The sequence below is a fragment of the Caulobacter sp. CCNWLW153 genome (genome assembly GCF_036889365.1).
Classification (GTDB): Bacteria; Pseudomonadota; Alphaproteobacteria; order Caulobacterales; family Caulobacteraceae; genus Caulobacter; species Caulobacter radicis.
This window is the reverse complement of sequence record NZ_JBAKFV010000001.1, coordinates 1-57671: the sequence shown is the minus strand read 5'-3', so window position 1 is coordinate 57671 and position 57671 is coordinate 1. Positions and strand designations below refer to the sequence as shown.

The window sequence follows — 57671 nt, the reverse complement described above, 5'->3', positions numbered from 1 at the left end:
GGCTGCGCGTGCGCTTGAAGCCGTGCAGCGTTACGTCGAACACCACGGGCGAGCCGTCGTCGCGGATCAGGTTCAGCATGGCCACGGCGGTGCGCGCGCCGTCGGCGGTCTTCAGACCCTGGGTGTTGAGATAGTCGGGATCGGCCAGGACATAGGTCCAGCTGTCGTCGCGCATGGCCATCACCACGCCGCCGTCCTGGTCGAGCAGCACCGGCGTCCAGCCCGGTCCCGCCAACGTGCGCGAACCGTTGATGGTCACCGGCGCGCCGAACGCCTCACCGGACGGTCGGCGCAGGCGCACCGTGCGCTTGCCCTTGGCCGCGCTCAGCTTGAGGTCCTTGCGCAGCTTGGGCGGCAGCAGCGCCAGCGCTTCGGCGGGATTGTTGGCGTCGAAGGTGGTGACCCAGCCGCGATGCTTGGCGTCGGGCCGCGCATCCCATTTGGGCAGCACCACCAGGGTCGGGCCGATATGGTCGTTGCGCTCGAGCGGCACGGGCGACATGCCCGCCGACGGCGTCAGGACCAGCAGCCCTTCCTCGGCCGAGAGGGGCAGGTCGCCGCGGCTGGTCAGCACCGGCTCGCCCATCAGGCTGAGCAGGCGCGAAATGCCGCCGAACCCGACCGACGAGCGCGACAGGGCGTGGCCGCCGCCGTCGTCGCCCTTGCGCAGTTCGGGCGCGTAGGCCGACAGCACGGCCAGGCCGCTGAACGAGACCACGCCGACCAGGACCAGCACCAGCATGGTCATCGGCGAGAACATGCCGGCGGACTTGCCCGAGGATTGGGACGCGCTCATCCGCGCCACCCGTCCGGCAGGGCGAAGGCTTCGTAGGCCGCTCGGCACTCGGCGAAGTCCTGAGCGCCGACCGGTCGGCCGCCGAACAGACCCCGCTCCACGAGCCGGGCGATGCCGACGAAGGCCCCTCGGGCGGCGTCGGGAATGGCGGGCAGAGCGGCGATCTCGCGCGCGGTCAGCGAGATCTTCACCGACCGGGGACGGCGCTTTTCGATGTCCTGAACGCTGCGCAGCAGGATCAGGTGGGCGGCCTCGACGAACAGCCCCCTGGCGGCCAGCTCGTCGGCGGCGGCCAGCAGGTCGCGCGCATCGGCCGCGTCGGGACGCCAGCCGGCCTCCGCGACCACCAGCGGCTTGATCGCCCGCGGCGCCGGCGCCCAGATCCGCAGGAGTTCGCGGACGATGGCGTAGAGGATCAGCACGACCAGCACGGCCAGGCCGATCCAGAACACCCACTTCAGATAGGGCGCGATGAATTCGAAGGCCTTCCCCACGTAGCGCAGCCACTCGGGGATCTTGGGCGGGACGAAGACCGCCTGGTCGAACTGGAACCCGGCGTCCTTCGCCAGCCGTGCGTGCGCCGCGACGACCGCGTCGTCCGACGCCCCTCTCGAAACTGTCACGCGCCGGAAACCCGCATTCGCCCCCTTCGCCGCCAGGACCAGGCCCGGCCGCGAACACTCGACTCAACTCTACAGCGTGGGGCGGTCTTGGCTAGCCGTAACCGGTGAGAATCGACCGCTTCGGCCGCCCTGCCCCCGTCGTCAGCCGACGAAGAACTCCACGGGCACGAGCACCTCGACCGGATCGCCCGCCACGTCGTCGGGCGGCGGCGGCACGGGCGAAGCGCGGCGGACCGTGGACAGGGCCTCCTCGTCGAGCAGCGGGTAGCCCGAGCCCTTGGCGACCCTGGCGCTCAGCACCCTGCCCGCCCGGTCGACCATGAAGGCGACATGGACCACCCCCTCCTGCCCCGCGCTCTGGGCCCGGCGCGGGTAACGCTTGTAGGCCTTCAGCCGCCCCAGGATCAGGCCGCGCCAGCTGACCGCCGCGTCGCGGGCGGCGGCGGCGGAGGTGCGCGGCGCGGCCATGACCGGCGCGGGGGGCGCCGGCACGGCGGGCGGCGCCGAAGCCTCGCGGGGCGTCGAGGCCCGCGCCGAGGCGTCCGCCTCCACCGCCTGGGCGGCGGACCGCTGCTGGGGCGGCAGGACGCCGCGCGGATCGGGCGGCCGATCAATGGTCTTGGGCGGCGCCGGCGCGGCGACGGCGGCAGGACTGGGCTTGGCCTCCGGGCCGGGCGGGCGCTCGTCCTTGGGACGTGGCGGCGCGACGGGCTCGACGGCGAACTCCACGGCGATGGCCTCGATCGGCGCGGCCATCGGCATCTCGGGCCGGGCAAGCTTCAGATAGGCGGCCAGCAGCAAGGCCACGTGCAGCACCACCGCCCCGGACAGCGCCAGGCTCCAGCGGCGCTTTCGGCCGGTGGCCGCGAGCGGCTCGTACGGGATTTCCAGCACCGTCATGGGCAGCGCCTGCAGCATCAGAACACCCGCTCCAGCTTCAGGCTGGCGGCCGTCTTCTCGTAGGAGAACAGCCAGTCGATGCTGCTGGCCACCTTGGCGTACTGCACGGTCAGGCTGGGCGTGAAGCCGCCGGGGGTCTTCCAGCGCGGCGCGCGCAGGATGGCGGTGAAGCTCTGCTCGTCGTCGCGGCGGCGCGCCTCCAACGTCTCGTTGACGGCGTCCCAGCGCTTGCGCCGGGCCGAGGCGAACAGAGTCCCGTTGAAGCCCTTCATCGTCGGCGTCGCAGCGCCCAGCCGCAGGCCGGCCTGGCGATAGGCGTTGACCGCGCGATCGGCGTCCTTGTCGAGCAGGTCCATGCCGCCGAACACGGTCCAGCCGCCGGAAAGGCCGCGCCAGGCGGTCAGGAACAGCGAGGCCTGGTCGCCGTCGAGCGACGCGAACGCGGCCCGGCTGTAGCGCATGGCCTTGTAGTCGCCCTCCAGCTTGACAAGCGTCGAGGCGCCGAGCGCGCGGCTGACCTCGGCGTGCAGGCCGGGCGCCTCGTACAACCGCTCGGCGCCCATGGTCCCGACATCCAGCGACGGGGCGACGCCGAAGGCCAGCCGCGCGGTCCGGTAGTCGAGCCCGGCCTGCGCGACGAAGGTGGCCTGGTTGTAGCGCCCCTCCTCCGGATAGAGCTCGCCATAGGCCATGCCGCGGAAGGTCAGGCCGCCGGAGCCCCGTAGCGGCAGGCGGCGATTGAGCACGGTCTCGAAGCTGACCGTCGCCGCGCCCAGCGGGTCGGGCGTCTTGCGGTCGAAGAAGCAGATCCCCTCCGGCCCCGGCAGCAGGCAGGCATAGCTGCCCGAGGCCTGGTTGATGTTGGAGTTCCAGCCCGGGCCCAGCGCGAACTGGCCCGTCCAGGACCGGCGGCGCTTCAGGGCCGCCAGGAAGCTCTCGACGGTGCGGCGCACGCCGACGGCCCGGGCGTCGTCATTGGGCATGTCGGCCAGGACGGCGCGGAAGGCCGCCTCGGCCTCGCGGTCGCGCTGGTCCTCGAACAGCACGCGGGCCAGCTCGATACGCCCCGGCATGAAGCCGGGCTGCAGGACGAGAAGCTGGCGGTAGCTGCGCTCGGCCGCGCGCAGGTCGCCGTCCTGCCGCGCGAGTTGCCCTTGCGCGTAGTGGACCAGCATCGGGTCGCGCTCGGGCAAGGCCAGATAGGCCTTCAGGAAGCGGCGGGCGTCGGCCCACTGCCGGCGGGCAAGGGACAGGTAGAGGGCCTTGCCGACGTCGTCGGCGCCCGGTCCCACCGTGTAGGCTTGGCCGTCGATGACCAGCACGTCGGGGGCGGTCTCCTGCCGTGTCCTGGCCTCGCGCTCGGCGGCGCGGCGCGACAGGTCCTGGTCGAGGCGCAGGCGGGTGTCGTCGTCGACCTGGGCGTGGGCGGCGCCGGCAAGGGCCAGAACGACGAAAGCCGCGCAGCCGGCGGCGGCGCGGAACGGAAAACGCTTGAGAACGGACGACCTGCTCATCGCAAGGGCTTGGGGCGAAGACCAGCCGGCCCCCGCCCCTCGCATCCTCAGTTCTTCGTGCCGCCGAAGGCGGTGTCGTAGACGCTGTTGCCGCCGAAGGTGACCAGACCGGCCAGGGCCGCGGCGTTGGCGCCGAAGAACTTGCCGCTGACTTCGCCGCCCGAGGCCAGGGTGGAGGCCCCTTGCGTGGCCGTGGCGTTGGCCGTGGTGCTGGCGATGTTCAGGCCCGAGATGCCCACCGAGCCGATGTCGACCTTGTAGCCGGTCGAGGCGCTCTGGACGTAGCCGCCCAGCGTGCCGGCGGTGAAGTCGGCGTTGAAGGTCCCTTCCAGGATGCCGTTGGTGGCGTAGTCGCTGAGACCCTTCACCGTGTAGCTGGCCGTGCCCGAGCCGGCGGTCGCGCCGGTGTCGTCGCCGACGTAGTAGACGGTGTGGGTGCCGTCATTGGCGTTGGCGGTGTCGGACCACTCGCCGAACCAGAAGTCGCCGGTGCTGACCTTGGCGAAGTTGAACACGCCCATGCCGTTGTGGCTGCCCGGCGCGGTCGACGGATTGTTGATCGTGCTGACGCCGCCCGACGGCGGGGCCGAGGCCGCAAGGCCCTGGAAGTCGACATAGGCCGACAGGCCGATCGAGGCGACGGCCACGCCAGCCTTGCCGGCGGTGTGCGGACCCGCGTTGATCACGCTGGCGCCCACCTTCAGGTGGGTTTCGTCGGTGGACTCGCCGACGATGCCGGCATGGGCGACGCCGGTCAGGGCGGCGGCGGTGATGGAGGCCAGGATCAGCGTCTTGAAGGTCGAACGGGACATCTCGTCTTCTCCGATGCTTTGTTTGATGGACCTCTTTTGAGGCCCGGGCTCATCCAGCGGCGTCCGCCACGTCGGTAGGGAGCCGACGCGCCGAAAGCCGTGAATTGGGGGTCAGTAGCGGGCGGTCATGCTGAGCTTCAGCGTGCGCCCGGGGGCCGGCTGGGCCGTGCGGGTCAGGGGATCGGTGTAGTAGCGGTCGTTGAGATTGGTCCCGACCAGCTCGAACCGGACCTTCTCGTTGAGCTTGAAGTTGGCGTAGGCGTCGACCGTGACGATGTCGTCCCACAGGTAGGGCGTGTTCAGCGCCCAGCCGTCGACGCGGGTGGCGGTAGCGCCGCCGATGAAGCGATCGAGCTCGGGATTGTCGTAGCCGCTGTAGTAGACGCCGCGCACGCCCACCTCGAGCCGGCGCTCAAGGAAGCGGGCGCCGAGGTTGAGGTTGGCCGAGGTCTCGGGCGTGGCCTGGGTCAGCAGGTAGCCGCCGACGAAGCCGAAGTTCACGCAGTCGGGCACGATGCCGGTGTTGGGCGCCTTCAGGATCGCCTGCTGGCGGTCGCAGACCTTGTTCTTGAAGTTGTGGGCGGCGGAAAAGTCGGCGAACAGGCGGCCGTTGTCGTAGCGGGCCTGAAGCTCGATCCCCTCGATGATCTGCTTTTCCATGTTGGAAAGCTGCAACTGCGTGCCGCGCTCGATGACGTTGCTGGTGCGGTTGCGGAACCAGGTCAGCCTGACGTCGGCGCGCTGGCCTTCCGGCAGCGACAGCAGCGCCGACAGGTCGTGGATGTAGGCGACTTCCCAGGTGCGGGCGTGCTCGGGCTTCAGCGGCCGGGTCGGATCGATGGCGGCCGAGAAGCCGACCGTGCTCTCGAACAGACTGGGGAAGCGATAGGCCTCGGCGTAGCGGGCGTAGGCCCGGGCGTTGGGCGTGAAGTTGAAGGTGGCCGACACCGCCGGCGTCCAGCCGTCGCCCCGCTGGGTGCGGCTGACGGCGGTGACCGGCGCCTGGTTCAGCGAGGCCACGCAGTAGCCCGTGGCGTTGGCCACACTATTGAGGAAGCCGTTGACGCAGGGATTGGTGGCGCGCGTGAACTTGCCGGTGCTGTCGCGCTCCCAGGCGATGCGGTTGTTGACCGTGCGGCCGTTGACCAGGGTGCGGTAGAGCACCGAGCCGTCGGTGAAGACATAGTTGGTGAACACCACGCCCTTGGCCAGTTGCTCGGCCAGGAAGTCGTCAAAGGCCCAGTAGTGCGAATAGCGCGCGCCGGCGGTCAGAGTCAGCTCGCTGACCGGCCGCCATTCCAGGTTGGCGTGGACGTTGTATTCCTCGCGCCGGCCGGCCCGGGGGTACTGGCGCCAGCCGTCGAACGTGCCGCCCCAGACGTCGGGCGAGGTCAGCTTCTCGTGCTGCCAGTCGCCGGCGACCACCAGGTCGAGGGTCGGGGCCAGGCGCATCTTGTTGCTGGCCGACAGGCCGTAGCGGTCGTTCTTGGCGTTGGCGAGCGCGGTGTTCTTGATGATGGGGTTGGCGGCGTTCTGGGCCCAGTTGGGGAAGCCGCCGGCGCTGTAGGTGTGGCTGTTGGTGCGGGTCAGCCAAACGGATGTCTTCAGGTCGACCCAGCGGCCGCCGGGCTTGAGCCGGTAGTCGACGTTCCAGGCGGTGGCGTGGACCTCGCTGAGCGGCCACTGCACCTTGCCCATGCCGTTGTTGCCGACCGAGATGATCCGCGAGGGCATCACCTCGCCGTAGGTCGAGACCGTGTCGCGCACGCCGAACTTCAACTGCTGCGCATCGCTGATCTTCCAGACCAGCTTGCCCAGCCACGAACTCATCTCGCTGGAGGTGTTGGGGACCTCGTTGCCGGGCTGGTAGTTGAAGGCCAGGCGCTTGATCAGGTCCTGCGGGCCGGACGGCGTGGGCAGGCTGGTCTGACTATAGTAGTCGGCCTCGCTCTCGCCGGCGAAGTAGTTGCCGCGTTCGCGCCAGGCATAGGCGGCCAGCCATTCGAAGTCGTCGCTTCGGCCGGCGATGGCCAGGCGCGCGGCGCGGTCGCCCAGCGACAGGGTGTCGTTGTCGCCCGAGGTGCGCGGCGTCACCTGCACGTAGGGATCGTTGTAGGGACTGTTGGGAAAGCCCGTGGTTCCGGTCGAGCCGGGAAAGCCCGGCACGTTGCGGTAATCCTGGCCGGTCAGCAGGGTCGGCAGGCGCGGCTTGGTGGAGTTGTTGCCGCCCTCGATGCGCACCTCGGCGCCGTAGGCCTCGCCCTCGCGCAGGATGTCGCGCGGCGAGAGGGTGTCGATGACCACCGCCCCGCCGACGGAGGTATGGACGCCCGCCGTCAGGGACGGGCCTTTCAGCACCTGCACGCCGCCCACCAGGCTGGGATCGATGTAGCTTCGGTTGTTGGCGCCGTTGTAGCCGCGCCAGACGGTCAGGGCCTGTTCGCCGCCGTCGATGATCACCGGCACGCGGCCAGGGCCCTCGACGCCGCGAACGCTGGGGTCGAGCGCGCCGCTGTTGCGGGCGTCGCCGCTGAACACCCCGACCATGCCCTTGAGCACATCGGCCGGGCTGACGCCCTTGTAGCGCTCGACCTCGCTTTTGCCGGCATAGGTGGAAGCGCCGTCCAGGTCGTAGACGCCGTCATAGCCCAGGGCGTTGCGGACGCTCAGCGCTTCGCCGCCGCCGGCCGCGCCCTCGACCCGCAGGGCGTCGGTGACGACCGCCCCCTTGGCGCTGGGGGCGGCTTCAAGCGTGACAACGCCGGGGCGCACCTCACGCCAGGTGACGCCGCTGCCGGCCAGCAGGCGCGACAGGATCTCGCCCTGGCTGAAGCGGCCGCGCACGGCGGGCGCGCGGCGGCCATAAGGCGCTTCGACGGCGTAGACGATCTGGACCTTGGTCTGCAGCGAGAACTGGCTCAGCGCCTGGGGCAGCGGCTGGGCCGGGATGTCGACCGTGTAGGCGAAGGCTTCCTGGGCGGCGGCGGGCGGCGCGCCCAGGGCCAGCGGGCTGGCCGAGGCCAGGACCAGGCACAACGACAGCCGGCGGATACGGGGAAGCAGGCCGGAACGGATAGCAGGCGTCGTCATGTCTTCGGTCGGTCTCGTCTCGGGGGGCCGCTCATTATTGCGAGCGACACTCAATTGCATCTTATGATGGAGAGACGAAACCCAGCGACGAGATCCCCTAGCGACCTCGTCGATTTTTTTGCGGAGCCGTTACGAACTGGTCAGTAGAGCAGGACGAAACCACCCAGGCGCGCGGTGCGCAGGTCCAGCGAGGCGGCCAGGGCGTCGATGGCGGCGTCGGGTCGGGCGACGTCGAACACCCCCGATACCGGCCGGGCGGCCAGAGCCTGACCGCGGACGAACACCTTGCCCCGCTTGTAGCGACCGATCTCGTCGACCACCTCGGACAACGGTCGATGATAGACGACCAGGCGCCCCTGACGCCAGGCGTCGACCGCGGCCGGATCCTCCAGCGCCAGGGCCTTGGGCGTGGCGCCGTCGAGCCATGCCCCCTGGCCGGCCCGCAGCACGGCTGCGCCCTGCCCGCTCGCCGGCTCGACCCGCACCGCGCCGCGCAGGACGCTGACCCTGGCCTTGTCGCCCGCCAGGCGCACGTCGAAGGCCGTGCCCAGCACGCGGGCGCTGCCGGCCCGGCTCTCGACCACGAACGGCCGCGAGGGATCGTGGACCACGTCGAAGAACGCCTCGCCCTTGACCAGCCGCACGCGGCGGCCTTCGGGTCCGTAGCGGACGTCGAGCACCGCGCCGGTGTTCAGCGTCACGGCGCTGCCGTCGGCCAGCACCTGCCGGCGCACTTCGCCGATCTGGGCGACCAGACGGTTCGGATCGGCGGGCGCCAGGGTCTCGAGCGCGACGCCCGTTCCGAGCGCCAGCACCAGGCAGGCCGCGACGGCCGCCGGGATCTTCCACGTCCGGCGACGCGGAGCGGCGACAGCGGACGCGCCTCGCCGTCGTCGCGGCTGGAACGTCGCGTTGACTTCAGGCGCCGTGGCCGCGCCGATGAGCGAGAGAATGTGGTCGGCCTCGGCCGCGGCTTCGGTCCGGCCCGGCCCTGCGGCCAGCCAGGCGGCGTGCTCGGCAGCGTCGGCCCCATCGCGCAGGCGCAGCGTCCGGCGCGCCGCCGCGTCGAACAGCGCCTCGTCCCCGCCCGTGCTTTTGTCCTTGTCGCTCATGTGGGCTTTTGGTCCTCCCGATGGACAGGACGAACCGGCGCCCGCGCTTCCCCTAGTCTCATCCATCGCCGCGCGCTTCCTTCAGCCGGCGACGGCAGTGGCTCATGGCCTTGGCCAGATGGTTCTCGACTGTGCGCGGCGAGATTCCCAGGCGATCGGCGACCTGCTGCATGGTCAGGTCGTGGCCGCGATAGAGCAGGATCACCTGCCGACACTTGTCGGGCAGTTCGGCGATGGCGGCGTGGACGATGGCGATCTCCTGGCGGCCGGCCAGCACCTGAAAGGCCGAGGGCGCGTCGCTGCCGGCGTCCAGCGGCAGCTCGCCCGGCGAGATCCGCCTGGCCTGGGCGGCCGCCTGCCGCTGGCGGTCGACCACGAGGTTGGCGATGATCCGGCGCAGGTAGCTGAGCGGATTGCGCACCGCCGCGCCGTCGAAGCCCGGCGCGCGGGTCAGGTCCGACAGCTTGAGCCAAGCGTCCTGCATGACGTCGTCGGCCAGGCTGGCCGAGCGGGCCTTGCGGGCGGCGAAGCGGCGGAGGTCCTCGTAATGAGCCTCCAGCAAGCTGGTCAGGTCGGAAGCCGTTCCCCTCTGGCCAGATCGCATCACGCCACCTCGAATGAGAACGATTCTCATTACCGCGCCATGATCTAGCGATCTCGCCGCCGCCCGTCAAAGGCGACCGCTCGGTCTAGGGCAGCGGAACGCCTCGGCTGGCGGTCAGGATGGCGTACCACTGGGCCCGGGTCATGTGGACGTGCAGAGCGTCGGCGGCGGCCTTGATACGCTCGGGCGTCTGGGAGCCGACGATGGGGATCGGCCGCGACGGATGAGCCATGATCCAGGCCAGGGCCACGGCGGCGCGGTCGACGTGCTGCGGACGGGCCACGGCGTCGAGGGCGTCGATCACCGCCCGCCCTCGATCGTCGATGCCCTCGCCCGTCAGGCGCCCGCCGCCCAGAGGCGACCAGGCCAGCACGGCCATGTCGCGCTCCAGCGCCTGGTCGAGCACGCCGTCCGACAGCGGCTCAATGGCCAGCGGCGAGAACTCCGGCTGGATGCTGGCCAGCGGGAACGGCAGGTGCGCCTGCAGGGCCGCGACCTGGCTGGGCAGATAGTTGGAGACGCCCACGGCGTCGATCTTGCCCTGCTCGAGCAGCTTGACCAGCGCTCCGGCCACCTCGGCGGGATGGGCCAGCACGTCGGGGCGGTGGATCTGGTAGAGGTCGATCTTCTCGACGCCCAGGCGCTGCAGCGAGGCCTCGCAGGCGGCGACCAGATAGTCGGCGCTGGAGTTGTAGGGCACGCCCAGGACGATGCCGCCCTTGGAGGCCAGGACGAACTTCTCGCGCAGGTGCGGGGCGTCGTGCAGCACCTTGCCCAGCAGCACCTCGGCCGAGCCGAAGCCGTAGGGCGTGTCGGCGCCGTAGATGTCGGCGGTGTCGAGCAGGGTGATGCCGCTCTCCAGCGCCGTCTCGACCAGGTGGCGGGCGTCGGCGACGGACTCGCCCTTGAAGCGCCACATGCCCCAGGCCAGCGGCGACACGGAAAGGCCGCTCTTGCCCAGCGGACGGTTTTCGTGGGGCTTGCGGTCGTCGAGCATGGAAAGCGCACTCTCGGTTCGGAAAGGACGCCGAGATGACCGGTGAGCGGCCTCGAGCGCAAGCTTTACCGACGGCAATATCCAGCATGAGAACACCGCGTTGGTCGGCGCGGCCCGGCGGCGGCTAGCGTCGAGCCGCCTTCACGAACGCGCCGAGGGGCCCGGCGCGCGGCGAGGCGCCCTCCCCGACCAACGACAAGAAAGACGACGCCATGCTTCGCCCCATCCTCCTGGCCACGGCCGCGGCCCTGGCCCTGACCAGCGCCGCTCCGGCCCTCGCCGCCGATCTCGACGCCGCCGCCATCCACGCCCGCACGCTCGTGCTCGACAGCCACGTGGACGTGCCGGCCGACCTGGGCGTCGGCGCGCACGAGGCCGCCGTCGACGGCGACAGCCAGGTCGACCTGCCCAAGCTGGAGCGCGGCGGTGTCGATGCGGCCGTGCTGGCCGTGTTCGTCGCGCAAGGGCCGCGCACCCCGGAAGGCTACGCCCAGGCCCGCAAGGAGGCCGACGCCAAGCTGGCCGCCATCCGCGGCGTCGCCGAGCGCCATCCCGACCGCGCCGCGCTGGCCCTGAAGGCCGACGACGTCGAGGCCGCCGCCAAGGCCGGCAAGCGGGCGATCGTGATCGGTTTCCTCAACGCCTATCCGTTCGGCGAGGACCTTAAGCCGCTCGACGCCTATTACGCCGCCGGCGTGCGCAGTTTCGGCTTCGTCCATGCAGGCGCCAACGCCTTCGCCGACTCCTCGCGGCCCAGCGGCGGGGCCAAGGCCGAATGGGGCGGCCTGTCTCCCCTGGGCAAGCAGGCGGTGGGCCGGCTCAACGACCTGGGCGTGATCATCGACGTCTCGCAGCTGACGCCCGACGGCGTGAAGCAGGTGCTGGCGATCAGCCGCGCGCCGGTAGTCGCCAGCCACTCTGGCGTCCAGGGGATCGTCGACAACCCGCGCAACCTGTCGGACGCCGAGCTCAACGCCATCGCCGCCAAGGGCGGGGTCGTGCAGATCGTCGCTTTCGGACCCTATCTGGTGCGGCTGACCGACGAGCTTCGGCCGAAGGTGGCCGCGCTGCGCGTCCAGTACGGCCTGCCCGCCGCCTTCAGCCGCGCCGCCGACGGGAGCGAGGCGCTGTCGCCCGACAAGCGCAAGGACTACAGCCACGCCGTCACCGCCCTGCTGCCCAAGGCGACGGTCAAGGACCTGGTCGACTCCGTCGACTACGCGGTGGGGCGCGTGGGGGTCGAGCACGTGGGGCTGTCGTCGGACTTCAACCACGGCGGCGGGGTGGTCGGCTGGGCCAACGAGGGCGAGGCCGGCAACGTCACCGCCGAGCTGGTGGCGCGCGGCTATTCCGAGGCCGACATCGGCAAGCTGTGGGGCGGCAACTATCTGCGCGTCTTCCGCGCCGTGGAGCAGAGCTCAAAGCACTGACCAGCATGAAGAAAGCCCGCCAGGCCTCTGACCTGGCGGGATTTTTGTCATTCAGCCGCGACGCGCAGACCTTCCGAGGCGGCCAGGGCCTGGTCGAGGTCGGCCAGGATGTCGTCGATGTGCTCCAGGCCGATGGAAAGGCGCACATAGCCTTCGGAGACGCCCGTGGCGGCCTGGTCCTCGGCGCTGAGCTGGGAGTGGGTGGTCGAGGCCGGATGGATGGCCAGGCTGCGCGCGTCGCCGATATTGGCCACGTGGTAGAACAGTTGCAGGCTGTCGATGAACCGCTTGCCGGCCTCGCGCCCGCCGGCCAGTTCGAAGCCGACCAGGCCGCCGTAGCCGCCCGACAGGTAGCGGTCGGCCCGTTCGCGGCGCAGGCCGTCCTGGGCGGTGGGGTAGATCACCTGGATCACCTCCGGGCGCTTGGCCAGGAAGTCGACCACGCCTTGCGCGTTCTGCGAATGGCGGGCGATGCGTAGCGGCAGGGTCTCCAGCCCTTGCAGGATCTGGAAGGCGTTGAACGGCGACAGGGCCGCGCCCAGGTCGCGCAGCAGCACCGTGCGGGCCCGCAGGATATAGGCGATGGGCCCCAAGGGCTTGGCCGCCTGCGCCCAGACCGCGCCGTGATAGCTGGGGTCGGGGATGTTGAGCAGCGGCTGGCGCTCGGGATGGGCCTCCCAGTCGAAATTGCCGCCGTCGATGATGACGCCGCCGATCGAGGTGCCGTGGCCGCCGATATACTTGGTGGTCGAATAGACGACGATCGCCGCGCCGTGCTCCAGCGGCCGCGCCAGCAGGGGCGCGGCGGTGTTGTCGACGATCAGCGGGATGCCATGCGCGCGGCCGATGGCGGCGACCTCGGCGATCGGGAAGACCGTCAGCTTCGGATTGGGCAGGGTCTCGGCGTAGTAGGCGCGCGTGCGCTCGTCGGTGGCGCGGGCGAAAGCCTGGGGGTCCTCGGGATCGACGAAGCGGACCTCGATCCCCTGGTCGCGCAGGGTGTTGGCGAACAGGTTCCAGGTGCCGCCGTAGAGGTCGGTGGAGCTGACGATGTTGTCGCCGGCCCGGGCCAGGTTCTGGATCGCGAAGGCCGAAGCCGCCTGCCCCGACGCCACCGCCAGGGCGGCCGCCCCGCCCTCGAGCGCGGCCAGGCGCTGCTCCAGGATGTCGATCGTGGGGTTGCCGATGCGGGTGTAGATGTTGCCCAGCTGTCGCAGGGCGAAGAGATCGGCCGCGTGCTCGGCGCTTTGGAACTGGTAGGACGTGGTCTGGTAGATCGGCGGCGCCACTGCGCCCGTTGTCGGATCGGCCCGCCAGCCGGCGTGCAGGGCCAGGGTCTCGGGATGGAGCTTGCGGTCGGACATCGGCTTCTCCTGAAGCTTTTTACGTCGATGTCGAAAACCTGACCCGGACCGCCCTCCTCCGCACGACCGATATTCTCGCCGCGCGGGCAGAAAAACTCACCCCAGGATTGCGCGGCCGAGCTCGAGCGAGCCCGGCCGCCTTCAGTCCTAGTTCTGGCGCTCGACCTGGGAGACGTCGCGCACCGCGCCGCGGGCGGCGTTGGTGGTCATCGCCGCGTAGGCGCGCAGGGCCGGCGAGACCTCGCGCTTGCGGTCCTTGGGCTTCCAGGCGTCCTTGCCGCGGGCCAGTTGGGCGGCGTGACGCTCGGCCAGCACCGCGTCGGAGACTTCCAGGTTGATGCCGCGGTTGGGGATGTCGATCAGGATGCTGTCGCCGGTCTCGACCAGGGCGATCAGGCCGCCCTCGCCGGCTTCCGGCGAGACGTGGCCGATCGACAGGCCCGAGGTGCCGCCCGAGAAGCGGCCGTCGGTGATCAGGGCGCAGGCAGCCCCCAGCCCCTTCGATTTCAGGTAGGTGGTCGGGTACAGCATCTCCTGCATGCCCGGGCCGCCCTTGGGGCCTTCGTAGCGGATGACGACGACCTCGCCAGCCGTGACCTTGCCGCCCAGGATGCCGCTGACGGCGTCTTCCTGGCTCTCGAACACGCGGGCCGTGCCGCGGAAGGTCAGGATCGACTCGTCGACCCCGGCGGTCTTCACGATGCAGCCTTCCGGCGCCAGGTTGCCGAACAGGACGGCCAGGCCCCCGTCCTTGGAGAACGGGTGCTCGACCGAGCGGATGACGCCCTTCTCGCGGTCCAGGTCCAGCTCTTCCCAGCGCGCCGCCTGGCTGAAGGCGATCTGGGTCGGCTTGCCGCCCGGGGCGGCGCGGAAGAACTCCTGGGCCGTGCCGCTGTTGGTGCGACCGATGTCCCAACGTGCCAGGGACTCGGCCATGGTGGCGGCGTGGACTGTGGGTTGGCTGACGTCGATCAGGCCGCCCTTCTCCAGCTCGCCCAGGATGGCGGGCACGCCGCCGGCGCGGTGGACGTCTTCCATGTGCACGTCGGCCTTGGCGGGCGCGACCTTCGACAGACAGGGCACGCGGCGCGACAGGCGATCGATGTCGGCCATCGAGAACTCGACGCCGCCCTCGCTGGCGGCGGCCAGGAGGTGCAGCACGGTGTTGGTCGAACCGCCCATGGCGATGTCGAGGCTCATGGCGTTCTCGAACGCCTCACGCGTGGCGATGCCGCGCGGCAGGGCCGTGACGTCTTCCTGCTCGTACCAGCGCTGGCACAGATCGACGATCAGACGGCCGGCTTCCTTGAAAAGGGCCTCGCGATCGGCGTGGGTGGCCAGGACCGAGCCGTTGCCGGGCAGCGACAGGCCCAGCGCCTCGGTCAGGCAGTTCATCGAGTTGGCGGTGAACATGCCCGAGCACGAGCCGCAGGTCGGGCACGCGGCCTTCTCGATCGCCTCGACTTCCTCGTCGGTATATTTGTCGTCGGCGGCGACGACCATGGCGTCGACCAGATCCAGCGAGCGGATCGCGCCCTTGATCTGCACCTTGCCGGCCTCCATCGGACCGCCCGAGACGAAGACGACGGGGATGTTGAGGCGCATGGCGGCCATCAGCATGCCGGGCGTGATCTTGTCGCAGTTGGAGATGCAGACGATCGCGTCGGCGCAGTGGGCGTTGACCATGTACTCGACCGCGTCGGCGATCAGTTCGCGGCTGGGCAGCGAATACAGCATGCCGCCGTGGCCCATGGCGATGCCGTCGTCCACGGCGATGGTGTTGAATTCCTTGGCCACGCCCCCGGCGGCCTCGATCTCGCGGGCGACCAGCTGGCCCAGGTCCTTCAGGTGCACGTGGCCCGGGACGAACTGGGTGAAGCTGTTGGCCACGGCGATGATCGGCTTGCCGAAGTCGCTGTCCTTCATGCCGGTGGCGCGCCACAGGCCGCGGGCGCCGGCCATGTTGCGACCGTGGGTGGAGGTGCGTGAGCGATAGGGAGGCATGGGAAAATCTCAGTGTCGGCTGTGGGGTTATTACCGCCGCTGACCGCGCGAGCAAAATATATTAAAAGGCGATCATTAGGTCGCACGAGATATCAAATGGACGTCCGGCAGTTCCGCCATTTCGCCGCCGTGGCCGAGACCCTGCACTTTGGCCGGGCGGCCGAACGGCTGCGCATGACCCAGCCGCCGCTGAGCCAGTCGATCATGGCGCTGGAGAAGGAACTGGGCGCGGCGCTGTTCGTGCGCACCAAGCGCAACGTGAGACTGACGCCTTTGGGCGAGCAGTGGCTGCCGCAGGTGCAGGAGGCGCTGGCGGCGCTGGACGCCCTGCCCGGCGCGGCGCGGCGCATGCGGGACGGCCAAAGCGGGTATCTGGCGCTGTCGTTCGTCAGCACCGCCGACTACAGCGTCCTGCCCTCGCTGGTGCGGCGCTACTCCCAGGCCTATCCGGAGGTGGAGATCCGATTGTTCGAGGCGACCAGCGACGTGCAGTTGCCGGCGCTGGTCGAAGGCGAGCGGCACGCGGGGATCATCATCCCGCCAACCGATCAGCCCCTGCCCCCTGCCCTCGCCTATCGCCGGCTGCTGCGCGAGCCGCTGGTGGCGGCCGTGCCCAGCGCCTGGATCGACGAGGGACGTATCGCCAGCGACGCGGTGCTGTCGGCGGAGGAACTGCTGGCCTCGCCGCTGATCCTGTTTCCCAAGCATGTGGCGCCCAACTTCCACGACCTGGTCACCGGCCACTACCGCTTGCTGGGCGGCGAGGCGCGCATCGCCCAGGAAGCCATCCAGATGCAGACGATCATCAGCCTGGTGTCGAGCGACCTTGGCGTCGCGCTCGTTCCCGCCTCGCTGCGCAACCTGGCGCGCACGGGCGTCACCTATGTGCCGCTGGCCGGGACCGCCCCCGAGCTGGAGACGGGCCTGGCCTGGCGGAAAGGCGAGATCAGCCCGACCCTGGCCAACTTCCTGAAGCTGACCGAGCCAGGCTGATCGCTGGCAGTCCTTAGAACTTCGCGCGGACGCCGAAGAAGTAGCGCGAGCCGAAGGTCTCGTTGCCGATCTGGCGAGCGTCGGCATTGTATTCCTGACGCACTTCGTCGGTCAGGTTCACGCCCTCGACGAACACGGTGATGTTGTCGTTGACGTTGTAGCTGGCCGAGACGTCGAGCGTGCCGAAAGCCTTGTTGAACTCCGGCAGGTTGCCGCGCCCCGTCGGGGTGATCAGCCAGTCGCCACGCCAGTTGTAGGAGGCGCGGGCGCTGAACTTGTCGTCCTCGTAGTAGAGCGAGACGTTGTAGCTCTTACGCGACAGCCCCGGGAACGGCAGGAGCTCGTTGGTCAGGCGGTTCGTGCCCTTGAAGCCCTTGTCCTTCTGGTAGGTGAAGTTGGCCAGGACGCCCAGGCCGTTGAACGGACCGGGCAGGAAGTCGAAGGCGTACTGACCGCCGACTTCCAGGCCGTCGATCGTCACCTCGTCGGTGCCGTTGATCGGACGGTTGATGGCGTAGGTCTGGCCGTCGATCACCTCGGGCGTCGTCTGGTTGATGATGAACGACGAGATCTCCTTGCGGAAATAGGTCGCCGACACGAAGCTCTCGCGGTTGAAGTACCATTCCAGGCCCGCGTCGTAGGCGGTGGCCTCGAACGGCTGCAGGTCGGGATTGCCGCGCGATCCGGTGAAGCCGATCTGGTCGATGCTGCGGCGCAGGGCCAGCTGGGCCGGCGCGGCGCGGGCCATTACCTTGCTGACCGCGGCCCGGCCGACCAGCTTGCCGGGAATGAACTCGGCGCGCAGGTTCAGCGACGGCAGGGTCTTGGTGTAGCCGCCCTCCTGCTCGCCCGGCACGAAGTTGACGATCGGGTTGGCCGTCGTCCCGGCCTGGACGCGGTTGTAGCCAGTCGACAGCGTCTCGGTGTCGACCACGCGCACGCCCAGCGTGCCGCTGATCGGCACCCGCAGTTCGTGGAACTCGAAGTTCGCCTGCACATAGGCGCTGCGGGTCTTTTCCTCGACCGACCAGGTATCGAGGAAGGCCTGGTAGGTGCCGGGATCACCGTAGCGTGCGGCAGTGTTGGCGTTGGGGTTGACGGCGTAGACGTCGTCGTTGCGGCCGGCCACGGCAAGGGTCGCCGCATAGGTGGCCATGGTGTTGTCGTTCCATTGGCGGATGCCGCCGGAATAGCCCAGGTCGCCGGTCTTGAAGAACGGCACGCTTTGGACCGTCGAATTGATGTTGATGATGTCCTCGAGCGTCGCGCACGAGGTGGCCACCGCACCAATGGCGCCGGAGCTGCTGTCTCCCTGACAGTTCAGACGCGTCGTGCGCTGATAGAGGATCTGGTCGGTCTCGAACTGACGCGCCTGAACGCCGGCCTTGATCGAGGTCAGCCACGAACCTTCCGGCTTGTAGGTGATGTTGAACTGCTGGGCCGTCTCTTCGGAGGTATTGTTGCGCGGGTTGAACAGCGCGTCGATCCTCTTGACGCCCTGGCCGGTGGTGACGTCCAGCCCCGGGAACGACATGTTGGGCGCGCCCTTGCCGCCCTTGTAGTCGATAACCGCGCGCGGCACGCCAAAGATCGTCGCCGTCGAGTTGATCTCGTTGTTCTGGACCTCGGCGTTCGAGTAGTCGAAGCGGGCGTCGAACACCCACTTGTCGAGCTTCCATTCGCCGCCGACGGCCGTGGTGTACTGGGTCCGCTCAAGGTTGCCGAGGATGTTGCGATAGGCCAGGTCGATCGGCAGGCCGGCCGCGCTGACCAGTTCGATGTGGTTGACCGTGTTGTCGGCGCCCAGGGTGGTCTTGCTGTAGTCGATGGCGCCGCTGCTGCCCGACAGTTGCAGGAACGAGCTGTTCACCTGCTCGGTGGCCGTGGCGTAGGTGGCGTCGAAATAGGCCTTGAAATTGTCGGTAGGACGCCACTCGACCACGGTGCTCAGCGCCTTGCGCTCGGTCTCCCGACGGTCGACGATGTAGCGCGGGATGTCCGGGATGAAGTCCAGCTTGCCGTCGCCATTGACGTCGGAGCTGCGGCCCGGAAGCGAGTTGACGCCGGTCGGCGTCGGCGCCCGGTCGAGCCAGCCGGTGGTGCGGGCGTTGTTGCTGTTGAGGTGACGGTTCTCCCAGGTGCCCGACAGCAGGACGCCCAGGGTGTCGTTGAAGAAGGTGCGGCTGCCGATCAGGGCGAACTTGGGATCGTATTCCTTGGCGAGGTTCGAATAGACGCCCTGCACCGAGCCGGCGACGAAGGGCTTCTTGCTGTCGAACGGACGACGGGTGATGACCCGCACAGTGCCGCCGATGCCGCCTTCGGCCATGTCGGCCGTCGGCGACTTGACCACGTCCAGGCGCGAGACGAACTCGACAGGAATGTCGCGGAAATCGACGGCGCGGTCGCCGCCGCCCACGGTCAGCGACAGGGCCGACGAGCCGTTGATCTCGACGCGGTTGAGGCTGGGATCGGCGCCGCGGATGCTGACGCCGCGGCCTTCGCCGTCCTGGCGGCTGATCTGCACGCCCGTCACCCGTTGCAGGGCTTCGGAGAGGTTCTTGTCGGGGAAATCGCCGATGTCCTCGGCCGAGATGCTGTCGACCACTTGCAGCGAGTTGCGCTTGACGTCCATGGCGCTGCGCAGCGAGGCGCGGATGCCGGTGACGACGACTTCCTCGACGGCGTCGGGCTCGACGGTCTGGCCGGTGGCGGGCGCGGCCTGGGCGTGGGCGATGGCGGGGGCCGAAAGCAGGACGGCCGCGACGGCGAGGCGCGAGGCGCTGGAGCGCAGGTGCGCGCTGATGGTGGTCTTCATGTTTCCTCTCCAGTTGCGACTTGTCGTTGCTCAGGGCCATCGGATGACGCCAAGGTCGACAAATTTCATATTATGGGATTAGTTCCCTATAGTCGGGACGATAACCGCGAAATCATGCGCATGTCGAGCGCCACACAGTGTTTCACGGAAGAAATGCCCACCACCGTGTCCTTGCAGCGACGCTCGGCCCGGTTCGTTGACAAAGCCCCGCTCGGTCGCGATGATCCCATTAATTAGAAAATCATTCTGATATATGGGAGTTGACGCCAATGAATCCGCTTTTAGGCGTTTTCTTCCACTGGCTGGGCGGCCTGGCCTCGGCGAGCTTCTACGTGCCCTTCCGCGGCGTGCGGCGCTGGTCGTGGGAGATCTACTGGCTGACCGGGGGCGTGTTCTCCTGGCTCTTGGCGCCCTGGTTCTTCGCTTCCCTCCAGACACGCGACCTGCTGGGCGTGATGGGCCAGGTCCCTCCGCACATCGCCGGCCTCTGCGTCCTGTTCGGTGTACTGTGGGGCTTCGGCGGCCTGACCTACGGCCTGACCATGCGGTATCTGGGCCTGTCGCTGGGCATGGCCGTGGTGCTGGGCCTGTGCACCGTGTTCGGCACCCTTATTCCGCCGCTGGTGCGCGGGACCTTCGCCGACGCCCTGCTGAGCTCGACCTCCGGACGGATCATCCTGCTGGGCCTCCTGATGACGGTGGCCGGCATCGTCGTGGTGGCCTGGGCCGGCGCCAAGAAGGACGGCGACCTATCGCCCGAGGAAAAGCGCGCGGCCGTCGCCGAGTTCGATTTCCGCAAGGGCCTGGCCGTGGCGATCTTCTCCGGGATCATGTCGGCCTGCTTCGCCTTCGGCCTGGCGGCGGGCGAACCGATCAAGGCGATCTCGGCCGCCGCCGGCACCGGCCCGCTGTGGACCGGCCTGCCGGTGCTGTGTCTGGTGATGTTCGGCGGCCTGATCACCAACGGTGTCTGGTGCGCCTTCCTGATCGCCAAGAACCGCAGCGCCGGACAGTGGATCGGCCGCGCCTCCAGCGGCAAGGAATCGGCCGACAAGCCGCCGCTGCTGGCCAACTACCTGCTCAGCGCCCTGGCGGGCGTGGCCTGGTACTTCCAGTTCTTCTTCTACACCATGGGCGAGAGCCAGATGGGCAAGTTCGGCTTCTCCAGCTGGACCCTGCACATGGCCAGCATCATCATCTTCGGCACCCTGTGGGGCTTCGCCTTCAAGGAGTGGAAGGACGCCCGCCCCGCCGTGCGCAACATGGTCTGGACCGGCGTGGCCCTGCTGGTCGGCGCCACCGTTGTGATCGGCTACGGCAACATGCTGGGGGCGTAAGACCCCCTTCCCTCACGGCTCGATTGGCCCTCACGTCTCGATGGGCAGGAACGGCTTGGTGTTGGGGTAGATCAACTCGACCGGCGGCTCGCCCTCGCCCGGCTTCTTCATGCCGTAACCGTTCACCGGCTGCGAGCGGTTGATCCAGGCGGTGTAATAGAGGTGGTCCGAGCGGGGGTCGTCCGTATTCGGATGCAGCAGGATCGTCAGGCCCAGGCTGTTGAGCTGCAGCCACGGCAGGATCACGTGCAGCAGGTCGTTGGTGAAGCCGAAGTAGAAAGACGGCGTCACGTGCGGCCCGCGCGGGGTCAGGTTCCAGTCGCCCAGCTCGACGACGAAACGCTCCGACACCCAGCGGCGCAGCAGGGCGGCCTTCTGCGAGGTGTCCTCGTCGAAATAGACGTGGGCGTGATAGCTCTTGATGTCGGTATAGGCGCGCGGACGCTGCGGCAACGGCGCCTCGCCGGGCCGGATCGAGACCGGCTGCGGCGTGGCCTGCTTCCAGGTGTCGTAGCCCCAGGGGCTCTTGCCGCCAGCCGGCGCGCGCGGCTGGCGCGCGGGCGGCGGAACCTGCGAGGCCTCCTGCGCCTTGCCGGCGCCGGGCGCGGCCAGACCCGCCGCGGCGGCCGCAACGCCGCCAGCCAGCAGCAGGTTTCGGCGCTGGATCTCGGGCTCGTCGTGCGTGGCGGCGCGGGCGGAGGGGGTCGGGTCGGTCATCGGGAAACTCGTACGGACGAAGCTTGGCTTGCGGCCCATCAGGCCTCTCCCCGACCATCGTCACAATTCAGATCAATTCAATAGGAATTCAGAAAAGCTGACGGTTGCTTGACCCGACTTGCCGTTACGCACGAGTTTGCGCCCGCCCGTTCGACCACCTCTCCAGGACCGCCCGTGCCAGTCAGCTTCCCCTTCCCCGCTACAACGCCGACGACTTTCCCTCGGGAGACGGGTGCGTGACGAGGCTGAGGCGTCGCGGTCTGGCCTCGATCAATTCCGAGGTCCGCGACGGCATCCTGCCCGCCGCCGACGGCGTCACTCGCGCGCCCGGCCCGCCCGAGCAGGATCTCGCCAAACGGCCGCCCTATCGCCTGGTCGCCGTCATCATCGCCTGCGCGCTGTTCATGGAGCAGATGGACGCTACGGTGCTGGCCACGGCCCTGCCGACCATGGCCCGCGACTTCGGCGTGCCGGCCACCAGCCTGAGCTCGGCCCTCACCGCATACCTGCTGGCCCTGGCGATCTTCATTCCCGCCAGCGGACGCCTGGCCGACCGCTTCGGCTCCAAGACCGTGTTCCGCCTGGCCATCGCCGTCTTCGTCGGCGGATCGGTGCTGTGCGGACAGGCGACCAGCCTGCCGTTCCTGATCTTCGCCCGTTTCCTGCAAGGCGTGGGCGGGGCGATGATGATCCCGATCGGTCGGCTGGTGCTGCTGCGCTCGGTGGCCAAGCAGGACATGGTCTCGGCGATGTCGTGGCTGATCATCCCGGCGCTGATCGGCCCGATCCTGGGCCCGCCGATCGGCGGCTTCATCGTCACCTACCTGGACTGGCGCTGGATCTTCTATCTCAACATCCCGATCGGGGTGCTGGGGATCGTGCTGGTCACCCTGTTCATCGACGAGGTGCGCGGCGAGACGCCGGTGCGGGCCGATCCCGTCGGCTTCCTGCTGTCGGGCGTGTCGCTGGGCTGCCTGCTGTTCGGCTTCGAGATGACCAGCCGCGACGGCGAGCTGCCCATGGCCCTGGCGCTGATCGCCGTCGGCCTGGTCGCGGGCGGCCTCTACCTGCGTCATGCAAAGCGCCGCGCCGACCCGATCCTGGACCTGTCGCTGATGGCCGTGCCGTCCTTCAGATTATCGGTGATCGGCGGCTCGCTGACCCGCATTACCCAGGGCGCCCAGCCGTTCCTTCTGCCGCTGATGCTGCAACTGGGGTTCGGCATGACCGCGGCGGCCAGCGGCACGATCACCATCGCCGGCGCCATCGGTTCATTGGCGATGAAGAGCCTGGCCCCGCGCATCCTGCGCCGGTTCGGCTTTCGCAACAGCATGATCGTCGGGGGCCTCGCGGCCAGCGCCGGCTATGCGGTCTGCGGCCTGTTCAGGCCCGGTTGGCCGACCTGGCTGATCTTCCTGACCCTGATGATCAGCGGGTTCTGCATGTCGTTCCAGTTCACCGCCTACAACACCATCGCCTATGACGAGATCCCGCCCGAGCGGATGAGCGCGGCGACCAGCTTCTACGCCACCTTCCAGCAGCTGATGCTGTCGCTGGGAGTGTGCGCCGGCGCCCTGGCGCTTCATGTCGGCATGCTGGCGGGCGGCCATTCGGGGCCGAGGCTGGCCGACTTCACCCTGGCCTTCCTGATCGTCACGGCGATCTCGGCCTCGGCGACGATCTGGAACCGAAGATTCGCGGCGGACGCCGGCGCCGACCTGTCGGGCCGGCGCCGGGACCAGGACTAGCCGCAGGCCTGGCAGGCGGTCTCGGACTGCCGGCGGGCCTCGCCGCGACGCACGGCCAGCACCAGTATCACCCCGGCCAGGGCTGCGGTGACGGCGTAGCCCGGGGCGCTGAGCGGGCCCAGGCGATCGACCAGCAGGCCGCCCAGCACCGCGCCCAGAGCGATGGCCACCTGGAAGGTCGAGGTCAGGAGGCCGCCGGCCAGTTCGGCCTGGTCGGTCGCCGCCGAGGTCGCCCAGGCCTGAAAGCCGACGGGCAGCATGGCGAAGGCGAAGCCCCACAGGGTCAGCGCCAGGGCGGCGACCCAGCCGACGCTGCCCAGGGCGACGATCGCCGTGGCGGCGACGGCGATCAGGCCCGCGCCGCCCAGGATCGACAGGCGCGGGTCCCTGCCGACCAGCGCCCCTCCGGCCAGGTTGCCGAAGAAGCCGGCGACGCCGAAGGCCAGCAGGCTAAGCGAGATCGCCGCGACGTCGAGGCCGGAGACCTGCTCCAACACCGGGCGCACATAGGTGAAGCCGGCGAAGTGGCCCGAGATCACCAGCAGCACGCCGACCAGGGCGGCGGCCACCGCAGGACGTCGCGCCACCTCGACCAGGCCTCCCAGGCGCGGAACGGAGGTCGGGGTCAGGCGCGGCAGGGTCAAGGCTTGCGCGGCCAGCGCCGCCAGGCCGACGATCCCGGCGATGACGAACGCCGCCCGCCAGCCCAGGGTGTCGCTGACATAGGCCCCGACCGGCGCGGCCGAGACCGTGGCGATCGACACACCGGCGAAGATCAGCGACATCGCCTTGGGGATCGCCGCCTTGGGCACCAGCCGCATGCCCAGGGCCGCGGCCATCGACCAGAAGCCGCCCAGGGCCGCGCCCAGCAGCACCCGGGCGACCAGCAGCACCGGCAGGTTGGCGGCGAAGATGGTCAGCAGGTTCGATACCGCCAGCACCACCATCAGGCCCAGCATCACCAGGCGCCGGTCGAACCGGCCGGTCAGCACCGGCGTCAGGGGCGCGGCGAAGGCGCCGACCACGGCCGTGGCCGTCACCGCCTGTCCCGCCGCTCCGACGCTGACCCCGAGGTCGGCGGCCAGGGGCGTCAGCACGCTGGCGGGCAGGAACTCCGACGTCACCAGGGCGAACACCCCCATCGTCAGGGCGATGACGCCGGACCACAGGGCGGGCGGCTCGGCCTCCGTCGCCACGTCCACGTCGTCGACGCGCTCGGCCAATACTGAACTCTGCATGCTACCCTCCACCGCGACAGGCGGGCGCGACCCGGCCTGGACTGGTCGGATAGGTAAGGCTGCAACCTGACCTTTGCTGCTCCACGGCCGGCCAGAAATTCAGGGCGGAGGCGCAGAACTTCTCAGGCGCCCTCGGCGGCTCGGGCAGAGGGGCGAAAAATTCCGCCATTCCAGCGCCTTGGCAGCGACTTGAGGGATACCGATAAGTCCGTTGAGCCTTACTCGCTTGGCCGGCCCCTGGAATTCCACGTCGCCCTCTGGACGGCGAACCGCGACGGGCGTTGAATCCTCCGCGCTCGCCATGCGTTGAATGTCCGGAGGAAACGCCATGTTCGAGACCCGCACCTTCCGAGTCCACGCCCTGCACGACGGCTGCGACCACGCCCACGGCGTGGACGCGGAAACCTTCGAGGAGGCGGCCGTGGCCTTCATGGAGGCATGGCATCCCGAGGTGGACTCCTACGGCCAGGCCTCCGTCGTGGTCCGCGACGTCGAGACCGGCGTCGAGCACTGCTTCCGCGTGGACTTCGAGAGCGGCGAGACCTCGGCCTGCCAGTAGATTTCGGCGGACCCCCGCCATGGGCCCGTGCGTTGGTCGATCATGCACATGCTCATGACCGATCCGATCGCGCCGCCGCAACCCGATCCCACGCCCGGCCGTCCGCCGCCCGAGATCCCGCCGGACGGCCCGCCGCCGGAGATCGACGATCCGGTCGTCCCGTTCGAGGATCCGCCGAGGTCGCCGCCTGTCGATCCCGACGAGCAGCGCCCCTACGACACGCCGTTGCAATAGGCGGTCAGTCGGTCTCGTCCTTGGCATCGGGGGCCGCGCTCCAGTCGTAGCCTTGGCCGAGCACGCGCTTGCTGAACCAGTCCATCTGCACGTTCACCTGGAACAGGCGGTGGCGCAGTTCGCGGAAGTTATGCGGCTCGCGCGGGGCCAGATAGAGCTCGGTCTCGACGCCAAGCGCCTTCAGCGCCCGGTGCAGCATCACCGACTGGGTCCAGGGCACCCGCTCGTCCTCGGCCCCGGCCAGGATCAGGGTCGGGGTCCTGACCTTGTCGAGCTGGCTGAGCGGGGAGTTGTCGACATAGAGGTCGCGTCGGGCCGCCGAACCGTAGGGCGGGGTCACGAACCATTCGCTGCGCTGCCAGCGGGTGTCGGACGTCAGGTACATCGACGGCCAGTCGACCGCGCCGGCGCCCGAGGACGCGGCCTTGAAGCGGTCGGTGACGGTGATCAGGCGGTTGGTCATGTGGCCGCCGGCGCTCCAGCCCATCACGCCCAGCCTGTCCGGATCGACCAGGCCCTTGGCGATCAGGTTGTCGACGCCCGACAGCACGTCCTTGTCGGCATGGCGGAAGTAGCCGGCGTTCATGCCCTGCAGGAATTCGTCGCCGTAGCCCGTGCCGCCCCGATAGTTGACGCTGAGCGTCATCACGCCCTTGGCCGCCAGCAGCGGATTGAAGCGGCCGTAGGCGAAGATGTTGAACACGTCAGACGAGCGCGGCCCGCCGTGGCTCTGGACGATCAGCGGGTAGCGACGGCCGGGCTGGTAGTCGAGCGGATAGGTGACGAGGCCCTCCAGGGCCTGGCCGTCGGCCGCGGTCCACTGGATCGCCTCCTGGCGCGGCAGGCGGAAACGGGTCGCGATGTCGTCGTTGAGGTGGGTCACCTGCACGGGCGCGGGGCGCGCCGGATCGATCCGGAACACCTCGCCCGGCGAGGTCGCCGAGGCCTTGAAGAACACCGCGGTCTTGCCGTCGCGGGTCAGGGTGACGTCGCCGGCCGCGTGGTCGCCTCGCGCCAGCGGCCGCACCGCCTCGCTCTTGACGTCGATCGCGAACAGTTCGCGGCGAACGCCGGTGGTGGCGGTGATGTAGATCTCGCGGCCGTCGGCCGACCAGACCGCGTCCTCGATCTCGTAGGGCAGGCCGTGGACCAGTTCGCGCGGCGCGCCGCCGGCGGCAAGCAGCACGAAGAGGTTCGGATTGACCGTGCCGTAGCGGCCGTTCTCCGCCGTGGCCAGGAACAGGACCGAGCGGCCGTCGGGCGACAGGCGCGGCGTGCTCTCCTGGAAGTCGTTGTCGGTCAGGCGGCGATCGCCCCCCTTCCCGTCCTTGAGCCACAGCTCGGACTTGGGATTGTCATCCAGCAGGTCGGACGGCGCGCGGCGATAAAGGATGGCCTTTCCGTCGGCCGACAGGTCGAAGGCCTCGACCTCGAACTCGCCTTCGATCACCGGCTCGGCCTTGCCGTCGGCCAGGGTGATGCGCCACAGGCGGCCGCGCCCCTGCGGGGTCTCGAACGACAGCATGTCGTCCTTCTCGCGCTTGCGCTTGGCCAGGGCCTTGCCGTCGGGCGCGGCGGCCAGGAAGTAGATCGCCGAGCCATCCGACGACCAGCGCAGTGAAGACGGGCTGGTGCGGACCTTGCCCAGGCGCTTGGGCTCGCCGCCGTCGATCGGCGAGACATAGATCTGGCGCGTGGCGTCGCCGTCGCGCTTGGCGACGAAGGCGAAGCGCTGACCGTCAGGCGCCCAGGCCGCTCCCGACGCGGGCCCCTCGACCATGCGACGGGGATCCGAGCCATCGAGGTCGACGCGCCACAGGTCGTCCTGCACGGCATTGGCCTTCCAGTCGACGCGGCCCACCGAATAGAGGACGAACCGACCGTCGGGCGAAACCTTGGGATCGGAAAGCTTCTCCAGCCCGACTAGATCCACGGCCGTCATGGCGCGCGGCGCGATTTGGGCGCTGGGGGCGGACCAGGCCGACGGCGCGGAAAGCGCGAGCAAGCCTCCGGCGGCGAGGGCCGCCAGGCGGGACAGGGTCATGGGAAGCTCCGGAGAAGGGGTTCGCCGGCGCCCGAAGGCGCCGGCGAGATGCGTCAGAACGCCAGTTGCAGACCCAGGGTGAAGGTCCGACCGGTGACGCCGTAGACGGCGCTGTAGTTGTAGTCGTTGCCCGACTCCGTGCCGCTGGGCAGGAACGGACCTTCGTTGTCGAACACGTTCCGCACCGTGCCGAAGACGCGCAGGTCCTTGTTCTTCGGATCGGGCGAGAACCGCACCGACAGGTCGTGGCGCCAGAAGGCGGCGACGTTGGAGAACAGCGGCGTGCCCAGGCCGGCTTCGGCATAGGCGGCGGCCAGGTCGTTGTCGTCCACGGCCTTGCCGATGTAGGTGGCCGACCACTGCAGGTTCCAGTGGCTGTTGCGCCAGGCGATGCTGGCCCTGCCCTCGTGCTTGGACGAGCCGACCTCGCCCAGGTCGTCGTTGAGGATCGTGCCGTCGATGCCCTGGTAGCGGGTCTCCAGCTTCAGACGACGGCCATAGTTGGCCCGGAAGGTGAAGTCGCCCGGCACATTCCAGCGGTCAAGGTCGAAGCGGTAGCGCACGGCCACGTCGACGCCGCTGGCGCGCAGGTCGTCCAGGTTCTCCTCAAGGTTCAGGATCCGGGTGATCTGGCCCTCGGCGTCACGGGTGATGACGTTGCAGAACCGGTTGTCCGTGCCGCCGGCCGAGCCGTAGCACTCGGCCATCAGCTGGGCGTTCGACAGCGACGAGATCGCATCCGAGATCTTGATGTCGTAGTAGTCGAGGCTGAGGTTGAAGCCGCGCAGGAAGGTCGGCTGCAACACGAAGCCGACCGTCAGGGTGTCGGCGGTCTCTTCCTTCAGGTCGACATTGCCGCCGTTGGGCGCGTTGACGCTGGTCACTTCCGAGACGAACGAACCATTGGTCGCGATCGCCGCGGCGATGCCCGGGTTGGCGCGGCAGTTCTGCGCGATCGTGCCCGACGAGTTGGCCGTCACGCCCGAGCAGATGTCGACGATCGAGTCGAAGTCGTCGCGCGGCGGCGAGTAGAGCTCGGTGGTGTCGGGCGCGCGCTGGGCCCGGCTCCAGGCCGTGCGGAAGCGCAGGCTCTTGACCGGCGCCCATTGCAGGCCGGCGCGATAGCTGAGCGTGGTGCCGACGTTTTGCAGGTTGTAGTCGGCGACGCGCACGGCGCCGTCGATTTCCAGGCGATAGACGAACGGCAGGTCCTTCACCAGCGGCGCGGAGGCCTCGATGAAGGCTTCCTTGGTCTTCACCACCCCGCTGTACTCGGGGATGTAGGCGAAGTTGGTCAGGCCGTTCTGGGTCAGCTCGTCGGTGGTGGTGCGGGTCTTGTCGCGGCGAAGCTCGAAGCCGAACGCCGTCTGGATCGGGCCGGCCGGCAGCTGGAACAGCTCGCCGGTCATGTGACCCTCGACGGTGTCCTGGCGATTTTGCGGCCGATACCAGACGTTGGCCCGGATGTAGTCGGCCATCTCCGGCGTGATCGAACCGATGCCGAACAGGTTCAGGGGCACGCAGCCGGCGGCGCGGGCCGCCGCGTCACGGCACTGGACCACGCCGGCCGAGGTGCGCTCGGCGTTCAGCGCGTTCTTGACGTTGGCCATGTTCAGGCCGTTGCGGCGGACCTGATAGCCGTCGTACTCGCCGTAGCCGTAGGTCAGGCCCCAGTCCCAGTCGCCGAAGGCCTTGCCCTCGGCGCCGGCCCAGCCGCGCAGGGTGGTGCGGCGGTTGTAGATCTCGAGCTCGCCGACCTCGGTCATCCGGCGGCGGAAGTTGATCGTGGTGGTCGCCGCCGAATAGATCGCGGTCGGGACGTACGGATTGGTCCGCGAAATGTTGCCGATCGTGAACTCGTCGTTCACGCCGTAGGTCGTCGAGTTGTAGAGGCCGTAGGGCTCGCGCACCGAGTTGGTGGTCACGCGCGAGGCCTGGAACTGGGCCCAGATCTTCAGGTCGGGCGTCACGTCGTAGGCGATCTTCAGCGCGCCGGACGAGCGCTTGGCCGGCGTGATCAGGGTGCCGTTGGTGCGGGTCTCGTAACCGTTCACCGCGGTGACGAAGTTCTGCTTCAGGCCGCCCTCGTCATAGTAGAAGGCGTTGGTGCGGAAGCGGCCGCCCGGCGTGTAGGTCGACAGGTCGGGACCCGAGACCGTGTTGGTGTCGGGATCATAGACCACCGACTGGAGCGCCCACTTGCGGTCGGTCGCGTTGAGGGCGTCCTGCTTCTCGAAGGTGCCGCCCGCCATGACGAACAGCTTGTCGTTCAGGAAGCGCTTGCCGGCCGCGATCGAGTATTCGGTGCTGCTGCCGCCGCCGTCGTCGGTGGCGCCGGCCACGACGCGGGCCTTCACGCCATCCATCTTGGAGGTCGTGATGATGTTGACGACGCCCGAGATGGCGTCCGAGCCGTAGACGGCCGAAGCGCCGCCGGTGCTGACCTCGATGCGGTCGACGAAGAACTGCGGGATGGAGCTGAGGCTCACCGCGTTCATGTTGCCGGCGTTGGACACCGTGCGGTGGCCGTCGATCAGGGTCAGGGTGCGGTTCTGGCCGAGGCCCCGCAGGCTGACGGTGGACAGGCCGTTGTCCTGCACGGCCGACTGGCTGGTCGACAGGTTCACGCCGATGTCGACGCCCGGCATGTCGGTCAGGGCTTCGGCGATGTCGACATAGCCGCTTTCCAGCAGGTCCTCGCGCTCGATCTCGACGACCGGCGACGGGCTGTCGAAGGTGGTGCGACGCAGGCGCGAGCCGGTCACCACGACTTCTTCAACCTCGACAGAAGGGCTTTGATCTACGGTCTGGAACGAGGCCGGCTGCAGCGTGGCGGCGGGCGCGGCGCCCGGCGCGCGGACGATCAGGGCGCCAGCGCCGTCCTCGACCACTTCCAGGCCGGCCGAACCGGCCATGCGGCGAGCAGCTTCCAGCGGGGTGTACTTGCCGACCACGGCGGCCGAGCGGCGGCCCGAGACGGTCTTGGGCGAGAACAGGATGTTGGTCCCCGTTTCCTTGCCCAGTTCGCGCAGCGCCTTGTCCAGCGATTGCGCCTGCACGTCCACGGTCACGGCCTGGCCGAAGGCCGCCCCGGCCGTCAGCAGAACGCCCACGGCGGCCGATCCGGCCAGCATGCGGCGCAGACGGCCGTCTTTCCCCATCGTCATGAAATTCTAGTCCCCTCTCGGCCCGACGTTTTCGGGCTTAAGAGGCCTGACGACGGAGGTCGATTTTTCCTCAGCAACTTTTTTCGAGCGGTCGTGGCGACCGGTTCATGCCCCGCCGCGGGGCTCGATCAGCAGGCCGCCGCCATTGGCGCGGACGTCGAGATCGAGCAGCGTCGCCACCGAGCGGGCGAAGGCCTCGTTGTCGCCGGCCTTGTAGACGCCGCTGATCCTCAAGCTCTCCAGCGCGGGATCCGCAAGCTCGATGCGCCGGCGGCTGTAGCGGTTCATCTCGGCCAGGGCCTCGGCCAGGGTCTGGTCGTCGAACACCGCCTGGCCGAACCGCCAGGCCGTGGCCGACTGCACGTCGGCGGCCTCGCGGCGCGCGGGCCCCTGTGCCGTCGCGATCACCCGCTGGCCGGCCGAGGCGGTGATGCGCCCCGACGGCTGGCCCGGCGTCATCACCAGCACCTGCCCCTCGACCGCCACCACAGACACCGTCCGCGACAGCACCGAGACCCCGAAGGCGTCGCCGCCGTCGCCGACGATCTCGCGCCCCTCGGCGGCCACCACGAACGGCCGGGCCGGATCGCGCGCGGCGCGGAAGAAGGCCCTGCCCTTGTCCAGCCCGGCCCGGCGCTGGCGGCCGTCGATGCGCACGCTGAGCCGGCTGTCGGCGTCGAGCAGCACGGACGAGCCGTCGTCCAGGTGCAGGGTGCGCGTCTCGCCCACGCCGGTGGCGTAGACCTCGGGCGCGAAGGCCAGCCAGCCCAGGCCGACCGCCGAAACGCCGGCCCCGGCCAGCACCGCCCGGCGGGCCAGCCGCGCAGGCCTGCGCGGCGGCGCGGCGGCGATCTCGGGATCGTGGCGCAGGGCCCCGGCCAATTCCCAGGTCGAGGTCAGGGCGTCGAAGGTGGTGCGATGGTCCTCGGAACGATCCAGCCACGCCTTGAAGCCGGCCTCGTCGCCCTGGGTGCGCGAGTCGCTTCTGAGGCGCGCCAGCCAGTCGGCCGCTTCGCGGCGAACGGCTTCCAGATCGCGCTGCGGCTTCACCACGTCTCGGTCCATTTCGTCAGGAACAGGGCCGCCTTGGCCACGTGCTTTTCGACCGCGCTGACCGTGATGCCCAGCCGTTCGGCGATCTCCCGATACTTCAGCCCTTCCAGCCGGTGAAGCAAAAAGACTTCGCGTGTCCGAGGACTAAGGCGCGCCAACCCCAGCTTGAGCCGCGCCAGGCGCTCCCGCGCCCGCAGGACCTCGTCCTGCAGCGGACCGGCGTCGGCCAGGGCGTCCTCGACGAAATCCAGGTTCTCCTCGGGGCGACGGGCGCGCTGGCGGCGTTCGTCGATCGCCAGGTTGACCGCCGCGCGAGCGACGAAGCCTTCCGGATTGCTGAGCGTATTGGCGCGCCGGTATTCCAGCATGCGCACCATCGCCGACTGCACGACGTCCTCGGCGCCCGAAGGATCACGCGTGATCCGCGTGATCCGGCGCACGAGCCCGCGCCACCCCTCGTCCTTCAAAGCCGCTCGCCTCTGCCCGCCCTCGGTGGCGCGCTTCTTCTGATCCGGCGCGCCGTGCCGTCAACGCCCTAGCTCTGCAAGCGGACGACCGGCGCGTCAACTGCCCGACATGCAGGCGCCGAAATAGCCGAGCAAAGACAAGGCGCAGGACCGACGCAACCACAGATGAAGGTCCTTTTGCATTGCAACGACAGCGCGCCAAGGCCAACCTCGCCACGCCCAGCCAGTGAGGAGTTCGTCGATGACCCACCCCGTCCGCTCGATCCTGGTGGCCACCGACCTCACCGACCTCACCGCCCGCAGCGACCGGGCCGTCGACCGGGCGCTGGAGCTGGGCCGCGAATGGAACGCCGACGTCCATGTGGTGCACGCCATCGCGCGGGACGCGCCGACTACGGCGCTGGACGTGAGGCGGGTGCTGCCCGACCCCGGCGCCAAGGCCAGCGTCAGCCTGCCCTACGGCCCCGCGCCCAAGGCCATCACCGACACCGCCCGCGAAAGGGACAGCGACCTCGTCGTCACCGGCGTCGCCCGCTACAACGACCTTGGCGACTACCTGCTGGGCACGGCGGTGGACCACGTGGTGCGCAACGCGCCCTGCCCGGTGCTGGTGGTCAAGCAGAGGGCGCACGGTCCCTACCAGCGGCTGCTGGTCGCCACCGACTTCTCCAAGGGGGCCAAGGCCGCGCTGCTCGGCGCGGCGGCGCTGTTTCCGGAGGCCAGGCTGCACCTCGTCCACGCCTATCACGTGCCGTTCGAAAGCCGGATCAAGTCGGAGGACGTGCGCGAGATCGCCCGCTCGGAGGCCCAGCAGAGGCTCGACGCCCTGCTGGCGGACCTGTCCGAGAGCGTGCGCGGCCGCGTCGAACCTCACCTGGCCGCGGGCGAGCCCGGCGCCGTGCTCGACCAGGTCGCCCGCGAGGTCTGGCCCGATCTGGTGGTGATCGGCGCGCGCGGCGTCAGCGGTTTCGTGCAGGCGGCGCTCGGCAGCGTCGCCTCGACGCTGCTGCAACGCATCCCGGTCGACACCCTCGTGATCAAGGAAGGCTAGGCGTCGTCCGAGGCGTCGTCGCGCGCGAACTCGGTCCGGTCACGGAACAGCGCCGCCCGCCCCAGCAGGATCAGGGTCACCGGCGTGGTCACCGTCAGGAAGACGCCGATCAGCAGTTCCCGGGGCATGAACCGTCCCTCGACCAGGGTGAAGAACAGGATCGAGGCGGCGACGATCAACGCCATCCCCAGCGTCGCGCCCAGGGTCGGGGCGTGCACCCGCTCGTAGAAGGTCTTGAAGCTGCAGAGGCCGACGGCGCCGAGGAAGGACAGAGCCGCCCCCGCGACGGCCAGCAGGCCAACCGTCACGCAGGCCCAGGCGGGAAGGTCCGCGACGCTCATTCGATCACCTCGCCGCGCATCAGGAACTTGGCCAGGGCGACCGTGGCGGCGAAGCCGAGCATGCCGATGATCAGGGCCGCGTAGAAGTAGATCGCGCCGCCCGTGCGCACGCCGAACACCAGCAGCAGAAGCATGCCGTTGAGATAGAAGGTGTCGAGCCCCAGCACCCGGTCCTGGGCGCGGGGTCCGTGCGCGGCGCGCCAGGCGGCCATCGCCATGGCCGCGACCAGCAGGCCCTGGGCGAGGGTCAGGCACCAGAACAGGATCGCCTGGCTCATTCGAAGATCTCCATCAGGCGGCGCTCGTAGCGATCCTTGATGAGGTGGATCCACTCGTCCTCCTCGACCAGGTCCAGCACGTGCAGCAGCAGGCGGCCGGTGGCGCTGTCGTACTCGACCCACAGGGTGCCGGGGGTGGCTGTCAGGATCACGGCCAGCACCGCCAGGGCGTAGCGGTCCTTCAGGTCGAGCGGCACGTGGATGAAGCCCGATCGGCGCTCATGCCGCCGCCGGCCCAGGATGATCGCCGACACCGCCCAGTTGGAGCGCAGCACGTCGATCACCACGCAGCTGGCCAGGGCGACGATCGCCCCTGGCGAGCGGATGCGGATGGTCTGGGCGTCGAGCGCCCGCATGACCTGGGGCGTGAGCAGCGCCAGCAAGGCCGCCAGGGCGATCGACGGCGGCTCGACCGAACCGCTCATCAGCAGCGAGGTTGCGAACAGGCCCAGCGCCAGGAGCGGATGGGGAAACAGCGCGCGGATCATGGCGTGGTCCCCAGCACGGCGCGGATATAGGCGTCGGGACGGCCCAGCCACTCGGCGGTGTGCTCGGCGAAACCGAGCCCGGCGCCGCCGAAGATCGCCAGCAGCACGCAGGCCGCCAGGAGACCCCCCATCCCGGCCAGTTCGGCCGCGCCGACCACCAGTTCGGGCGCGTCCTCGTCACGGGCCCAGAGCGCGCCGACGCCCAGGCGGGTCAGGCCGATCAGGCCGCCCAGGCTGGACAGCGACAGGCCGATGATCACCGCGATGCTGGCCGGTCCGACCGACCGCGCCAGGGCGTCCAGCATGGCCAGCTTACCGACGAAGCCCGACAGCGGCGGCAGGCCGGCGATCATCAGGGTGCAGATCAGGAACGCGCCGCCCAGCGCCGCGACGGCGGCGGGGATGACGAGGCCGGGCTCGTTGCGCTCGTCGTCGTCGAACGGGTCGCGGTACTCGTCGTCGAACACCGCCCGCTCGCGCTGGCCGCCGGAGTCGACGCCCCGTTGCAGCACCTCGGCCAGCAGGAACATCGCCCCGCAGGCCAGGGTCGAGCCGATCAGGTAGAATAGCGCCCCGCCCAGCACGGCCTGGTCGCCCACGCCCGCCACGGCGAGGATGGTGCCGGACGAGACCATGACGGCGTAGGCTCCAGCACGCGACAGGTCGCGGGCGGCGACCAGACCCAGGGTGCCGAAGGCCAGGGTCGCAAGGCCCATGACCAGCAGCCACAACTGGCCGAAATGGGCCGAGGCCCCGGCGTCGTCGCCGAAGGCCAGCAGGCTGAGCCGCAGCACCACATAGACCCCGACCTTGGACAGGATGGCGAAGGCCGCGGCCGACGGCGCGCTGGCGGCGGTGTAGGTCGGGGCCAGCCAGAAGCCCAGCGGCCATGCCGCGCACTTGATCAGGAAGGCCGTGCCCAGGATCGCCGCGCCGACATGCAGCAGGCCGCGGTCGTCGGGCGCGATGGTCCGCACCTTCAGGGCGAACTCGGCCATGTTCAGCGTGCCGGTCACCCCATAGAGCAGCGACACGCCGATCAGGAACAGCAGCGAGGCCGTCAGGTTGATGGCGATGTAGGTCAGGCCCGCCCGGATCCGCGCGTCGCCCGAGCCGTGCAGGGCCAGGCCGTACGATGCGGCCAGCATGATCTCGAAGAACACGAACAGGTTGAACAGGTCGCCGGTCAGGAAGGCGCCGTTGACGCCCATGATCAGGAACAGGAACAGGGCGTGGAAACGCGGCCCCGCCCGGTCCCAACGGGCCAAAGCGAAGGCCAGGACGCCGGCGCCGAGCACGCTGGTCAGGGCCACCATCATCGCCGACAGCCTGTCGGCCACCAGCACGATGCCGAACGGCGCCGACCAGCCGCCCAGGCTGTAGACGCGGGCGGTGTCGCCGCCGTCGGCCGCGCCGGTCATGCTTTCGTGCAGCAGGGCCAGGGCGACCAGCAGGATCGCGGCCATGGCGGTCAGGCTGATGACGCTCTTCAGTCGCCGACGGCGCTCGTCGAACAACAGCATGGCCGAGGCCATGACCATCGGCAGCAGGATCGGCAGCAGGATCAGGTGATGGTCCCAGAGGCTCATTCGGCCGGCTCCCGTCCATCGACGTGGTCGCTGCCGGTGGCGCCGCGCGAAGCCAGCAAGACCACCAGGAACAGGGCCGTCAAAGCAAAGCTGATGACGATCGCCGTCAGCACCAGGGCCTGGGGAGTCGGGTCGGCGTAGAGCTCCGGACGCTCGGCGCCCTTGGCCGTGATCGGCGGCATGCCCGAGCGCAGGCGGCCCATCGAGAAGATGAAGAGGTTCACCGCGTAGGACAGCAGCGACAGCCCCATGATCACCTGGAAGGTGCGGGGCCGCAGCAGGAGCCAGATCCCGGCGGCGGACAGGACGCCGATGGCGGCCGCGAGCACGAACTCGGTCATGCGCCCTCCTCCGCTTGCTCGGTTTCGGAGTCGTCCTTGGCGCGGCGCAGCGACTGGTGGGCCAGGGCGACCAGCATCAGCACCGTGGCGCCGACCACCAGCAGCACGACGCCGAGGTCGAACACCACCGCGCTGGCCAGCGGCACGCGGCCCAGCAACGGCAGCTGCACGTACTGGAAGGCCGAGGTCAGGAACGGCCGGTTGAAGCCGATCGCCACCAGGCCGCAGCCCGCCGCGATCGTCAGGCCCCAACCGATCCAGAGGATCGGGCGCAGCAGCAGCCGCTCCTCCACCCAGCGCGCGCCGTTGGCCATGTATTGCAGCAGCACCGCGATCGACAGCGCCACCCCGGCCGCGAAGCCGCCGCCCGGCAGGTCGTGGCCGCGCAGGAAGAGGTGCACGGCCAGAACGATGACGAACGGGAACATCCAGCGCATGACGACGCGCGGGATCAGCATCGTGTCCCGCAGGGCGTCGACCGCCTTGCGGCCTTCGGCGACGGGGCCGGTTCGCTCGCGCGCCTGCTTCTGGTTGGGCGCGGGCAGGCTGTCGCTGGCCGGGCGGAAGCGGCGCAGCAAGGCAAGGACGGTCAGGCCGACGATGCCCAGGACGGTGATCTCGCCGAAGGTGTCGAAGGCGCGGAAGTCGACCAGGATGACGTTGACGACGTTGCGCCCGCCGCCCTCGCTGTAGGCCCGCTCGACGAAGAAGCGCGATATGCCCTCGACCATCGGCCGGGTCATGACCGCGTAGGAGACGAAGGCCAGGGCCAGGCCGACCACCGCGGCGATCACGAGATCCACCCGCCGGCGACGTCGCGAGCGGATCAGCTCGGCCCGCGAGGCCTGGATGTCCTCACGCCGCTTGGGGAGCCAGCGCAGGCCCAGGAGCAGAAGCACGGTGGTGACCACCTCGACCAGCAGCTGGGTCAAGGCAAGGTCCGGGGCCGACAGCCAGACGAAGGTGATGCAACTGACCAGGCCCGCCCCGCCCATCAGCACCACCGCCGCCAGGCGGTGATACTTGGCCTGCCAGGCGGCCGCGATGGCGCAGGCGCCGCCGGTCAGCCACAGGCCCGCGAACACGAACTCAGCGGCGCCGGGCGTCGACCACGAAGGCCGGATCGCCACGCCGCCCGCGAAGGCCGCCGCCGCGCCGGCCGCCAGGGCGGCCAGGACGACGAGGCGCAACTGCGGCTGCATCCGCTCGGTTCCCAGGCGGCTCTCGACCCAGCGCGCGCCCTTGACGATGCCCGTCATGGCCTTCTCGAAGAGATAGCCGCCATTGAGCCGCTTGAGACCCCAAGGCCCGCCGCGCGGATTGTTGTTCAACTTCTGGCCAAAGACCGCGTAGGCGGCCACGCCGCCGGCCAGGGCCAGCACGCTGAGCAGCAGCGGCATGTTGAAGCCGTGCCAGAGCGCCAGGCTGTAGTAGGGCAGATCATCGAAGCCGAGCACGGCGACGGCGGCGCTGCGCAGGAACGGACCCACGGTCAGGGCCGGCAGCACGCCGACCAGCAGGCACAGCGCGACCAGGATCTCGACCGGGCGACGCATCCAGGCCGGCGGCTCGTGCGGAACCTTGTCCAGGGCCGTGGGCGGCGGGCCAAAGAAGGTCGCCAGGATGAAGCGCAGCGAATAGAGCACGCCGAAGGCGCTGGCCAAGGTGGCCAGCACCGGCAGGGCGGCGTTCAGGGCGTGGCCGTCGCTGCCGGCCACCACCTCGGCCAGGAACATCTCCTTGGAGAGGAATCCGTTCAGCAGCGGCACCCCGGCCATGGCGGCGGCGGCGACGATGGCCAGCGTGCCGGTGATCGGCATGAACCTGTAGAGGCCGCTCAGCTTGCGCATGTCGCGCGTGCCGGCCTCGTGGTCGATGATCCCAGCGGCCATGAACAGCGACGCCTTGAAGGTCGCGTGGTTGACCGTGTGGAAGATCGCCGCGATTGCACCGAGCGGCGAGCCCAGGCCCAGCAGCAGGACGATCAGGCCAAGGTGGCTGATGGTCGAATAGGCCAAGAGGCCCTTGAGGTCGTGCTGGAAGATGGCGCACCAGGCGCCGATCAGCAGCGTCGCCACCCCTGCCCCGGCGACGACGAAGTACCAGAGCTCCGTCTGGCCGAAGATCGGCCACATGCGCAGCAGCAGGAAGATCCCCGCCTTCACCATCGTCGCCGAGTGAAGATAGGCGCTGACCGGGGTCGGCGCGGCCATGGCGCGCGGCAGCCAGAAGTGGAACGGGAACTGGGCGCTCTTGGTCAGGGCGCCCATCAGCACCAACGCGAGGGCCACCACGGACCGGGGATCGGCGAGGATGACGCTCTTGGCGGCCAGCACGTCGTCGAGGTCGTAGCTTCCGGCGATCGACCCGATCAGGATCATGCCCACAAGCAGGCACAGCCCGCCCAGCGCCGTGACCGTCAGGGCCATGCGCGCGCCTTCACGGGCCGAGGGGTTCTGGTGCCAGTAACCGATCAGCAGGAAGGAAAAGAGGCTGGTCAGCTCCCAGAAGACCGCCAGCTGGATCAGGTTGCCCGACAGCACCACGCCCTGCATCGCGCCCATGAAGGCCAGCAGGAACGAAAAGAACCGGGGCACCGGGTCCTTGGGCGACATGTAGTAGCGGGCGTAGAGCACCACCAAGGCGCCGATCCCCAGGATAAGGGCGGCGAAGATCCACGACAGCCCGTCCAGCCTCAGGATCAGGCTGACGCCCAGCGACGGCAGCCAGGGAATCGCCAGCCGCAGCACCTCTCCATCCGCGAATCTCGGCCAGAGCGCGGCCAGGCTCACCAGGCAGACCAGCGACACCAGCCACGAGAGAATCGCCGCCGCCGTGCGCGCATGTCGCGGAAGGCCGGCCGCCACGGCCGCGCCGAGGAACGGCGCCGCCAGGATAACGAGAAGGAGCAGGTTGGAAGACAAAACGGTTGGGGGCCTCCTGCCACGGAACGGGTCTAGCCGGGGTCCGACGCCTAACAGGCCTCGAGGACCACCATAGGAAGACCGTTCCCATGCGTCAAAGCGACGGTTCCGAAAGTCATGCTTCGTCACACATGTCGACGTTATTGATATCGATACCACTATGACCCATGCTGCCCCATCCTTGGGAGGAAACATGAGCCGACAGAAGAACCCGGCCCGCCGCGCCGCCACCGCGCTCGCCGCCATGCCGCTGACAGGCGCGGCCGGTCCAGCGCTGGCCGACACGCTGCTGACCTACCCCGTGCCGCCGCAGCTGATGTACACGGCGCACAACGACGACTTCACCGTGCGGGTGCGCACGCCGGGCGGCGAATGGCGCGACCTCTACGAGTACCGGGTGCAGGTCGACACCGACACCAAGCAGAACGCCTCGCTGGTCTATTTCGACTTCGACGGGACAGTCGAGCTGGAGGTGATGAAGAACAACGGCCGCTTTTCCGAGGTCTCGGTCGCGCCGCTGTCGAGCGCGGTGAAGCCCTGGCGCGAAGGCTCGATCCTGCGCATGACTCTGACCAAGCCCGAGCGCTTCTCGTTGCAGTTCGACGACGACCGCCTGCGCAACCTGCACATCGTGGCCGGCGCCCCGCCCCCTGCCCGTCCGACCGGCGCCGACGTCGTCTATTTCGGACCAGGGTTCCATGTCCCGCCCGCGGGCCTCGACCATTTCCCGGTCAAGTCGGGCCAACGCGTCCACATGGACGGCGGCGCGGTGCTGAAGGGCGCCTTCGACCTCTCCGGTATCCGTGACGTGAAGATCTCCGGACGCGGCCTGCTGTGGGATCCCGGCCGGGCGATCGACCTGGAGAAGGCCCGCGATGTCGAGATCTCGGACCTGATCATCGTCAACAGCGACCGCAAAGACGCCGCGCGGGTGATGAATATCCGCAATTCCGAGAACGTCACGGTAAGCCAGCTGACCGGCTTCACCTCGGGCAAGTGGTCGGACGGGATCAACATCTCGACCTCGCGCCACGTGAAGGTGCGCGACGGCTATCTGCGGGTCTCGGACGACGCCGTGGTGGTCTATGCGGTGGCCGACTGCCCGATCTGCCGCCAGAAGGCCGCCCAGACCGGGATCCCCGATCCGAACCCGCCGGGCGACACCTTCGACATCCAGGTCTCGAACATGCGCCTGTGGGTCGATGTCGCCCACGCCCTCTATATCGGCCATTTCGGCGACAACGCCGATCCGCGCACCATCCGCGACGTGACCTTCGACAACATCGACGTCGCCAACCTGGACGAGGACGATCCAGACTGGGAGGGCGTGATCGCCGCCTATTCCGGCGACAGCACGCTGATCCGCGACATCACCTTCAGCAACGTGCGGGTCGACCGCATCGAGGAAGGCAAGCTGATCAATATCGTGGCCGGGAACAACCCACGCTACAACAAGGCGCCCGGCCGCGGGATCGACGGCCTGACGATCCGCAACGTCGCCTACACGGGCCAGGGCATGCCCAGCCAGTCGATCATCCGGGGCCTGTCTCCCCAGACGGCGGTGAAGAACGTGACGATCGAGAACCTGACCATCGGCGGCAAGCCGGTGAAGTCGGCCAAGGACGGCGACATCGCCGTCAGCGGAGAGATCTCGGGCCTCTCCTTCCGCTGAGCGCAAAAAGAAGGGCGCCGTCGTCGACGGCGCCCCGAGGCGGGACTTGATGCGACGGCGATCAGCCGCCGAACTTGTAGCGCAGGCTGATCCCGTAGACCCGGCCGTTCATGAAGTACTGGCGCAGAATGTCGGTGCCGTAGCCACCGTCCGGCTCGCCGACGTAGCGGATCGGCGCCTTGTTGGTCAGGTTCGAGGCTGTCAGCGACAGGGTCAGGTCGTCGCGCAGGTTCAGGTTCACCGAGGCGTCGAGCAGGCCGTAGCCCTTCAGGTAACGGCCATCGATGGGATTGGGCGAAATCCCGAACAGCACATAGTCCGAGCGGGAGGTGTAGACGAGGCGCGCCGAGACCGTCTTGTTCTCGTAGAGGCCGGCCAGGCTCCAGTTCTGGTCGGACTGGAACGGCTGGCGCACCTTCATCGCCCCGAGCGGGAGCTCGGTCTTGACCCAGGTGTACGAGCCCTGGACGCCGAAATCGTGCAGGGCCCGCGGCAGGAAGTCGTAGTCGAAGAAGGTCTGGGCGGCGAACTCTACGCCCTTGGCGAAGCCCGGATCGGCGTTCTGGGTCTGGGTGATGCGGAACTGGCCAGTCGGGCAGTTGTTGGGCGTCACGCCGCTGTACGGCTGCGAGGTGGCCACCGTCTGGCAGCTCTCGATCCCGATCGGGAAGCCGTCGACCCTCTTGTAGAACGCTGCGGCCGAGACGTAGCTGGTCGGTCCGAAATACTTCTCCAGCGACAGGTCGTAGCTGTAGGCGCGCAGCGGCTGCAGGTTGGCGTTGCCCTGGCTGCCCGTGCCGCTGGTCAGGTTGACCGTCACGGTCGGGTTGATGTCGCCGACGCTGGGTCGGGTCATGCCCTTGCCGAAACCGAAGCGCAGCAGCAGGTCGTCCTGGATGTAGCCGGCCAGGTTCAGGGTCGGCAGCACGTCGGTGTAGCTGTTGCCCTGGCTGCGCGGCACGATCACCGCCGTTCCACTGCTGGTGTCGGTGACCTGGGCCTCGGCGTCGAGATTGGTGCGCACCACCCGCACGCCGGCGTTGCCGCGGATGCGGTCGTTCAGGAAGGCGAAATCGACAACGCCGTAGCCGGCCAGGGTCTCTTCCACCGCCTTGCGGCGCGACAGCAGCACCTCGGGCAGCGAGTCCTCGGCGGGGATGCCGGCCAGGGCGAAGCGATTGCGGACGTTGTCGCCTAGCAGGGCGTCGGGCGAGAAGGTCAGGAAGCCGCCCGAATAGCCCGCCTCGCCGTCGAACCAGTTGGTGTGCGAGCCAGCGACAAGGTCCTGCACCGTGGAGGCGAGGATACCGTTCGACTGGCTGGCCGTCAGGGCCAGGCCGTCGGTGGTCAGGTTCTTGCCGCTGAAGGAGTAGTTGTAGAACTTCGACTTCTTTCGGTAGTAGCGCGCGCCGAACTTCACGGCCTTGATGAAGCTGTCGTTGACGCGCAGCTTGCCGTCGAACTGGGCGGCCAGGCCGGCGTCGTCATAGACGTTGTTGGTGCCGTTGGCGTAGTTCAGCAGCACCCAGTTGGCGGGGTTCGACAGGTCGGGCCCGCTGATCGACAGGGCCTGTGGCGTTCCGATCGAACGGGTCACGTTCCAGCCCAGGCCCGCGCGGGGGGTCATGGTCACGGACCGGTTGTCCTGGTGCTGGTCGGCCTTGACGTAGGACAGGTCGGCCTTGAGATCGAGGTCGTCGGTCGGCGACCACTTGGCGCCGCCAGCCAGGATCCAGGTCTTGTAGATGCGGTGCTCGTCGCCGCCGATCGACGAGAAGCTCGAGCCCAGGAATGTGCCGCTTCCGAAGCGCTGGCCGGCCAGCACCGCGTCCTCGCCGCCGTTGGCGTTGCGGTTGGCCAGGCCCTCGGTGGTGCTGAACGGAGTGGTCGCCAGGCCCTGGACGTAGCGGCTGTCGACGCCGTTCAGGAAGCGATAGCCCTGGTGGTAGAGGTAGGAGTTGTAGTTGCCGTCGACATAGAACTCGAGGCCCGGGCGGACCTTCCACTGGAAGGCGCCGGCGAAGCCCTTGCGGGTGCGCTGGATATCCTCCTCGTTCACGTTGATCTGCACGCCGGCCATGTTGACCAGGTTGGCGCGCTCGGCCGAGGTCAGGGCCAGGGGGTTGGCCACGTCGGCCAGGAAGGCGACGTCGCTACGGCCGGCATAGGCCTGGTTGTAGGCGCTGTTGCCGATGTACTCGGCGCTGTCGGCGCGCACCACGCGGCGCAGATTGGTTCCGCCGGGACCGGGCGCGTTGTCGGAACGGTTCCAGCTCTTCTGGTAGTTGGCGCCCAGCAGCAGGCCCATCTCGCCGTCGCCGACGTCCCACTTGTGCGAGACGAGGCCGAAGTATTCCGGCTGCATCTGCTTGACCATGTCGTTGTAGCGGCCCGAGATCGCCACGCTGCCCGACATCTTCGGCAGGTCGAGCGGACGGCGGGTCTTGATGTCGACGAGGCCGCCGATGCCGCCCTCGATGTGCTCGGCCGAGGGGTTCTTGTAGACGTCCAGGCCCGCGATCATGCCGGGGATGGCGGCCTCGATATTGAACTCGCTACCACCGGCGGTGAAGTACGAGCGGCCGTCGACCTGCGAGGCGGTCTGGCCCGACAGGCCCCGGATCGTCAGGCCCGAGCCGGCGCCGACCGGCGAGGCCCCCTCCCCGCCGTAGCGATAGCCCTGCACGCCCGGAATGCGGGTCAGGGTCTCGGCGACATTGGGGTCGGGCAGCTTGCCGATGTCCTCGGCGCGGATGGAGTCGACGACCTCCATGGTGTTCTTCTTGACCTGCACGGCCGACTGCAGACTCTGGCGGATGCCGGTGACGACCACCTCCTCGACGGCCTCCTCGGTCGCCGGGGTCGGCGTTGTCTGGGCGTGGGCGGCGCCGAACGCGCCCAGCGCGACGGCCAGCGTCGATGCTGTCAGGAACAGACGCGATTGAACTTCGGACTTCATGGCTTCCCCTCCTGCGGAGCCTGCGCCCGATAAGCCGGCGCGGCCCGTCAGATCCCGCGCGAAGCGGGCTTTCCCTGTTGGCTCGGGCGCTTGACGCGCCCTCTCTGTTTCACTCCCGGGTCGGGGGCGTCGCCTGCACGGCGATCTTCTCCAACCACATAATCTTGTTATCGATATCATAAATCGCTGACAAGAGATTTTGTCAGACAAATGCGATGATTGTGGTTCAGTTGGGCGGCGACGATCGACGCGCCAGAGCCACGTCGCCAGAGCAAGCCTTGGCGGCGCCGTCGACCTTGATCGCGCGCGCGCCGTCGCAGGCCAGGCGGATGGCGTAGGTCGGCTGGCCCTGAATGCTGGCTTCGACGCCCTGCCCCGCCCTGTCCTTGACCACGAAGGCCTTGGACAGGCTGTCGAGCTCGACGCGCCCGTCGCGGCGCAGATAACTGCCGTCGGCCACGAACCACCGCCGCGGCTTGGCCGCGCTGCCCCCTTCCGGATAGGTCAGCGCGAGAATGTAGGCGTCGGTCTGCCAACCGCCGAGGTCGGCGTTGGCGTTGCGGTGGCGGATGCGACCGTCGGCCAGCAGGTTGAAATAGACCTCGGTGACCTCGCCCTTCTGGGTGATCCGCACCATCAGCCAGTCCTTGGTCTCGCCCCTCTCGATCCTGGGCGCGGGGCTCGATCCGTTGGGCGTCAGGGCGACCACGAACTTGGTCCGGTCGGTGACGCCCGGCGCCTGCAGGCGCAGGTAGGGCTGAACCTCGTCGGGGGCGTGATCCTTCAGGCCCTTGCCCTCGGCCATCCGTATCAGCTCGGGATAGTCGGTGAACAGGCCCGCGTCCGGCAAGGTCTCGGGGAACAGCGGCCGCACCGCGACCTCGGCCTCGCCGTTCCTGACGGTGATCACCTGCCCCTGGCGCCTGGCCTCGCCCTCGTAGTGCATCAGCCACTCGAACTGGCCTGGCGCCCAGCCCTTCAGGTCGTCGATGACCAGGATCACGTCGCCGATCCACATGAAGCTGCGATACTTGCGCTCGAAGGTCCGGGCGTTGGGACCGGTGGCGTCGGCCCACACGAAGCGCAGATCGCCGGCGTCGACCAGATGGTCCACCCGCCCCACGAAGTGCGAGCCGTTGTAGGTGTTGCTTTCCGGCTCGGCCTTGCCGTCCAGGGTGACGACGTTGTGGGCCACGCTCTGGCGGTAATAGCCGTCATACTCGGGCCGGGCGTAGCTGCTGTTGCCGGAGTCGATCAGCAGCTGCTTGCCCTTGTGCCAGAGGATGAAGCTTCCGGCGTCGGCATGGTTGTGGTTCCAGGTGAAGCCCGAGCGCAGCGCCAGGAAGGTGGCGTCCGGCGCCCAGGACGAGCGCAGGGTCGCCGCCCCAAGGTCGCTGTCGATCCAGCTGGTCGGCAGGCCCGGACCTTTGCCAACCGAGGCCCGGGCCTTGACCGAGGGCCACTGCACCATGTTCTCGGGCTCGGCGAACACGTCCTGCTTGGGATCGGGACGCACGGTGTTCAGGTACCAGAGATAGCGCGACTGCTGGTCGCCCGTGGCCCACAGGTTGGCGATGGCGCTGGCGCCGCTGGAGGTCGGATTGCCGTCGCCGAAGTTGGTCGACAGGAAGCCGCCCGTGGTCGGGTAGAGGTTTTGGATGAAGTAGTCGCCCAGCCCCTCGAGGCGCGGCGTCGCCGCCGGCTGCTCCTTGAAGGCGTCCAGCCAGGCGCGCTTGAAGCGCAGATAGCCTTCGGCAGCGAAGTCGGCGTAGTTGATGCTCTCGACGAAGGCCCCGTTTGACGCGAAGTGAGCCGGCTTGGTCTCGATGGCGCTGCCGTCGTAGTTGGCCCACTCCTGCGCCGCCTCGTCGATGCGGCGGATCCAGGCCTCGGCCTGGGGCTCCTCGGTCTTGATGGCGATCGCCGCGACGCCGGCCCCGAAGACGATATGGCTGAACCAGTTGTGGCCCATGGTGTCGAGGCTGTGGATCCGCTCCTTGCCGTCGATCCAGTCGTTCAGGGTCGGGCGGATAGCGCCCTTGACCAGGGCCTTGGCCAGACGGTCGCGCTCGGCGGGGCTGAGCGCGTCATGGATGGCGTCGAACGTCAGGCCGAAGGTATAGGCGCTGGTTCCCATGCCGAGGTCGGAATTCCAGACCGGGTTGCGGGCCAGGAGCGGCTTGTCGGTCACCCAGTTGGCGCGGTTCGCATAGACGTCGAGCAGGACCTTGGCGCGATCGGCGTACTTGCGCTCGCCGGTCATGCGATAGGTCAGCGACAGGCCCATCAGGGCGGCGTTCAGCTCACGGTCGTTGGCCGGCTTGCGGGTCAGGGCCGTGTCGGCGTCGGCGCGGGCCTTGGCCCAGGCGGCCTTGGCGTCGGGATCCTCCGCCACGCGGGCCTTGAACTGCGAGACGTGGACGTCGCTGAAGGTCAGGTACGGATGGCCAGACTTCAGGGTCTGGGCGCCGGCCGCCCCGGCCAGGAGACAGCTTGCCAGGGCCAGGCCCGACACCATCCGCTTTGCTCGGCTCTTCACGCGCTTCTCCCCGTACGCTTCTTGTGACTTCAGATTATGGTATCGATATCATTTGCGGGCGCAAGCGGCTCCGCTCCCGCCCCCTCAGCCCAGGGCGAGATTGATCGCCATCGACCGCCGCACGCCCGGACTGCGGAACGGGTAGACGCAGTGCAGCATCCACGAGGGCCACAGGTAGAAGTCGCCGACCACCGGCTTGACCGTGAAGAGGTTCTTCACGCCGACGGCGCTGCGACTGTCGATGAACTGCAGGCAGCCGGCCGTGTTCTGGCGAGCCTTGTCGGCCGCGAACTCGGCCTCGTAGGCCGGCGGGACCCGCAGGAATCCGACGCTGGAATAGAGGCAGCCCTGATGGAAATGGGCCGGATTGTAGTCGCCGGCGACCATGTCGTTGATCCAGCCCTCCTTGATCTCGATGCGCAGCTTGCGGGCCTCGAGCTCCTCGGTGCGCTCGTAGTCGCTGTAGTGCATCAGGGCGTTCTCGCACCGGTAGGTGTAGGTGCGGGCCACGTCGTACAGGAAGTCGGTCAGTTCGACCGTCTCGCGGATCACGTCGGTGAAGCGGATCTCGGTGCTGACAGCGCCGGCCAGGTGCGCAGACCAGTCGCGGGCGGCCACCTCGTCCTGCCGCGCCACGATCTCGTCGATGCGGGCGTTCAGGCGCTCGACCACGCCCAGCGGCATGATCGCCTTGATGATCGTCGGGCTGAAGGGTGCAACCAGCCGCAGGTCGTGATCGTGGCTCATGGCCGCCCTCCCCTGACTATCGCGAAGGCGCGTGGATCACCGCCGTCTGGCCCGGCGCCAAGGTCAGGCTCGCGGCGGCCTGCGCCAACTTGCGCCGGGTGACCAGATCGGTCCGCTCGCCCGCCGCCTTCGGCAGATCGACGACCACCGGCTTGCTCCCGGCGTTCATGGCGATCAGGTACGGGCCGTAAGTCGCCTCGTAATAGTAGCCGCGGCCCGCATAGGGGTTGTCCTGGTCCTTATAGCGGGCCTCGGGCGGTCCCTTGGCCACCGGCAGGACATCGCCCTCCAGCGCCGCCGGCGCCTCGCCCGGATAGGCGACGATCGGGATCGAGCCGGCCGAGATGTGCGGCGTGGAGCGACGCACGCAGGTCTTGCCGCTGGGCTCGAAGTCTACCCGCGCGGCGATCGTGGCGATGCGGTCCACGCTTGGGGTCTGGTAGTGGAACCGCGCCAGGCGGTTCACCCCGCAATTGGCTCGCCAGTAGAGCGAGGCGTAGAGCACCTCGTCGCCGTTCTTGATCGCCACAACCCCGTCCTCGGGGTCGGCGAAGACGAAGTCGGGCTGGCCCGGCGTCATCGGCAGCTTCACGTCCGATTTCGGCCAGGCCTTCACGGCCAGCCAGTCGTCATAGGCGTCGAGCAAGCCGATGGTCGTGCGCTGGCCCTTGTCCTTCAGGCGGTCGCGCAGCACGGCGTAATATTGGCCGTCGTCCAGGGCCTGGCGGGCGATCGCCATCAGCTGCGGGTCGCGCGTGGCGACCGCGACGTTGAAGGGCGTATTATCCCAGCCGGACTTCTGCACGTAGGTGGTCGCGCCCGGATAGACCGGATCTCGCCAGCCGATCGGCGCCTCCAGCAGCATGGTGCGGGCGCCCTCGGCGTCGATCCCCGGATAGCGGAAGGCCATCCGCGCCCTGGCCATCTTCAGCAGTTGATCGCGCAGGACCGGATCGCCCTGACCGCCCGGCGTCGCCGCCGTCGCCTGGTAGATGCTGGTCGCCCAGTCGAGGATCTCGCCGTAGCTGCCGACGAAGCCGAGTTCCTTGGAAAGGCCGGCCTTGGTGAAGAGCCTGTAGTCGTCGGCCGAGCGGAAACTTCCGGTATCGGCGGCCGCGCTGGAATAGGTCGGCTTGCCGGCCTCGTCGAGGCTGCCGGTCCAGGGCCTAAGGCCCATGGACTCGTAGAAGAACCGCCGCATGGCCGGCTCGGGCCGGGCCAGCGGGCTGCCCAGCGAGCGCAGGCCCTCGTTGCTCCAGTAGATCCCCAGGTCCACGATCATCGACTGGTTGGTGTAGAGCCGGCGATGGGTCTGGATGTAGCCGAGCCCCGCATCGAGCATGCTGGCATAGGCCTCGCGACGCCTCGGAGCGCCCTGCCCGCCCGCGACCGGTGCGTCGAGATAGGGTGCGAGATCGGCCTGCAGCAGGCGCAGCGTCTTGCCGAACGGACCCATGGCGTCCCAGTCGGCGTTGGTGCGGCTGGCGTCGACATAAACGCTCTTCGGATCGGCCAGGAAGTGGGCGTAGAAGGCGTCGCCGCTCTCGATCACCTTGCGGGCCACGGCCGGATTGCCGTGGGCCTTGGTCCAGGACAGGGCGGCGGCGCGAGCCAGGAACTGCACCTCCAGCACGTTCAGCGGGCCAGGCTGGGCCAGCTTGCGGTCGATCTCGCGGTTCACCCGCGCCTTGAGGTCGTCGAGCACCTCGGGACCGGCCGAGGGCGCGGTCGCCAACGGCGGCGCGGCGCCAGCCGGGTCGCCGCTGTCCAGGAACGGATCGGCGTGGACGTAGAGCGCGTAGATCGGCCGCGAGGCCTGGGCCATCGGCTTCTGGAAGCTCTCGAACTGCTGCGTGTAGACGGCGTAGGGCCCGCTGGCGCGGATGGCGCAGTCCAGCGCCTTTCTCCCCTTGGTCAGGGTGATCGGCAGCGGGAAGGTGCGGTAGGTGAAGCGCCCAGCGAAGGGCGGCGCCTGGGTTCCGATGTCGAGGATCTCGATGTCGCCCAGGTGACGATAACCGACCTGCCTGCCTTCGCAGAACAGGGTCAGCTTGCCGTCATTGACATCGCCGCCCCACAGCCGGATCGAGGCGTAGTTCTGGATCGCCGGATCGACGGCCAGCCGGAACTTCAGGTCGCCGCTGAACCGCGCGCCGGGCTCGCTTGGCGGCAGGCGCCGCGCGGCGACCCGCAGGCCGCCCTCGACGCGCTCGGACGCCGAGGCGTCCACCAAGTGCGCGGCCTCGGACGCCGCGTCGCCGAACACCACCTTGTCGATGAGCGGCGTGGCCGCGCTGGCCTGCGTCGCCAGAAGGCCGAGCAGAGCGCTCGCGCCGAGGATCAGCCGATGGCGGGTCATGCGCCCCTCGCTCGTGATGCTTGATATCGGGGCCGGCGAGCGAGGACACGACATCCTCGCCCGCCGGGCCGTCGTGGTTCCGGCCGGGCCTAGAACTCCTTGCGGACGGTCAGCCACACCGACCGCGGCGCGTTGCGCTTCACCAGATAGCCGGACTCCGGCAGTTGCTCGACGACGTCGTAGACCTGGACCCCGGACGGGAGGTTGCTGCTGATCATCGGGTCGTAGGCCGAGATGTAGGCCTTATCGAGCACGTTGCGGACGTCGAGCGTGACCATCGTCTTCTTCAAGCCGCTGTACTGCACCGAGACGTCGAGATTGTCCTGCGCGGGCAGGAAGCGGTGGTCGAGCGAGTTGGTGTTCAGCTTGCGCTCGTCCATCCAGCGGTGGCGGACGTTGAAGCGGAAGTCCTTGTAGCGATACGAGACCGTGTTGCTCAGCGTCCATTTCGGCGAGCGCGCCAGGAGGCCCGCGTCGATGCGCAGCACGTCGTCGGCCGCGCCGTTGCCGTTGGCGCCGGTGTTCAGCCAGACATAGGCCTCGGTGGTCTTGCCGTTCAGGAAGGTCACTGAAGGATTCCACTCGAGGTCCTTGGTGATCCGCCACTTGGCCCAGGTTTCGATGCCGCGCGTGAAGTACTTGTTGAAATTGTCGGGCAGCAGATAGGTCGAAACGTTGTCGGTATCGATGCCGGTCGGATAGTCGTTCACCGCGAAGTTCTGGTAGAAGTAGGTGACCTGGCCGTTGAAGCGGCGATCGCCGAACGTATAGGCGAACTCGTGGCCCTTGATGTAGGCCGTGGGCCCAAGCGGACGCACCAGGGTGGCGGCGGTCGAATAGCGGTTGATCACGCCCGACGAAGGCTGCTTGGCGTCGGTATAGCGATAATAGATCTTGTGCTTGTCGTTGAAGTTGTAGCCCAGGGCCACGCTGTAATCGACCAGGCTAAGGTCCTTGTCGGCGCCGATCATCTTGGCCGGCGTTCTGGTCATGTAGACGTTGTCGTAGACCGTCAGCGGATCGCCATCGAGGCCGCCGTTGGTCAGCAGGGCGGCGCCGGAATTGCGGGTGTCCCAGGTCTCCGAATAGGTCCGGGCGTGGAAGTACTGGTACTTGATGCTGGCGTTGAAGTCCCAGTGCTTGGTGGGCGACCAGGCAAAGCCCGCATACGGCGACAGCTCCATGATCCGCGCGCGCTGCGAGACGGTGGTGAACAGGCCGCTGCCATATGCCCCCCAGCCGCCAGCGTCGGTCAGCTGGTAGCTCGTACCGCCGTTGGTGACGTACTTGACGTTCAGGTTCTGCACCTGGCCGTCGGCCCAGGCCGAGACCCCCAGGCCGTTGGCCCAGTTGTCGTTCACCTGCTCGGAGCGAGACAGGTAGAGGCCGCCGTTCACGCTCCAGGTTTCACCGCGATAGGTGGCGGTGAAGTTGCCCATATAGTCGACGGATTCACGGTAGTTGTCCTCAGCGCGGGTCAGCAGGACGAGATCCTGCGTGGCGCTTTCCGCCGGCAGCGTGACGCCGTTGACCACGCCGCCGCGCATGTCGATATCGCGGTTGGGCAGGGTGTTGCCGACGATGCAGAGGCTGCTGGCCTGCCAGGTGGCTGCCGTCACCCGCGGACAGGCCGCGCCGGTGCGGTAGTTGGTCCCCAGCTGCGAACCGGCGACGTTGTTGGCGACGCGCGCCACTTCCTGGCCGGCGGCGTTGGTGAAGACGTAGTAGCCGGGCGTACGGTCGAGGTTGTTGATGTTGAGGCCGAAGCGCTCGCGCGTCGCCGCCGCCGAGGCGAGAGAGGCCAGTTGCTGAGGCTTGTAGGACTGGCCGCGATAGGTCGACTTCTGGATCCGCGCCGCGCCGGTGAAGGTCAGGCGCTCGCCGATATCGTGGTTCCAGCGCAGCGACAGGGCGTCCTGCTTGTAGCGATAGCCGTCCGACGGATCGAGCGTGTGACTGCCCGGCTTGAAGTAGTTCGGAACGGTCTGCTTGCCCCCGTTCATGAACAGGTTCACGTCGCGTCCGAAGCCCGGGATCTCCTCGGGATTCTGGTAGCCGTAGGTCGGCTGCTGGAACGTCGTCAGCTCGGCGTTGGTATCGTCCAGATGCTTGTAGACGAGGTTGAACGAGCCGCCGCCGTTGCCGGTGTTGTAGTCCTTGTAAAGGTTCACCCGGAACTGGCCGCCGTGGTTCAGGTCGAAGCCCGGATCCACCTGGCCGCTGGACCGACGATAGAAGCCGCTGACGCCGACACCCAGGTCGCCGGCCTCGTTGACCCAGCCATAGGCGCCGTCGACCTGCTTCCACGACAGGTGCAGGTCCTCGCCCTCGAAGCCCACGCGGGTCTGGATCATCGCGCCCGGCTTCACCTTGCCGGTGATGTAGTTGAAGGTCGCGCCCACCGAGGTGGTGACGCCCGTGGCCGACGAGCCGCCGCGCACCGACTCCACCCGGCTGGTCGAGATGTCGGCGCGGTAGAAGTAGCCGTCCTGGAAGCCGCTGAACTTGAACGGCACGACCGGCAGGCCGTCCTCCAGGATCGTGGTCCAGAAATAGCCCGAGGTGTTGGCCCCGGTGCCGATGGTCATGCCGCGGGTGAAGACCTCGTTGCGGGCCACGCCGTCATTGGACTCGACCACCACGCCGGGCATGTCGCGCAGCATGTCGTCGGCGCTGATCGGCGTGAACTTGCTCATGTCGTCCTCGTTCAGCACCGAGAACGAGACGTTGGCCTTCTTGGCGGCGGTGCCGACCATCACCCCGGTGACGATCACCTCGTCGACGGCCGTGGTCTCGACCGTGACCGGCTTGTCAGCGGCCTGGGCCGTGGACTGAGCCTGCGCGGTCGTCGCCGACAGCGCGCCGGCGCCCGCGGCCAGCGCCAGGACCATGTGAGAAACTTGCAGCGCGCGGTTGCGACCGCGCCGAGGGTTGAGACCACCCATCCTATCCTCCCCTTCGGACTTTAGTCCGACGTCGCTCTGCGCCGAGGCCGACACCCCGACCGCGCGCCGTTTTCGGAGGCGTCGCGACGACGGCTCCGACCGGCTTGTTGTTATCGATACCAGTGCATTTCAAGAACTGTCAACGAGATTCGATACGTTGTTTTCTCATAGCATTCGCATCGGCATTACTGACGTACGCCCACCCCATCCACGAAGAGCGAAACAACTGTCGCCACATCGACGTGAACTGACGTTGGATCCGACACAGATCGACCGATCCCGATTATCCTAGGATGCATTCCACGGTCGCTACACCATTGCGATCCGCACCATCGATTACATGGGCAGAGCCGAATTCACACCCCGGCAGGCCCCGTCACGAACCACCGTGCCATGTCGTCGCCGGCGCGAGATCAGGTCGTCGGCCGCCAGCAGGTCCAGGGCCGCCCGGACGGTGATCCGCGCCACGGTGAAGCCGCTGGCCAGTTCGCGCTCGGTCGGCAGGCGACGCTCGCCGTCGAGGATGGCCGTGCGCAGCCGGTCGGCTATCTGGCGGTAGAGCGCCACGCGCCCCTTGCGCTGCAACGGCGCCCAGCAGACGCCTCGGCCAGACGGATGAACCACCCCAAACGCCCTCCCCGGCTACTTGAAGCTTACGCCTTCGACATTCGGCCCCACCTCGATCACCGCAGGATCGGCCGCCTTCAAGCGCTTGCCCGCGATGGTCACGTTCTCGAAGCTGATGTTGCGGACGGGACGATCGGCGCCGAAGCCCGAGATCGTCGACGGGCTGGGCCAACCGGCGCCGGAAAAGCGGATGTTCCGGAACCGCACGCCGTCGACCAGCAGGCCCGGGCTTGTGCCGTACTTGGCGTTGAACACCGTGCGCACGTTGAACAGCTTGCCCTCCTCGATCTGCTCGACGCGGATGTCGTTGAACAGAACGTCGCGGACGGTGTTGTCGTCACCGGCGCTGATCGCCAGCGCGCCCTGGTACTCGGGATCGTCCTCGTCGAGACCCAGGATGTCGATGTTCTCGAAGCGCAGGTCCTCGAGCACGTTGCGCGCCTTGGTGTCGCCGTGCAGGCCGATGAACACCGCATGCGCCACGTCGGGCCAGAAGATCGAGTCTCGCACCCTCACCCGCCGGGTGTCGCCGACGCCTAACTTGCGGGTGGCGTAGACCGCGACGCTGTCGTCGGAGGTGCGGATGAAGGCCCGCTCGACGGTGACGTCGCTGCAGGCGAAGACGTTGACGCCGTCCGACCACGAGCCGTTGCTCAAGGTCTTGATATCCTTGAAGGTCACGTTGCTCGACGAGGCGCAGGCGATGGTGCCGTGCTTGGGCGTCAGGAAGGTCAGCCCTTCGACGGTGACGTTCTTCGAATCCTGCACGACCAGTTGGTCGGCGGGTCGGTCGATGATGCCCCGGCCGATGATGCGGACGTTCTCGACCTTCTCGGGCTTGAAGGTCCCCTGCAGGATCGCGCCGCCGGCGACATAGATCGTCTGGCCCGACTTCACCGGGAACACCCCGCCGGGCGGCGCGTGCAGGCCCGGCTCGTAGAAGACCACGTCCGGGCCGGGCGCGGGCCTGGCGATCGGAGCGCCGGCGAAGATGTGCAGGTTGTGCAGCCGGTCGCCGTCGAACTCGACCGACAGGTTCTGCGGCCTGTCGATGGCGAACAGCACGACGCCGTTCTCGACCTTGTGCCGGATCGCCTTGCTGGCGGGGCGCACCTCGACACGCTTGAAGTCGCCGTTGTTCTTGCGCACCCCGATCTCGACCTCGCCCGTAAAGTCGAACTGCACGACCGAGACGTCGCTGGGCCCGTCGGAGTCGACCTTGGCGGTGTATTCATAGAGGTCGCGCCACGGCCCGCCCGGCTTGCGCACCCGCACCGTGAAAGTGTCGTTGTGCATGCTGTAGAACAGGCCGCCCGGCGGCAGCGGATAGACGTACAGCCCCGACGCGTCGGCTTGGTCGGCCGCCGAGGCGGATCCCGCCGCGAGCCCCAGAACGGCCGCGCCGACGCATCCCAGCCAGGATGATTTCCGAACCGTGAACCCCATCGCGAACTCCTCCCCAGGCGACGCTCTGCCCGTTCGACGGCGTCATTGTTTTCAGCGCCGAGCGCCACGATCGACGCCAGGCGTCGAAAAGCCTTGCGGATCGCTCGAACACGAATATTGATATCGATATCATATCGCTCACGCAAGCCCCGGCCCAGCGAGCGAAAACGACTCCAAAACCACTTGGTATCGTTATCAGATCAGTCTATGACCCAAGGGTCGGACCAGTCGCGCCACGAAGCGCGGCCGGCGCGGGAGGGTGTCGCATGGCCATCAGGAAGAACTACGCTCTGCTGAGCGCCTTCCTCTTCTTCTACTTCTTCGCCCAGGCCATGAGCATCTCGCTGCTGGCCCTGTGGCTGAAGCGGACCCTGGGCCTTTCCGGCGCCGAGACCGGCGTGGTGTTCGCCGCCAACTTCATCTTCGCGATGATATCCCAACCCCTGTACGGCTTCGTTTCCGACAAGGTGGGCCTGCGCAAGACCGTCCTGTGGCTGATCAGCGGACTGGTCGTGCTTTCGGGCGCCTTCTTCGCCTTCGTCTACGGCCCGCTGCTGAAGACCAACCTGCTGCTGGGCGCTATCGCCGGCGGCGCCTATCTGGGCGTCACCTTCATCGCCGGCAGCTACGCTCTGGAGTCGTTCGTCGACCGGGTGGGCCGCAAGTACGGCTTCGAGTACAGCCGCGCGCGCCTGTGGGGCTCGCTGGGCTTCGCGGCCGCCGCCTTCTTCTCGGGCCGGCTTTTCAACCTCGACCCGCTCTACAACTTCGCCCTGGCCTCGTGCGCGGGCCTGATCCTGCTGCCGCTGCTGGCCTTCGCCAAGATCGAGCCCAGCGCCGACGAGCGCGAAAGCTCCAGCGCCCTGAAGCCCGCCGACGCCATGGCGATCTTCAAGCTGCCCAAGTTCTGGGGCTTCATGGTGTTGATCCTGGGCGTGACGAACCTCTATCTCGTCTACGACCAGCAGTTCCCGGCCTTCTACGCCTCGCACTTCGCCGACCCCAAGCAGGGCGCGGCCATGTTCGGCTACCTGAACTCGGCCCAGATTTTCCTCGAGGCCGGCATGCTGTTCGTCGCCCCGTTCGTCGTGAACAAGATCGGCGCCAAGAACGGCCTCTTGCTGGCCGCGGCGATCATGATCGTCCGCATCGCGGGCTCGGGCCTGGTGCACGGCCCCGTGCCGATCTCGGCGATGAAGATGCTGCACTCGCTGGAGCTGCCGATCCTGGTGGTGTCGATCTTCCGCTACATCGCCTTCCACTTCGAAAGCCGCCTGGCCTCCACGCTCTACCTGGTGGGCGTCAGCTTCGGCCACTCGCTGGGCCTGGCCGTGCTGTCGCCGATCGTCGGCAAGAGCTACGACCTGATCGGCTTCCCCAGCACCTACCTGCTGATCGCCCTGTTCGCCGCCGCGTTCTGGGTCGCCTCGGTATTCGCCCTCTCCCCCACCCCGCGTGAAGCTCCGCCCGCCAAGGCCGCCGAGCCCGACCCGGCGCTTGCGCAGGCCGACCTGGGCGGCGGCGACGTGGCCAAGGTCAACTGACGATGCCCAAATCCGCTTCCCGCGCCATCCCGCGCGAACCTCTTAGCCGCGCCCAGGAGATCCTGGCGCGCCCCCGCCCCGAGCGAGCCAAGCTCGACGCCATCCTGGCGGCCGTCCTGGCCCGCATCGACGCCAGTCTCGACCGCTTCACCGACGCCTTCCCCAAGCCCTCGAGCGAGGACGGGGTCTATGCGCCGATGGACAACACCGAGTGGACCAACGGCTTCTGGACCGGAATGCTGTGGCTGGCCTTCGAGGCCAGCGGCGAGGCCCGCTATCGCCTCGCCGCCGAGCGGCAGGTCGAGAGCTTCCGTGACCGGATCGAGCGCGAGGTCAATGTCGATCATCACGACCTGGGCTTCCTCTATTCGCTGTCGTGCGTGGCCGCCTGGAAGCTGACGGGCAGCATGAGCGGCCACGAGGCGGCCCTGGCCGCCGCCCGCCGGCTGATGACCCGCTATCTGCCGGCCGCCGGCATCATCCAGGCCTGGGGCGATCTCTCCGATCCCGAGCAGGCCGGACGGATGATCATCGACTGCAACCTCAATCTGCCCCTGTTGTACTGGGCCAGCGAGGAGACCGGCGATCCGACCTTCAGGATCGCGGCCGACAGCCATATCGCCCAGGCCGCCAAGCACATCGTGCGGCCCGACGCCTCGACCTTCCACACCTTCTACATGGACCCGAAGTCCGGCCAGCCGGTCGGCGGCAAGACCCACCAGGGCTTCAGCGACACCTCCTGCTGGGCGCGGGGTCAGGCCTGGGGCGTGTCGGGCTTCCCGCTGGTGCATCGCTATAAGCCCGATCCCGGCCTGATCGACCTGGCGGCGCGCCTGGCCAACTACCTCCTCAACCGATTGCCGGACGATCTGGTCTGCTGCTGGGACCTGGTGTTCACCGATGCCGAGCGCGACAGCTCGGCCGCCGCCATCGCCGCCTGCGGCCTTCTGGAGTTGGCCCGCGCCCTGCCGCTGGCCGATCCCGACCGCGAGACCTACGAGGCCGCCGCCCTGGCGATGGTCGAGACCCTCGGCGAGCACTACCTGCTGCCGCTGGGCCAGCCTGGGACCGGCATCCTCGCCCACGGCGTCTACCACATGCCCAACCGCGTCGGCGTCGACGAGGCCTGCATCTGGGGCGACTACTTCTTCCTCGAGGCGCTGGTCCGCCTCACCCGGGTTTGGGAGCCCTACTGGTGATTCAGATCGGCGTGGATTTCGGCGGCACCAAGGTGGAGGCCGCCGCCCTGGACGCCAGCGGCAAGCTGCTGGCCAAGGCCCGCGTTCCCAACCCGGGCGACTACGACAAGGCGCTGGTCGTCGTCCGCGAACTGGTGACGGGCCTCGAGCGGCAACTGGGGGCGCGCGGCACCCTGGGGATCGGAGCGCCCGGCTCGATCTCGCCGTCCACCGGCGTGATGCGCAACGCCAACTCGCTGTACCTGAACGGCCGGCGCTTTCGCGAGGATCTCTCCGAAGCGCTCCAGCGGCCCGTGCGGCTGGCCAACGACGCCAACTGCCTGGCCCTGTCGGAAGCCGTCGACGGCGCCGGCGCGGGGGCCAAGGTGGTGTTCGCCATCATCCTGGGCACCGGCTGCGGCGGCGGGCTGGTGGTCGACGGCAAGCTGATCGAGGGCGAGAACGGCATCGCCGGCGAATGGGGCCACATGCCCCTGCCCTGGCCGACGATCGAGGAACGCGAGGGTCCGCGCTGCTGGTGCGGACAGCACGGCTGCCTTGAGATGTGGGTCTCGGGCACGGGCCTGCGGCGCGACTTCCAGGCCTCCACCGGCAGGACCCTGAGCGGCGAAGAGATCATCACGGCCTGGCGAGCCGGAGATCCTGCGGCGACCACCGCCTTCGACCAGTTCATGGACCGCCTGGGCCGCTCGGTCGCGGTGCTGTGCAACATCCTCGACCCCGACGCCATCGTCATCGGCGGCGGCTTGTCGAACGTGCCGGAGGTGCATGAGCGCCTGCCCGACCTCGTCGCGCGCCGGGTGTTCGCCGACCGCTGGAGCACGCGCATCAAGCCGGCCGTCTGGGGCGACGCCTCGGGCGTGCGCGGCGCCGCACGGCTTTGGAGCCAGGACGAAGCCCGCCAGCTTCTGGCCGAACCCGCCGCCTAGGGTCCGTACTCAATAAGCGCTGGCGGTAATCGGGGGTTGCTGATTCAAGGCTTCTGAAAGGGAGCCTTGAGA

The 57671-nt window shown here is 68.6% G+C and carries 42 protein-coding genes (1 of these 42 running past the window's edge); 11 read left to right on the top strand and 31 right to left on the bottom strand.

Features of this window, described 5'->3' with window-relative positions:
• The 9 genes from V6S85_RS00210 to V6S85_RS00170 all read right to left on the bottom strand — a co-directional run.
• Nucleotides 1–796 carry the 5' portion of a hypothetical protein gene (locus V6S85_RS00210; RefSeq protein WP_334347568.1) on the bottom strand. The gene continues 434 nt to the left of window position 1, outside the view, so the window shows 796 of its 1230 coding nt (coding positions 1–796); its start codon is at nt 794–796; its stop codon lies beyond the left edge, outside the window.
• The gene (locus V6S85_RS00205) at nt 793–1419 is read right to left on the bottom strand and encodes a DUF4129 domain-containing protein (RefSeq protein WP_116568832.1); all 627 of its coding nucleotides are present in this window, start codon (nt 1417–1419) and stop codon (nt 793–795) included. Before V6S85_RS00205 ends, V6S85_RS00210 begins: the two co-directional genes overlap by 4 nt.
• A gap of 141 nt (nt 1420–1560) precedes the next feature.
• Nucleotides 1561–2337 (bottom strand): energy transducer TonB, encoded by a 777-nt coding sequence (locus V6S85_RS00200; protein WP_334347567.1) that lies wholly within the window; start codon nt 2335–2337, stop codon nt 1561–1563.
• On the bottom strand, nt 2337–3833 hold the full coding sequence (locus V6S85_RS00195) for a surface lipoprotein assembly modifier (RefSeq protein ID WP_334347566.1): 1497 nt from the start codon (nt 3831–3833) through the stop codon (nt 2337–2339). Before V6S85_RS00195 ends, V6S85_RS00200 begins: the two co-directional genes overlap by 1 nt.
• Nucleotides 3834–3880: 47 nt before the next feature.
• Nucleotides 3881–4645 carry a Slam-dependent surface lipoprotein gene (locus tag V6S85_RS00190; RefSeq protein ID WP_334347565.1) on the bottom strand — a complete coding sequence of 255 codons (765 nt, stop codon included), beginning with the start codon at nt 4643–4645 and terminating at the stop codon, nt 3881–3883.
• A gap of 111 nt (nt 4646–4756) precedes the next feature.
• Complete coding sequence (locus V6S85_RS00185; protein WP_334347564.1) at nt 4757–7735, bottom strand: TonB-dependent receptor; 2979 nt, start codon at nt 7733–7735, stop codon at nt 4757–4759.
• A gap of 140 nt (nt 7736–7875) precedes the next feature.
• Entirely contained in the window at nt 7876–8847 is a 972-nt protein-coding gene (locus tag V6S85_RS00180; RefSeq protein WP_334347563.1) for a FecR family protein, read from the bottom strand.
• A gap of 58 nt (nt 8848–8905) precedes the next feature.
• Nucleotides 8906–9451 carry an RNA polymerase sigma factor gene (locus V6S85_RS00175; protein WP_334347562.1) on the bottom strand — a complete coding sequence of 182 codons (546 nt, stop codon included), beginning with the start codon at nt 9449–9451 and terminating at the stop codon, nt 8906–8908.
• Between the two features lie 85 nt (nt 9452–9536).
• On the bottom strand, nt 9537–10448 hold the full coding sequence (locus V6S85_RS00170; RefSeq protein ID WP_334347561.1) for an aldo/keto reductase: 912 nt from the start codon (nt 10446–10448) through the stop codon (nt 9537–9539).
• Nucleotides 10449–10660: 212 nt separating this feature from the next.
• Here V6S85_RS00170 and V6S85_RS00165 point away from each other — a divergent pair, with 212 nt between their 5' ends.
• Complete coding sequence (locus V6S85_RS00165; RefSeq protein ID WP_334347560.1) at nt 10661–11878, top strand: dipeptidase; 1218 nt, start codon at nt 10661–10663, stop codon at nt 11876–11878.
• A 47-nt stretch (nt 11879–11925) separates the two neighbouring features.
• Here the strand turns inward: V6S85_RS00165 and V6S85_RS00160 are convergent, their stop codons facing one another.
• Nucleotides 11926–13242, bottom strand: a complete 1317-nt coding sequence (locus V6S85_RS00160; RefSeq protein ID WP_334347559.1) for an O-acetylhomoserine aminocarboxypropyltransferase/cysteine synthase family protein — start codon at nt 13240–13242, stop codon at nt 11926–11928.
• A gap of 147 nt (nt 13243–13389) precedes the next feature.
• The gene (ilvD, locus tag V6S85_RS00155; protein WP_334347558.1) at nt 13390–15246 is read right to left on the bottom strand and encodes a dihydroxy-acid dehydratase; all 1857 of its coding nucleotides are present in this window, start codon (nt 15244–15246) and stop codon (nt 13390–13392) included.
• Nucleotides 15247–15342: 96 nt separating this feature from the next.
• On the opposite strand from ilvD, the gene V6S85_RS00150 reads away from it, so the two are divergent.
• Nucleotides 15343–16239: a LysR family transcriptional regulator gene (locus V6S85_RS00150; protein ID WP_334347557.1), complete on the top strand. Its 897-nt coding sequence runs from the start codon at nt 15343–15345 to the stop codon at nt 16237–16239.
• 13 nt (nt 16240–16252) lie between these two features.
• Here V6S85_RS00150 and V6S85_RS00145 read toward each other — a convergent pair whose 3' ends face one another.
• On the bottom strand, nt 16253–19057 hold the full coding sequence (locus tag V6S85_RS00145) for a TonB-dependent receptor (RefSeq protein ID WP_334347556.1): 2805 nt from the start codon (nt 19055–19057) through the stop codon (nt 16253–16255).
• Between the two features lie 269 nt (nt 19058–19326).
• Here V6S85_RS00145 and rhaT point away from each other — a divergent pair, with 269 nt between their 5' ends.
• Nucleotides 19327–20394 carry an L-rhamnose/proton symporter RhaT gene (rhaT, locus tag V6S85_RS00140; RefSeq protein ID WP_334347555.1) on the top strand — a complete coding sequence of 356 codons (1068 nt, stop codon included), beginning with the start codon at nt 19327–19329 and terminating at the stop codon, nt 20392–20394.
• Between the two features lie 30 nt (nt 20395–20424).
• Here rhaT and V6S85_RS00135 read toward each other — a convergent pair whose 3' ends face one another.
• Nucleotides 20425–21150, bottom strand: coding sequence for a DOPA 4,5-dioxygenase family protein (locus V6S85_RS00135; protein WP_334347554.1), 726 nt, complete (start codon nt 21148–21150; stop codon nt 20425–20427).
• 197 nt (nt 21151–21347) lie between these two features.
• On the opposite strand from V6S85_RS00135, the gene V6S85_RS00130 reads away from it, so the two are divergent.
• Complete coding sequence (locus tag V6S85_RS00130) at nt 21348–22859, top strand: DHA2 family efflux MFS transporter permease subunit (protein ID WP_334347553.1); 1512 nt, start codon at nt 21348–21350, stop codon at nt 22857–22859.
• Here V6S85_RS00130 and V6S85_RS00125 read toward each other — a convergent pair.
• Complete coding sequence (locus V6S85_RS00125; RefSeq protein WP_334347552.1) at nt 22856–24097, bottom strand: MFS transporter; 1242 nt, start codon at nt 24095–24097, stop codon at nt 22856–22858. The genes V6S85_RS00130 and V6S85_RS00125 overlap by 4 nt on opposite strands.
• 328 nt (nt 24098–24425) lie before the next feature.
• Between V6S85_RS00125 and V6S85_RS00120 the strand changes: the two genes are divergently transcribed.
• Nucleotides 24426–24656 carry a DUF5961 family protein gene (locus V6S85_RS00120; RefSeq protein ID WP_101717966.1) on the top strand — a complete coding sequence of 77 codons (231 nt, stop codon included), beginning with the start codon at nt 24426–24428 and terminating at the stop codon, nt 24654–24656.
• A gap of 54 nt (nt 24657–24710) precedes the next feature.
• On the top strand, nt 24711–24890 hold the full coding sequence (locus V6S85_RS00115) for a hypothetical protein (RefSeq protein ID WP_133244793.1): 180 nt from the start codon (nt 24711–24713) through the stop codon (nt 24888–24890).
• Nucleotides 24891–24894: 4 nt separating this feature from the next.
• Here V6S85_RS00115 and V6S85_RS00110 read toward each other — a convergent pair whose 3' ends face one another.
• The 4 genes from V6S85_RS00110 to V6S85_RS00095 all read right to left on the bottom strand — a co-directional run bounded on the left by V6S85_RS00110 (nt 24895) and on the right by V6S85_RS00095 (nt 31594).
• Nucleotides 24895–26934 carry a S9 family peptidase gene (locus V6S85_RS00110; RefSeq protein WP_334347551.1) on the bottom strand — a complete coding sequence of 680 codons (2040 nt, stop codon included), beginning with the start codon at nt 26932–26934 and terminating at the stop codon, nt 24895–24897.
• A 53-nt stretch (nt 26935–26987) separates the two neighbouring features.
• Nucleotides 26988–30101, bottom strand: a complete 3114-nt coding sequence (locus tag V6S85_RS00105) for a TonB-dependent receptor (protein WP_334347550.1) — start codon at nt 30099–30101, stop codon at nt 26988–26990.
• Between the two features lie 105 nt (nt 30102–30206).
• Nucleotides 30207–31154: a FecR family protein gene (locus V6S85_RS00100; protein WP_334347549.1), complete on the bottom strand. Its 948-nt coding sequence runs from the start codon at nt 31152–31154 to the stop codon at nt 30207–30209.
• Complete coding sequence (locus V6S85_RS00095; protein ID WP_207780768.1) at nt 31148–31594, bottom strand: RNA polymerase sigma factor; 447 nt, start codon at nt 31592–31594, stop codon at nt 31148–31150. Before V6S85_RS00095 ends, V6S85_RS00100 begins: the two co-directional genes overlap by 7 nt.
• Before the next feature lie 268 nt (nt 31595–31862).
• Between V6S85_RS00095 and V6S85_RS00090 the strand changes: the two genes are divergently transcribed.
• Nucleotides 31863–32672 carry a universal stress protein gene (locus V6S85_RS00090; protein ID WP_334347548.1) on the top strand — a complete coding sequence of 270 codons (810 nt, stop codon included), beginning with the start codon at nt 31863–31865 and terminating at the stop codon, nt 32670–32672.
• On the opposite strand, the gene mnhG is transcribed toward V6S85_RS00090, so the two are convergent.
• The 6 genes from mnhG to V6S85_RS00060 are packed head-to-tail and all read right to left on the bottom strand — an operon-like array spanning nt 32669 to nt 38633.
• A complete protein-coding gene (gene mnhG, locus V6S85_RS00085) occupies nt 32669–33013 on the bottom strand; it encodes a monovalent cation/H(+) antiporter subunit G (protein WP_116568851.1) in 345 nt (114 codons plus the stop codon). The two genes, V6S85_RS00090 and mnhG, sit on opposite strands and share 4 nt — an antisense overlap.
• Complete coding sequence (locus tag V6S85_RS00080; RefSeq protein WP_116490763.1) at nt 33010–33291, bottom strand: K+/H+ antiporter subunit F; 282 nt, start codon at nt 33289–33291, stop codon at nt 33010–33012. Before V6S85_RS00080 ends, mnhG begins: the two co-directional genes overlap by 4 nt.
• Nucleotides 33288–33779 (bottom strand): Na+/H+ antiporter subunit E, encoded by a 492-nt coding sequence (locus tag V6S85_RS00075; protein ID WP_334347547.1) that lies wholly within the window; start codon nt 33777–33779, stop codon nt 33288–33290. The genes V6S85_RS00080 and V6S85_RS00075 overlap by 4 nt, the downstream gene beginning before the upstream one ends.
• Entirely contained in the window at nt 33776–35368 is a 1593-nt protein-coding gene (locus tag V6S85_RS00070) for a monovalent cation/H+ antiporter subunit D (RefSeq protein ID WP_334347546.1), read from the bottom strand. Before V6S85_RS00070 ends, V6S85_RS00075 begins: the two co-directional genes overlap by 4 nt.
• Complete coding sequence (locus tag V6S85_RS00065) at nt 35365–35709, bottom strand: Na+/H+ antiporter subunit C (RefSeq protein WP_334347545.1); 345 nt, start codon at nt 35707–35709, stop codon at nt 35365–35367. Before V6S85_RS00065 ends, V6S85_RS00070 begins: the two co-directional genes overlap by 4 nt.
• Nucleotides 35706–38633 carry a monovalent cation/H+ antiporter subunit A gene (locus tag V6S85_RS00060; RefSeq protein ID WP_334347544.1) on the bottom strand — a complete coding sequence of 976 codons (2928 nt, stop codon included), beginning with the start codon at nt 38631–38633 and terminating at the stop codon, nt 35706–35708. Before V6S85_RS00060 ends, V6S85_RS00065 begins: the two co-directional genes overlap by 4 nt.
• A gap of 193 nt (nt 38634–38826) precedes the next feature.
• Here V6S85_RS00060 and V6S85_RS00055 point away from each other — a divergent pair, with 193 nt between their 5' ends.
• On the top strand, nt 38827–40305 hold the full coding sequence (locus tag V6S85_RS00055) for a glycosyl hydrolase family 28 protein (protein WP_334347543.1): 1479 nt from the start codon (nt 38827–38829) through the stop codon (nt 40303–40305).
• A 61-nt stretch (nt 40306–40366) separates the two neighbouring features.
• Here V6S85_RS00055 and V6S85_RS00050 read toward each other — a convergent pair whose 3' ends face one another.
• The 7 genes from V6S85_RS00050 to V6S85_RS00020 form a co-directional block, all read right to left on the bottom strand.
• Nucleotides 40367–43264, bottom strand: coding sequence for a TonB-dependent receptor (locus tag V6S85_RS00050; RefSeq protein WP_334347542.1), 2898 nt, complete (start codon nt 43262–43264; stop codon nt 40367–40369).
• Between the two features lie 226 nt (nt 43265–43490).
• On the bottom strand, nt 43491–45803 hold the full coding sequence (locus V6S85_RS00045; RefSeq protein ID WP_334347541.1) for a heparinase II/III domain-containing protein: 2313 nt from the start codon (nt 45801–45803) through the stop codon (nt 43491–43493).
• An 84-nt stretch (nt 45804–45887) separates the two neighbouring features.
• Nucleotides 45888–46550: a putative 2OG-Fe(II) oxygenase gene (locus tag V6S85_RS00040; RefSeq protein WP_334347540.1), complete on the bottom strand. Its 663-nt coding sequence runs from the start codon at nt 46548–46550 to the stop codon at nt 45888–45890.
• A gap of 16 nt (nt 46551–46566) precedes the next feature.
• Nucleotides 46567–48909, bottom strand: coding sequence for a hypothetical protein (locus V6S85_RS00035; RefSeq protein WP_334347539.1), 2343 nt, complete (start codon nt 48907–48909; stop codon nt 46567–46569).
• 89 nt (nt 48910–48998) lie between these two features.
• On the bottom strand, nt 48999–51800 hold the full coding sequence (locus tag V6S85_RS00030) for a TonB-dependent receptor plug domain-containing protein (RefSeq protein WP_334347538.1): 2802 nt from the start codon (nt 51798–51800) through the stop codon (nt 48999–49001).
• A gap of 390 nt (nt 51801–52190) precedes the next feature.
• Nucleotides 52191–52478 (bottom strand): GntR family transcriptional regulator, encoded by a 288-nt coding sequence (locus V6S85_RS00025; protein WP_165828952.1) that lies wholly within the window; start codon nt 52476–52478, stop codon nt 52191–52193.
• A gap of 18 nt (nt 52479–52496) precedes the next feature.
• The gene (locus V6S85_RS00020; RefSeq protein ID WP_334347537.1) at nt 52497–53927 is read right to left on the bottom strand and encodes a glycosyl hydrolase family 28 protein; all 1431 of its coding nucleotides are present in this window, start codon (nt 53925–53927) and stop codon (nt 52497–52499) included.
• 266 nt (nt 53928–54193) lie between these two features.
• On the opposite strand from V6S85_RS00020, the gene V6S85_RS00015 reads away from it, so the two are divergent.
• From V6S85_RS00015 to V6S85_RS00005, 3 genes are read left to right on the top strand one after another with little or no spacing between them, the layout of a single operon-like run.
• Entirely contained in the window at nt 54194–55471 is a 1278-nt protein-coding gene (locus tag V6S85_RS00015; protein WP_116568862.1) for an oligosaccharide MFS transporter, read from the top strand.
• A gap of 2 nt (nt 55472–55473) precedes the next feature.
• Complete coding sequence (locus tag V6S85_RS00010) at nt 55474–56670, top strand: glycoside hydrolase family 88 protein (protein WP_334347536.1); 1197 nt, start codon at nt 55474–55476, stop codon at nt 56668–56670.
• Entirely contained in the window at nt 56667–57599 is a 933-nt protein-coding gene (locus V6S85_RS00005; protein WP_334347535.1) for an ROK family protein, read from the top strand. Before V6S85_RS00010 ends, V6S85_RS00005 begins: the two co-directional genes overlap by 4 nt.
• The last annotated feature ends 72 nt before the right edge of the window (nt 57600–57671 follow it).

What these genes read in the sequence shown, in the direction of transcription:
- V6S85_RS00200 (WP_334347567.1), bottom strand. Translation starts at nt 2,337, where the DNA reads ATGCTGCAGGCGCTGCCCATGACGGTGCTGGAAATCCCGTACGAGCCG.
- V6S85_RS00195 (WP_334347566.1), bottom strand. Translation starts at nt 3,833, where the DNA reads ATGAGCAGGTCGTCCGTTCTCAAGCGTTTTCCGTTCCGCGCCGCCGCC.
- V6S85_RS00190 (WP_334347565.1), bottom strand. Translation starts at nt 4,645, where the DNA reads ATGTCCCGTTCGACCTTCAAGACGCTGATCCTGGCCTCCATCACCGCC.
- V6S85_RS00185 (WP_334347564.1), bottom strand. Translation starts at nt 7,735, where the DNA reads ATGACGACGCCTGCTATCCGTTCCGGCCTGCTTCCCCGTATCCGCCGG.
- V6S85_RS00180 (WP_334347563.1), bottom strand. Translation starts at nt 8,847, where the DNA reads ATGAGCGACAAGGACAAAAGCACGGGCGGGGACGAGGCGCTGTTCGAC.
- V6S85_RS00175 (WP_334347562.1), bottom strand. Translation starts at nt 9,451, where the DNA reads ATGCGATCTGGCCAGAGGGGAACGGCTTCCGACCTGACCAGCTTGCTG.
- V6S85_RS00170 (WP_334347561.1), bottom strand. Translation starts at nt 10,448, where the DNA reads ATGCTCGACGACCGCAAGCCCCACGAAAACCGTCCGCTGGGCAAGAGC.
- V6S85_RS00165 (WP_334347560.1), top strand. Translation starts at nt 10,661, where the DNA reads ATGCTTCGCCCCATCCTCCTGGCCACGGCCGCGGCCCTGGCCCTGACC.
- V6S85_RS00160 (WP_334347559.1), bottom strand. Translation starts at nt 13,242, where the DNA reads ATGTCCGACCGCAAGCTCCATCCCGAGACCCTGGCCCTGCACGCCGGC.
- ilvD (WP_334347558.1), bottom strand. Translation starts at nt 15,246, where the DNA reads ATGCCTCCCTATCGCTCACGCACCTCCACCCACGGTCGCAACATGGCC.
- V6S85_RS00150 (WP_334347557.1), top strand. Translation starts at nt 15,343, where the DNA reads ATGGACGTCCGGCAGTTCCGCCATTTCGCCGCCGTGGCCGAGACCCTG.
- V6S85_RS00145 (WP_334347556.1), bottom strand. Translation starts at nt 19,057, where the DNA reads ATGAAGACCACCATCAGCGCGCACCTGCGCTCCAGCGCCTCGCGCCTC.
- rhaT (WP_334347555.1), top strand. Translation starts at nt 19,327, where the DNA reads ATGAATCCGCTTTTAGGCGTTTTCTTCCACTGGCTGGGCGGCCTGGCC.
- V6S85_RS00135 (WP_334347554.1), bottom strand. Translation starts at nt 21,150, where the DNA reads ATGGGCCGCAAGCCAAGCTTCGTCCGTACGAGTTTCCCGATGACCGAC.
- V6S85_RS00125 (WP_334347552.1), bottom strand. Translation starts at nt 24,097, where the DNA reads ATGCAGAGTTCAGTATTGGCCGAGCGCGTCGACGACGTGGACGTGGCG.
- V6S85_RS00120 (WP_101717966.1), top strand. Translation starts at nt 24,426, where the DNA reads ATGTTCGAGACCCGCACCTTCCGAGTCCACGCCCTGCACGACGGCTGC.
- V6S85_RS00115 (WP_133244793.1), top strand. Translation starts at nt 24,711, where the DNA reads ATGACCGATCCGATCGCGCCGCCGCAACCCGATCCCACGCCCGGCCGT.
- V6S85_RS00110 (WP_334347551.1), bottom strand. Translation starts at nt 26,934, where the DNA reads ATGACCCTGTCCCGCCTGGCGGCCCTCGCCGCCGGAGGCTTGCTCGCG.
- V6S85_RS00105 (WP_334347550.1), bottom strand. Translation starts at nt 30,101, where the DNA reads ATGACGATGGGGAAAGACGGCCGTCTGCGCCGCATGCTGGCCGGATCG.
- V6S85_RS00090 (WP_334347548.1), top strand. Translation starts at nt 31,863, where the DNA reads ATGACCCACCCCGTCCGCTCGATCCTGGTGGCCACCGACCTCACCGAC.
- mnhG (WP_116568851.1), bottom strand. Translation starts at nt 33,013, where the DNA reads ATGAGCGTCGCGGACCTTCCCGCCTGGGCCTGCGTGACGGTTGGCCTG.
- V6S85_RS00080 (WP_116490763.1), bottom strand. Translation starts at nt 33,291, where the DNA reads ATGAGCCAGGCGATCCTGTTCTGGTGCCTGACCCTCGCCCAGGGCCTG.
- V6S85_RS00075 (WP_334347547.1), bottom strand. Translation starts at nt 33,779, where the DNA reads ATGATCCGCGCGCTGTTTCCCCATCCGCTCCTGGCGCTGGGCCTGTTC.
- V6S85_RS00070 (WP_334347546.1), bottom strand. Translation starts at nt 35,368, where the DNA reads ATGAGCCTCTGGGACCATCACCTGATCCTGCTGCCGATCCTGCTGCCG.
- V6S85_RS00065 (WP_334347545.1), bottom strand. Translation starts at nt 35,709, where the DNA reads ATGACCGAGTTCGTGCTCGCGGCCGCCATCGGCGTCCTGTCCGCCGCC.
- V6S85_RS00055 (WP_334347543.1), top strand. Translation starts at nt 38,827, where the DNA reads ATGAGCCGACAGAAGAACCCGGCCCGCCGCGCCGCCACCGCGCTCGCC.
- V6S85_RS00050 (WP_334347542.1), bottom strand. Translation starts at nt 43,264, where the DNA reads ATGAAGTCCGAAGTTCAATCGCGTCTGTTCCTGACAGCATCGACGCTG.
- V6S85_RS00040 (WP_334347540.1), bottom strand. Translation starts at nt 46,550, where the DNA reads ATGAGCCACGATCACGACCTGCGGCTGGTTGCACCCTTCAGCCCGACG.
- V6S85_RS00035 (WP_334347539.1), bottom strand. Translation starts at nt 48,909, where the DNA reads ATGACCCGCCATCGGCTGATCCTCGGCGCGAGCGCTCTGCTCGGCCTT.
- V6S85_RS00030 (WP_334347538.1), bottom strand. Translation starts at nt 51,800, where the DNA reads ATGGTCCTGGCGCTGGCCGCGGGCGCCGGCGCGCTGTCGGCGACGACC.
- V6S85_RS00020 (WP_334347537.1), bottom strand. Translation starts at nt 53,927, where the DNA reads ATGGGGTTCACGGTTCGGAAATCATCCTGGCTGGGATGCGTCGGCGCG.
- V6S85_RS00015 (WP_116568862.1), top strand. Translation starts at nt 54,194, where the DNA reads ATGGCCATCAGGAAGAACTACGCTCTGCTGAGCGCCTTCCTCTTCTTC.
- V6S85_RS00010 (WP_334347536.1), top strand. Translation starts at nt 55,474, where the DNA reads ATGCCCAAATCCGCTTCCCGCGCCATCCCGCGCGAACCTCTTAGCCGC.